Annotated in this window: 53 protein-coding genes (2 of these 53 running past the window's edge); 13 read left to right on the top strand and 40 right to left on the bottom strand. The window is 36.2% G+C overall.

Annotation, left to right across the window (positions count from 1 at the left end; genetic code table 11):
- From AN34_RS05275 to AN34_RS05265, 3 genes are all read right to left on the bottom strand, one after another.
- Positions 1-10, bottom strand: the beginning of a protein-coding gene (locus tag AN34_RS05275) for a glycoside hydrolase family 31 protein (RefSeq protein WP_029283024.1). It extends 2,453 nt beyond the left edge of the window; only the first 10 of its 2,463 coding nucleotides appear in the window; the start codon lies at positions 8-10; the stop codon falls past the left edge of the window.
- 129 nt (positions 11-139) lie between these two features.
- A complete protein-coding gene (locus AN34_RS05270) occupies positions 140-766 on the bottom strand; it encodes a hypothetical protein (protein ID WP_029283022.1) in 627 nt (208 codons plus the stop codon).
- Between the two features lie 151 nt (positions 767-917).
- The gene (locus AN34_RS05265) at positions 918-3,797 is read right to left on the bottom strand and encodes a TonB-dependent receptor (RefSeq protein ID WP_029283020.1); all 2,880 of its coding nucleotides are present in this window, start codon (positions 3,795-3,797) and stop codon (positions 918-920) included.
- Positions 3,798-3,990: 193 nt separating this feature from the next.
- Between AN34_RS05265 and AN34_RS05260 the strand changes: the two genes are divergently transcribed.
- From AN34_RS05260 to AN34_RS05245, 4 genes are all read left to right on the top strand, one after another.
- Positions 3,991-6,423: a penicillin acylase family protein gene (locus tag AN34_RS05260; protein ID WP_029283018.1), complete on the top strand. Its 2,433-nt coding sequence runs from the start codon at positions 3,991-3,993 to the stop codon at positions 6,421-6,423.
- A gap of 6 nt (positions 6,424-6,429) precedes the next feature.
- Positions 6,430-6,789, top strand: a complete 360-nt coding sequence (locus AN34_RS05255; protein WP_029283016.1) for a hypothetical protein — start codon at positions 6,430-6,432, stop codon at positions 6,787-6,789.
- A gap of 19 nt (positions 6,790-6,808) precedes the next feature.
- Entirely contained in the window at positions 6,809-7,792 is a 984-nt protein-coding gene (locus AN34_RS05250; protein WP_157263201.1) for an acyl transferase, read from the top strand.
- Between the two features lie 75 nt (positions 7,793-7,867).
- Positions 7,868-8,071: a hypothetical protein gene (locus tag AN34_RS05245; RefSeq protein WP_029283012.1), complete on the top strand. Its 204-nt coding sequence runs from the start codon at positions 7,868-7,870 to the stop codon at positions 8,069-8,071.
- A gap of 84 nt (positions 8,072-8,155) precedes the next feature.
- Here the strand turns inward: AN34_RS05245 and tyrS are convergent, their stop codons facing one another.
- A complete protein-coding gene (gene tyrS, locus AN34_RS05240; RefSeq protein WP_029283010.1) occupies positions 8,156-9,442 on the bottom strand; it encodes a tyrosine--tRNA ligase in 1,287 nt (428 codons plus the stop codon).
- Positions 9,443-9,679: 237 nt separating this feature from the next.
- On the opposite strand from tyrS, the gene AN34_RS05235 reads away from it, so the two are divergent.
- The 4 genes from AN34_RS05235 to dapA all read left to right on the top strand — a co-directional run bounded on the left by AN34_RS05235 (position 9,680) and on the right by dapA (position 14,780).
- Positions 9,680-10,354, top strand: coding sequence for a hypothetical protein (locus tag AN34_RS05235; RefSeq protein ID WP_029283008.1), 675 nt, complete (start codon positions 9,680-9,682; stop codon positions 10,352-10,354).
- Between the two features lie 117 nt (positions 10,355-10,471).
- Positions 10,472-11,677, top strand: a complete 1,206-nt coding sequence (locus AN34_RS05230; RefSeq protein ID WP_029283006.1) for an ATP-binding protein — start codon at positions 10,472-10,474, stop codon at positions 11,675-11,677.
- A gap of 114 nt (positions 11,678-11,791) precedes the next feature.
- The gene (gene ligA, locus AN34_RS05225; protein WP_029283004.1) at positions 11,792-13,804 is read left to right on the top strand and encodes an NAD-dependent DNA ligase LigA; all 2,013 of its coding nucleotides are present in this window, start codon (positions 11,792-11,794) and stop codon (positions 13,802-13,804) included.
- A gap of 88 nt (positions 13,805-13,892) precedes the next feature.
- Positions 13,893-14,780, top strand: a complete 888-nt coding sequence (dapA, locus tag AN34_RS05220; protein ID WP_029283002.1) for a 4-hydroxy-tetrahydrodipicolinate synthase — start codon at positions 13,893-13,895, stop codon at positions 14,778-14,780.
- Positions 14,781-15,005: 225 nt separating this feature from the next.
- On the opposite strand, the gene AN34_RS05215 is transcribed toward dapA, so the two are convergent.
- From AN34_RS05215 to mraZ, 16 genes are all read right to left on the bottom strand, one after another.
- The gene (locus tag AN34_RS05215) at positions 15,006-15,182 is read right to left on the bottom strand and encodes a histone H1 (protein WP_029283000.1); all 177 of its coding nucleotides are present in this window, start codon (positions 15,180-15,182) and stop codon (positions 15,006-15,008) included.
- A 218-nt stretch (positions 15,183-15,400) separates the two neighbouring features.
- On the bottom strand, positions 15,401-16,642 hold the full coding sequence (locus AN34_RS05210) for an aminotransferase class I/II-fold pyridoxal phosphate-dependent enzyme (protein ID WP_029282998.1): 1,242 nt from the start codon (positions 16,640-16,642) through the stop codon (positions 15,401-15,403).
- 168 nt (positions 16,643-16,810) lie between these two features.
- Positions 16,811-18,424, bottom strand: coding sequence for a cell division protein FtsZ (ftsZ, locus tag AN34_RS05205; RefSeq protein WP_029282996.1), 1,614 nt, complete (start codon positions 18,422-18,424; stop codon positions 16,811-16,813).
- Positions 18,425-18,553: 129 nt separating this feature from the next.
- Positions 18,554-19,912: a cell division protein FtsA gene (gene ftsA, locus AN34_RS05200; protein WP_029282994.1), complete on the bottom strand. Its 1,359-nt coding sequence runs from the start codon at positions 19,910-19,912 to the stop codon at positions 18,554-18,556.
- Between the two features lie 5 nt (positions 19,913-19,917).
- Positions 19,918-21,084 carry a hypothetical protein gene (locus AN34_RS05195; protein ID WP_029282992.1) on the bottom strand — a complete coding sequence of 389 codons (1,167 nt, stop codon included), beginning with the start codon at positions 21,082-21,084 and terminating at the stop codon, positions 19,918-19,920.
- Positions 21,077-22,432: a UDP-N-acetylmuramate--L-alanine ligase gene (gene murC / locus AN34_RS05190; RefSeq protein WP_029282990.1), complete on the bottom strand. Its 1,356-nt coding sequence runs from the start codon at positions 22,430-22,432 to the stop codon at positions 21,077-21,079. The genes AN34_RS05195 and murC overlap by 8 nt, the downstream gene beginning before the upstream one ends.
- 81 nt (positions 22,433-22,513) lie before the next feature.
- The gene (gene murG, locus AN34_RS05185; RefSeq protein WP_029282987.1) at positions 22,514-23,617 is read right to left on the bottom strand and encodes an undecaprenyldiphospho-muramoylpentapeptide beta-N-acetylglucosaminyltransferase; all 1,104 of its coding nucleotides are present in this window, start codon (positions 23,615-23,617) and stop codon (positions 22,514-22,516) included.
- Positions 23,618-23,906: 289 nt separating this feature from the next.
- The gene (locus tag AN34_RS05180) at positions 23,907-24,281 is read right to left on the bottom strand and encodes a four helix bundle protein (protein WP_029282985.1); all 375 of its coding nucleotides are present in this window, start codon (positions 24,279-24,281) and stop codon (positions 23,907-23,909) included.
- Between the two features lie 119 nt (positions 24,282-24,400).
- On the bottom strand, positions 24,401-25,594 hold the full coding sequence (locus AN34_RS05175) for an FtsW/RodA/SpoVE family cell cycle protein (protein ID WP_029282983.1): 1,194 nt from the start codon (positions 25,592-25,594) through the stop codon (positions 24,401-24,403).
- Positions 25,595-25,611: 17 nt separating this feature from the next.
- Entirely contained in the window at positions 25,612-27,006 is a 1,395-nt protein-coding gene (murD, locus tag AN34_RS05170; RefSeq protein ID WP_082468327.1) for a UDP-N-acetylmuramoyl-L-alanine--D-glutamate ligase, read from the bottom strand.
- 147 nt (positions 27,007-27,153) lie between these two features.
- Positions 27,154-28,401, bottom strand: a complete 1,248-nt coding sequence (gene mraY / locus AN34_RS05165; protein ID WP_029282979.1) for a phospho-N-acetylmuramoyl-pentapeptide-transferase — start codon at positions 28,399-28,401, stop codon at positions 27,154-27,156.
- Complete coding sequence (locus AN34_RS05160; RefSeq protein ID WP_029282977.1) at positions 28,401-29,858, bottom strand: UDP-N-acetylmuramoyl-L-alanyl-D-glutamate--2,6-diaminopimelate ligase; 1,458 nt, start codon at positions 29,856-29,858, stop codon at positions 28,401-28,403. Before AN34_RS05160 ends, mraY begins: the two co-directional genes overlap by 1 nt.
- 75 nt (positions 29,859-29,933) lie before the next feature.
- Positions 29,934-32,036: a penicillin-binding protein gene (locus tag AN34_RS05155; protein WP_029282975.1), complete on the bottom strand. Its 2,103-nt coding sequence runs from the start codon at positions 32,034-32,036 to the stop codon at positions 29,934-29,936.
- Positions 32,026-32,448, bottom strand: a complete 423-nt coding sequence (locus AN34_RS05150) for an FtsL-like putative cell division protein (protein ID WP_029282973.1) — start codon at positions 32,446-32,448, stop codon at positions 32,026-32,028. Before AN34_RS05150 ends, AN34_RS05155 begins: the two co-directional genes overlap by 11 nt.
- A complete protein-coding gene (rsmH, locus tag AN34_RS05145; protein WP_029282971.1) occupies positions 32,445-33,350 on the bottom strand; it encodes a 16S rRNA (cytosine(1402)-N(4))-methyltransferase RsmH in 906 nt (301 codons plus the stop codon). The genes AN34_RS05150 and rsmH overlap by 4 nt, the downstream gene beginning before the upstream one ends.
- A complete protein-coding gene (gene mraZ, locus AN34_RS05140) occupies positions 33,340-33,807 on the bottom strand; it encodes a division/cell wall cluster transcriptional repressor MraZ (RefSeq protein WP_029282969.1) in 468 nt (155 codons plus the stop codon). Before mraZ ends, rsmH begins: the two co-directional genes overlap by 11 nt.
- A 405-nt stretch (positions 33,808-34,212) precedes the next feature.
- Here mraZ and AN34_RS05135 point away from each other — a divergent pair, with 405 nt between their 5' ends.
- On the top strand, positions 34,213-34,782 hold the full coding sequence (locus AN34_RS05135; protein WP_029282967.1) for a transposase: 570 nt from the start codon (positions 34,213-34,215) through the stop codon (positions 34,780-34,782).
- 167 nt (positions 34,783-34,949) lie between these two features.
- Here AN34_RS05135 and pgk read toward each other — a convergent pair whose 3' ends face one another.
- From pgk to AN34_RS05120, 3 genes are all read right to left on the bottom strand, one after another.
- Positions 34,950-36,143, bottom strand: a complete 1,194-nt coding sequence (gene pgk / locus AN34_RS05130) for a phosphoglycerate kinase (protein ID WP_029282965.1) — start codon at positions 36,141-36,143, stop codon at positions 34,950-34,952.
- 9 nt (positions 36,144-36,152) lie between these two features.
- Positions 36,153-36,584, bottom strand: a complete 432-nt coding sequence (locus tag AN34_RS05125; RefSeq protein ID WP_029282963.1) for a GNAT family N-acetyltransferase — start codon at positions 36,582-36,584, stop codon at positions 36,153-36,155.
- A gap of 254 nt (positions 36,585-36,838) precedes the next feature.
- Positions 36,839-39,292: a glycoside hydrolase family 3 N-terminal domain-containing protein gene (locus AN34_RS05120; RefSeq protein WP_029282961.1), complete on the bottom strand. Its 2,454-nt coding sequence runs from the start codon at positions 39,290-39,292 to the stop codon at positions 36,839-36,841.
- 334 nt (positions 39,293-39,626) lie between these two features.
- On the opposite strand from AN34_RS05120, the gene AN34_RS05115 reads away from it, so the two are divergent.
- A complete protein-coding gene (locus tag AN34_RS05115; RefSeq protein ID WP_029282959.1) occupies positions 39,627-40,361 on the top strand; it encodes an NUDIX domain-containing protein in 735 nt (244 codons plus the stop codon).
- Between the two features lie 40 nt (positions 40,362-40,401).
- Here AN34_RS05115 and gap read toward each other — a convergent pair whose 3' ends face one another.
- The 9 genes from gap to AN34_RS05070 all read right to left on the bottom strand — a co-directional run bounded on the left by gap (position 40,402) and on the right by AN34_RS05070 (position 46,852).
- Positions 40,402-41,400: a type I glyceraldehyde-3-phosphate dehydrogenase gene (gene gap / locus AN34_RS05110; protein ID WP_029282957.1), complete on the bottom strand. Its 999-nt coding sequence runs from the start codon at positions 41,398-41,400 to the stop codon at positions 40,402-40,404.
- Positions 41,401-41,469: 69 nt separating this feature from the next.
- Positions 41,470-42,564: an MraY family glycosyltransferase gene (locus AN34_RS05105; RefSeq protein ID WP_029282955.1), complete on the bottom strand. Its 1,095-nt coding sequence runs from the start codon at positions 42,562-42,564 to the stop codon at positions 41,470-41,472.
- Positions 42,565-42,777: 213 nt separating this feature from the next.
- Positions 42,778-43,521 (bottom strand): glycosyltransferase family 2 protein, encoded by a 744-nt coding sequence (locus AN34_RS05100; RefSeq protein WP_029282953.1) that lies wholly within the window; start codon positions 43,519-43,521, stop codon positions 42,778-42,780.
- Positions 43,518-43,865, bottom strand: a complete 348-nt coding sequence (locus tag AN34_RS05095; RefSeq protein ID WP_029282951.1) for a hypothetical protein — start codon at positions 43,863-43,865, stop codon at positions 43,518-43,520. Before AN34_RS05095 ends, AN34_RS05100 begins: the two co-directional genes overlap by 4 nt.
- A gap of 182 nt (positions 43,866-44,047) precedes the next feature.
- Positions 44,048-44,452: a hypothetical protein gene (locus tag AN34_RS05090; protein WP_029282949.1), complete on the bottom strand. Its 405-nt coding sequence runs from the start codon at positions 44,450-44,452 to the stop codon at positions 44,048-44,050.
- 5 nt (positions 44,453-44,457) lie between these two features.
- Positions 44,458-44,871: a hypothetical protein gene (locus AN34_RS05085; protein ID WP_029282947.1), complete on the bottom strand. Its 414-nt coding sequence runs from the start codon at positions 44,869-44,871 to the stop codon at positions 44,458-44,460.
- A 5-nt stretch (positions 44,872-44,876) separates the two neighbouring features.
- Entirely contained in the window at positions 44,877-45,287 is a 411-nt protein-coding gene (locus AN34_RS05080; protein WP_157263197.1) for a hypothetical protein, read from the bottom strand.
- Positions 45,253-45,978, bottom strand: a complete 726-nt coding sequence (locus AN34_RS05075; protein ID WP_029282943.1) for a hypothetical protein — start codon at positions 45,976-45,978, stop codon at positions 45,253-45,255. Before AN34_RS05075 ends, AN34_RS05080 begins: the two co-directional genes overlap by 35 nt.
- A 223-nt stretch (positions 45,979-46,201) precedes the next feature.
- Complete coding sequence (locus AN34_RS05070; protein ID WP_051666247.1) at positions 46,202-46,852, bottom strand: S24 family peptidase; 651 nt, start codon at positions 46,850-46,852, stop codon at positions 46,202-46,204.
- 104 nt (positions 46,853-46,956) lie between these two features.
- On the opposite strand from AN34_RS05070, the gene AN34_RS05065 reads away from it, so the two are divergent.
- Both AN34_RS05065 and AN34_RS05060 read left to right on the top strand, forming a co-directional pair.
- A complete protein-coding gene (locus AN34_RS05065) occupies positions 46,957-48,141 on the top strand; it encodes a hypothetical protein (protein WP_029282940.1) in 1,185 nt (394 codons plus the stop codon).
- Between the two features lies 1 nt (position 48,142).
- Entirely contained in the window at positions 48,143-48,952 is an 810-nt protein-coding gene (locus AN34_RS05060) for a HEPN domain-containing protein (protein WP_029282938.1), read from the top strand.
- Here AN34_RS05060 and AN34_RS05055 read toward each other — a convergent pair.
- The 5 genes from AN34_RS05055 to AN34_RS05035 form a co-directional block, all read right to left on the bottom strand.
- Entirely contained in the window at positions 48,949-49,365 is a 417-nt protein-coding gene (locus tag AN34_RS05055; RefSeq protein WP_029282936.1) for a hypothetical protein, read from the bottom strand. The genes AN34_RS05060 and AN34_RS05055 overlap by 4 nt on opposite strands.
- A gap of 506 nt (positions 49,366-49,871) precedes the next feature.
- Positions 49,872-50,378, bottom strand: a complete 507-nt coding sequence (locus AN34_RS05050) for a hypothetical protein (RefSeq protein WP_157263195.1) — start codon at positions 50,376-50,378, stop codon at positions 49,872-49,874.
- Between the two features lie 725 nt (positions 50,379-51,103).
- Positions 51,104-51,475: a hypothetical protein gene (locus AN34_RS05045; RefSeq protein ID WP_157263193.1), complete on the bottom strand. Its 372-nt coding sequence runs from the start codon at positions 51,473-51,475 to the stop codon at positions 51,104-51,106.
- A 673-nt stretch (positions 51,476-52,148) separates the two neighbouring features.
- Entirely contained in the window at positions 52,149-52,574 is a 426-nt protein-coding gene (locus AN34_RS05040) for a hypothetical protein (protein WP_157263191.1), read from the bottom strand.
- A gap of 541 nt (positions 52,575-53,115) precedes the next feature.
- Positions 53,116-53,562, bottom strand: a complete 447-nt coding sequence (locus AN34_RS05035; RefSeq protein ID WP_029282928.1) for a hypothetical protein — start codon at positions 53,560-53,562, stop codon at positions 53,116-53,118.
- A gap of 701 nt (positions 53,563-54,263) precedes the next feature.
- Here AN34_RS05035 and AN34_RS05030 point away from each other — a divergent pair.
- Positions 54,264-55,085 (top strand): polysaccharide biosynthesis/export family protein, encoded by an 822-nt coding sequence (locus AN34_RS05030; RefSeq protein ID WP_029282926.1) that lies wholly within the window; start codon positions 54,264-54,266, stop codon positions 55,083-55,085.
- A gap of 135 nt (positions 55,086-55,220) precedes the next feature.
- Here AN34_RS05030 and AN34_RS05025 read toward each other — a convergent pair whose 3' ends face one another.
- The 3 genes from AN34_RS05025 to AN34_RS05015 all read right to left on the bottom strand — a co-directional run.
- Positions 55,221-55,772, bottom strand: coding sequence for a hypothetical protein (locus tag AN34_RS05025; protein ID WP_157263189.1), 552 nt, complete (start codon positions 55,770-55,772; stop codon positions 55,221-55,223).
- 522 nt (positions 55,773-56,294) lie between these two features.
- Positions 56,295-57,164, bottom strand: coding sequence for an AraC family transcriptional regulator (locus AN34_RS05020; RefSeq protein ID WP_029282922.1), 870 nt, complete (start codon positions 57,162-57,164; stop codon positions 56,295-56,297).
- Positions 57,165-57,380: 216 nt separating this feature from the next.
- On the bottom strand, positions 57,381-57,671 hold the 3' end of the coding sequence (locus AN34_RS05015) for an alpha-L-fucosidase (protein ID WP_029282920.1). The gene runs 1,371 nt beyond the window's last position; 291 of the gene's 1,662 nt are visible here — the last part of the coding sequence; its start codon lies beyond the right edge, outside the window — the gene reads right to left on this strand; the stop codon is at positions 57,381-57,383.

Here is a 57,671-nt window from a genome sequence, read left to right as displayed (position 1 = left end):
GCTCTTCCATCCTTTATTTATTCAAATTTTAATTTAAATCAGCTCTTAAACCGGGATGTGCTTAAGAAAGTACTATTATACAAATATTTTTACAGCAAGCTATAGATTTTTCAGTGTGTTTGGTCTGAGAGCCAAAAATCTATTTTAGTTCCATCACAAAAACTTTTCCCTGCGCAGAACTGGATTGAACATTTATCACATATTTCTTACCTTCATTCTTAAATACATATATCGCAAAGGGTTCGTCATCAGTTAAGCCAAGTGTTCTTTTTTTGCCATTAAACAGATTTTCATGAAGCTTTTTTTTAGCTTCTTCATTGGATGGAAAGGTGCCTTCATAAATCATTGGCGCACCTAATTTCTCTATCCATTCATCAAATGTATCATCAAATAGCAACTTATTAAAGGGTTTGCCCTGATGGTCTTCAAACGCCAGAATTCCTAACTTACCTTTTGTTGGATATATTCCACTCCCGATATAGTTATTGAATACTGCATAATCGAAAATTTCAGATAATCCATTTTGAGCATCTGCCATAACCAATTCACCAGTTGGTGCAAAAAATGGAAATTTGCCAATATTATCTAGTGCTGGAACTTTGTCCCAAACAATACTATCGCCAGCTACAATCGGGCTTTTTTGCTGATTTTGCTCCATTGAAGTTATGCTGGTATCTTGCTCATGATTTGAACTATCATTCTTTTGTTTGCTGTTACATGCGGCTAGTGAGAGACTAATGGCAATCAGGATAAATACTTTTTTCATTGCTTTGGCTAATGAGATTTACTTTAGTTTTTTTGTTTTGTAAATGTGCGAAACATTAATCAAAAATAATGCCTTGAATGTTGAAATAAGCACCATAAAAAAACCCGATACTGATGAGGCACCGGGTGGCATTGTAATTTTTTACCTGTCGTTAAGGATTAAAAGAATAAGATATGTAGTAAATAGCTCCTGCTGCAGGATTGCCGTATGAGGTGATGTAATATTTATTCATCACGTTCGATCCACCTAACTTAATGGCAGATTTAACAGAAGGGATTTGTAAACTCACCTGTGCATCAAGCGAGCTATATGCCGGAACATCGCCCGAAGCAAATGAAGAATTCCAGTAGAATTTATCCTGCCAGCGGTAAGATAAATTAAAACCAAAGTTTTTAATAATTTCTCTGTTGCCTAAACCCAGGTTAAAACGAATTTTCGGCGTATTAAAATCATTGATGTAGTTTACCGGTAAATCGCCAATCTGATTGTATGAAACGTTTCCGCTTAAAGTCCACTTATTAATCAGATAATCCAATCCTAAAGCTGCTCCATAGGAAGTAACTTCTCCTGCTGCATTAACAGGAACACCAAATTTCACAAAAGTTGGACTGGCAAGCGTACCCACGTTTTGATAAACATCAACAGCGGTAATAAAGTCTTTATAAATATTGTAATAACCATAGGCATCAACCAAGAGGTTAGGCATAATTAAACCTTTGTAGCCCAGTTCATAAGACTGCACACTTTCTGGGCGAACGCCCCTGGTATCAAATGTATATTGTTGTAACAACGCCGGATTGGCTGTACCTGTAGCTGCAGATGACAGAAAAGCACGATAACTCACATCAGTATAGGGCTTATTGCTATCTAATTTATATTTTCCAAAAATAATTTCGGGCAAACCGCCAATCAGGCGTTGCGATCCACCACCTACAGAAAGATCAATGTACTGGTTTTGAGTAGTTGGATTGCGGTATCCGGTTTGGTAAGACACCCTGATATTATTGTTTTTAGCTACCGTAAATACGCCGGTGATTCGCGGTGTAAAGCGGCCTTCAAAATTTTGGCTTTTATCATATCTACCTGCAAAAGTGACCTTTAATTTATCATTAAGCATTTTTTTACCCACCTGAGCAAATGCGCCATACTCATTAATATCAATAGATTCGTTTAAATCATTAAAGATGGTTCCGGCAGAATTAAGATCATACAAACGATAGGATGCACCGACCTGAAATTCTACTACATTGTTAAATGCATTGGTAAAATTATACATGCCCTCATAGTGATAGAGGTTGGATTTATCATCGAATTTTGCGCCATAAACACTTTTTGTCGGATCTGTGCTATTGATTGATGTAGCACTGATTGTGGTATTCATAATGGTATTTTTAGCAGCTTCATATTCAGCACTACCAGGCAAAAACCTTCCTTGGTTGGCCGCATTACGGGCAATTACCTGTGCCGCGGCATCGCTTTGTCCGGCAGCCCTAGCCCCTACATAATTACCAATGTATTGTGGAAACCAGGTGGTTGATGGTTTAGAAACCTCATTAATATAACTACCCAAAATGGAAGAAATATATGAATCTCCTGAACGCTCCTGGGTGGTGTATCCTTTTAAATAAAAATCCTGCCCTTTCAATTCAATTTTATATTGACCAATATTGAAGTTCCTTAAAGAATAACGATCAGAGCCTGTATAAACAGAGGTTCCTGTTCCCCAGTTGGCCTGTGCTACTGCCTGAATGGTGCTGGTAAAATTATAATAAACCGCTCCGGATGCCTTAAGAGATTTAGTATCATAATCCACCAGATCTGATTCATTATAACCCGTTCTGGACACATTTTGATTTGGAATTAAACCGGGTGTATTTAAGCCTACATAAAAGGGCTGGGTTTGAGCATTTGAGGCTAAAAAGGTATTAATTTGAGTTTGGCTGGGAACCAATCCTCCTGTAGCTAAACCATAGTTCCGAACATAAGTAGCCGTTCCGGCAGCTACTACACTTTGCGCAACATTACGCATATTCTGACTTACCTCATCTCCATACACATTGACACCATCATAGTTTGTATCACTGTTACGATCACCTGTTTTTGCTGTTCTGGCATTCCGGTCAAAGTTAGAATAGTTATTTCCAAACCAGTCTTTTGCCTGAAGGAATGAAAAGGCAGCCTTCACGCCAAATTTTTTGTTCCATGATTTAGCCAACCTTACATCAAGTTGATTAAAAGGTTGTACACTGCTGTTATCATCATTTACATGGTTAACACCAGATTTATATTGAAAACTAGCTCCTTGATACTTAAATGGATCTTTAGAAGTCATTAACAAGGTTCCATTGATGCCGCCGGCACCATACAATGCAGAAGATGCACCTGGTAAAAGCTCTACGTTATCAATATCCAGCTCAGTGATGCCCACAATATTACCTACAGAAAAATTCAGACCGGGGGCCTGATTATCCATACCATCTATATATTGGTTAAACCGCGTATTTCCGTTAGAATTAAAACCTCTCGTATTAATTGATTTAAAAGTTAAGCTTTGCATACTACTTTCCACACCTTTCATATTGTTTAAGGCATCATAAAATGAGGGGGCAGCAATTTCTCTAATGGTGGCGGCACTCATCCGCTCAATGGAAACCGGCGATTCAAGGATCCGTTCGGGAGTTCTGGATGCGGAAACAACTACATCGCCACCTAAAAGTACTGCTGTCTCCATCTCTATATTAATTCCGGTAGTGGCATTGGTAATTTGCTGCTCTACGGTACCATATCCTACAGAAGATGCAACCAGCGTAAAAGGAAGTTTTGCTGAAGTTGAAAAGCTAAAGGTTCCATTTGAGGTAGAAGCCGTACCCCCAGATTGTCCTTTAATGGTAAGGCTTACGCCTGCCACCCCTTCTTTTGATTGTCTGTCTTTCACGATTCCTGTAACCGTAACACTTTGTGCCTTTGCAAATGAGTTAATTGTGCACATGAATAATAACACAAAGAAGATCTTTGTAATAATTCTGCTCATAAATAGATGTATTTGGTTTGTATTATTAGTTATATAAACTTAAATGCTTTTTTTTAGATTCACAAACAATAAGGATGTAATATTTACGTATGAATTAATAATTTTGATTGACATTCAGTTTGTTGTATTTTGCAATCATTATAATTTGTCAGTTTACTTTATCTTAGTAATCTTGAGATCTTAGCTAATCATCATGAATAAATTAAAAGCAATATTTTGCATCATTATACCTATAAGTCTGGCTTTCCTATTTAATACAAAAATTGGAAGTGCTCCCCCTGTTCTTAAGTTTTTAAACCCCTTTATGGGTTTTTGGCAAAATGCAGAGAATAATCATTTTATGTTCAACCATAAGGTGAAGATTAAGGGTACAATAGATCAGGTTGAAATCGTTTTTGATGACAAAATGATTCCGCATATTTTTGCACAGAATGATCACGATCTTTATCTGGCTCAGGGCTATGTAACCGCCATGCACCGCCTTTGGCAAATGGATTTTCAAACCCGGTTTGCCGCTGGCAGAATTAGTGAAGTAGTGGTATCAGAACCTGCCAGGGAAAGCGACCGTTATCAACGTAGAATGGGTATGGTATATGGTGCTGAAAACTCGCTTAAGGGGATGATGGCCGATCCAAAATCAAAAGAAATGATTTTGGCATACACGGAGGGAATTAACGCATATATAAAAACCTTGTCGCATTCAAATTACCCTTTAGAATATAAAATATTAGACTTTAAGCCTGAAAACTGGACGCCATTAAAATGTGCACTTTTATTAAAACAAATGTCGGCCATTCTGGCTATGGGATCAGATGAATTTTACATGACTAATATTCTTAAAAAATTTGGCCCTGAAATCACAAAAAATCTTTTTCCTGATTATCCTTTTAAAGAAGATCCCATTATTCCAGTTGGCACAAAGTGGAATTTTACACAATTACCCATTCCTAAAACCCCCGAAAGTTTTACTGCATCTCAAACTGGTGATGTGCGAACAAAAGAAAAAGTAGAAGGCATAGGCAGTAATAACTGGGCACTCTCCGGAAGTAAAACAGCATCAGGATATCCGATTTTAGCCAATGATCCACATCTGGAGTTAAGTTTGCCTTCTATCTGGTATCAGATTCAGTTACATGCACCAGGCATTAATACTTATGGTGTTTCTCTTCCTGGTGCGCCTGGAATTATCATAGGCTTTAACCAAAGAATTGCCTGGGGTGTTACCAACGTTGCTGCAGATGTTCTTGATTTCTATCAAATCAAATTTAAAGATAGTTCTCACAATGAATACTGGTACAATAACAAATGGAATAAAACAACCAAACGCCTGGAGGTGATTAAAATTCGTGGAAGTAAGGATCTTATTGATACCGTTTACTATACGCATCAAGGACCTGTGGTTTACCTTCAAAAATCAAATTTTGTTAAAGCGAACAGCGTGCCCGTGGGTGATGCTTTACGATGGATTGCACATGACCGTTCAAACGAACTCATGACTTTTTACTACCTGAACCGGGGCAAAAACTACAATGATTATAGAAAAGCATTAACATACTATACCGCACCGGCTCAAAACTTTGTTTTTGCAAGTGTGGATAATGATATCGCCATTACACCGAATGGCAAGTTCCCGCTTAAATGGAAAAACCAGGGAAAATTTATTCTGGATGGTACCGATCCGGCATATGATTGGCATGGCTGGATTCCGGCTTCGCAAAATCCGACTGTAAAAAACCCACCAAGAGGTTTCGTAAGTTCGGCTAATCAATCTTCAACCGATCAAAGTTATCCTTATTATCTTAATTGGGAATTCTCACCTTATGAACGAGGAAAGCGAATTAACGATCGGTTAACGGCAATGAATAAAGCTACGCTGGATAGCATCAGACTGATGCAAACTGATAATTACAGCATTCTGGCCGAAAACCTGATTCCGGCAGTATTACCACTCTTAAATCCTGAAAAGTTAAACGCTACGCAAAAAGAGGCTTTAAGTTATGTAACCAAGTGGAATAAACGTTACGATGCAGATGAAATTGCTGCCAGTATTTTTGAAATCTGGACCAAACGCTTGGCATTTGATATCTGGGATGATGAATTTACGGTTAAAGGTGTTCCTATGCGCTATCCTTCCAGAGACCGCACAGTTGAAATGATCTTAAAAGAACCTGCAGCCAAATGGTACGATAATGTAAACACCAGTCAGAAAGAAACGCTTTCAGATTTGGTTAATGAATCTTTCAAATATAGCTGTGATAGTTTGGAACGTAGATTTGGACCGATAAATAAAGACTGGAGATGGTCTAATGTAAAACAAAGTAATGTGCCACACTTAGCAAAAATACCAGGATTCGGATCCAAAGTATTACAAGTCGGCGGTGCAAAAAGCACTATAAATGCCTTAAGCGAAACCAATGGTCCATCCTGGAGGATGGTGATTGAACTTGGTAAAAACCCTAAAGGACATGGCGTTTATCCCGGCGGGCAATCTGGTAATCCAGGCAGCAAGTTTTATGATAATATGCTTGATACCTGGGCAAGTGGTCATTTATATGATTTGTTTTATATGCAAACACCAGATGATCAGTCTGGCAAAGTTATCTCTCGTTTAAAAATTTCTAAATAATTTAAAATGGTTTTCATTGTTATTGTCATCATCTGCTTTCTGCTTCAAATGATTGCACCTTGGTGGGTTATTATTGTTGTAGCCTTTGCCACTTGTGGCATTATAGGTAAAACTGGCAAAATTGCCTTCTGGCATTCTTTCTTCGCCATATGCTTATTGTGGATTGGCTATTCGCTATTTAAAAGCTTACCCAATGATAACTTGCTGGCCAGCCGGGTAGCGGTGATGACCGGTGTAAAGCTATGGTGGGCATTACTATTGGTAACCGGAATTTTAAGCGGCTTGGTGGCTGGCATTAGTGGTTATTGTGGGTATCAATTTAGAATGGCAATGCTTGCAAAAAAAACTGACGATAAAATAGCATAAGGCTTCGTACTTTTACGGCGTGAATTCTATACCAACAGATATTTTTGCAATAAATGATGCACAGGCTTTTCAAAACCAGGCTTTAGCTACCTTTAAATTGCAGGCAAAAAATTGCCAGGTTTATCGCGAATATATCCATCATTTAAAGATTGATGTCAACCAGATATCAACCATTGAACAGATTCCCTTTCTGCCCATTGTTTTTTTCAAAACGCATCAAATCTTAAGTAATCAAAATCCTGTTGAGGTAATTTTTAGCAGTTCGGGCACTACGGGAATGAGTCAAAGCAGCCACCATGTAACAGATGTGGCTCTATATGAGCAAAGCTACTTGCGTGCTTTTGATCATTTTTATGGCAACGTATCTAACTACTGTTTTCTCGCTTTGCTTCCCTCCTACCAACAAAGATCAGGCTCATCTTTAATTTATATGGTTAATGATCTGATTGAAAAAAGTGGTCATCCACAGAGTGGGTATTTTTTAGATAACCATGATGATCTTTTAAAAACCTTAACGGATCTTAAAAACAAGAGTCAACCAACTGTTTTAATTGGTGTAACTTATGCCTTACTAGATTTTGTAGAGAAATTTGATCTCAGTTTTCCTAACCTTATCGTAATGGAAACAGGTGGTATGAAAGGCCGAAGAAAAGAAATGGTTCGGGAAGAACTTCACCAGCAATTAACTGAAGGCTTTGGCGTACCTGCTATTCACAGTGAATATGGCATGACTGAATTGCTTTCACAGGCTTATTCTTTGGGTGAGGGCATTTTTCAATTTCCAGGCTGGATGAAAGTATTAATCCGGGATACCAATGATCCTTTAACATTAATTCCTAAAGGAAAAACAGGGGGAATTAATGTAATTGACCTGGCCAATATTAATTCTTGCTCTTTCATCGCCACGCAGGATTTGGGTAAAATAAATGCTGACAATAGTTTTGAAGTTTTAGGCAGGTTTGACAATGCTGATATCAGAGGCTGCAATTTGCTTGTGCAGTAATTGAATTACTCTAAAAACTCAATTAGCTAAAACAATTACCTGCTAAAAAGGATTATTTATACAAAACCTTATACTATGAAAAATATCTTTTTAGCAGCACTAACCGTAACAGGTTTATTTGTGGCATCATGTAATGGTAAACAAGCTGATCAGGAAAATGCAGATAGCACTTATAAATATTCAGATACGAATAAAAAAGATTCAGCAATGATGGATACCACAAAAGGTAAGGTGTATGCAGATTCAACTACTAATGCTCCTGCTGACGTCAAGCATTAGTATTATCCTTTTTAACTACTAGTTATTAATTATTTTTATCTAACAATAAAGGCTCAATTACTTTGAGCCTTTATTGTTTGTAGTCTATTCTGCAATCAGTAGGAAATAGTTTTTCTTTCCTTTTTGTACTACAATAAACTGATCATTGATCAGGTTTTCAGTATTAAAAACCTGCATGGCATCAGTTACTTTTTCTTTATTTACAGAAACTCCACCACCTTGTATTAATTTCTTAGTTTCACCTTTAGAAGAAAAAACGGTAGCTTTCTCGGCAAATAAAGTTGCTGCATCAATACCGTTGCTTAATTCTGATTTAGAGATATGAAACTGAGGAATACCTTCAAACATTTCTAACACCTGACTTTCTGACAAGCTTTTTAAAAATTCAAGTGAACCGTTTCCAAATAAAAACTCCGAAGTTTTAATAGCAGTTTCCAAAGCTTCTACCGAGTGCGTTTTCACTGTAATATCTTCAGCTAAAGCTTTCTGAATAATGCGCAAATGTGGTGCTGCATCATGTTCCTTTTCTAAGGTTTCTATTTCCTCTTTATTTTTCAGGGTAAAAATCCTGATCCATTTTTTCACATCATCATCCGATGCATTTAACCAAAACTGATAAAATTTATATGGAGATGTTTTCGCCGGATCTAACCAAACGGCACCACTTTCTGTTTTCCCAAACTTGGTTCCATCTGCCTTTTTAATCAATTGCGTAGTAATGGCATAAGCTGTTCCGGCATCTTTTCTTCTAATTAATTCAGTACCTGTTACAATATTGCCCCACTGATCTGATCCACCCATCTGAACCAGACAGTTTTCATTTTTCCATAAATGGTAGAAATCATATCCCTGAATCAACTGGTAACAAAATTCGGTAAAGGATAAGCCAGAATCACCTTCCAAGCGTCTTTTAACACTATCCTTTGCCATCATATAGTTTACGGTAATATGCTTACCCACATCTCTGATAAACGTAAACAAGTTCATATCCTTAAACCAATCTGCATTATTTACCATTACCGCACCATTTCCGCCCTCTTCAAATTTTAAGAATTTGGAAAGTTGACTTTTCATCCCCTTTAGGTTATGCTCAATCATTTCTGGTGTTTGGAGGTTACGTTCATCCGATTTACCAGAGGGATCGCCAACCATACCAGTTGCCCCTCCAACCAAAGCAAAAGGTTTATGCCCTGCATTTTGGAAGTGAATTAAAGTCATGATTTGCGTTAAGTGACCAACATGAAGTGAATCAGCAGTAGGATCAAAACCGATATAACCGGATGTCATGCCTTCATTTAATTTTTCTTCAGTATTTGGCATAATATCATGCAGCATGCCCCGCCACCTTAACTCTTCAACAAAATTCGTCATTGTATAAGCAATTTAATTCTCTTGCGTGCAAAGATAAAATTTTCACTTACTTTAATGCAAATTACTTGATGGCGTAAAATAGCTTTTATCATACTCAAATTAGTATACCCAATTATGCCATTCATTTTCAAATAACCTGATTAAGAGCCTCACTGGGCCAGAGAAAATTCGAGCATACTATCAATACCTTTTTACTCTTGATATTTTGCATAACTAAAGAAAATATTACCTTGCAACATGAACTTTCTATCCCATTATTATTTTGAAAGATTAACGCAGGATGCTAATATAGTAATGGGGACGGTTTTGCCCGATCTGATCAAAAATGCTTCTAAGGAATTTAATTTATACCCACAGAAAAATGAATTTTTGTTTAAAGGAAATCCAGATGAAGAAAACTTGCTCAAAGGCTGGAAAAGACATTTAGCTGTTGATTTATATTTTCACTCGTCTGATTTCTTTCTGGAAAAAACCACACTGCTAAAGGAGCTTATTAAACCCATAGTAATTGATACGCCGATTCGCCCATCGTTTTTGGCCCATATTGGTTTAGAATTATTGTTAGATCATTTATTAATTGAGCAGAACCTCGTTCAGGTCAATCATTTTTACGATAAGCTGACTGCTGTTAATCCAAATTCACTAACTGATTTTCTGGAACATTGTGGCCTTAAAAACCAGATCGTTTTCACGAAATTTATGGAAAAATTTATCAGTAGCAAATATTTATTAAGCTACCAAAAGCTGGAAAACATTAGCTATGCCTTAAATAGAATCTGCATGCGCCTGTGGCCAGAAACTTTAAATGAGCTTCAGCTACAAGAATTGACTTTTCAACTGGAAGTTTTTAAGCCCATTTTAGCCAAAGACTTCATGGAGATTTTTAATGAAATTGAGGTCAAGTTAATATAAGTAATTATTAAAATCACATCCACTAACCTTGTAATTTGAAAGTTAAACTTTCAAATTACAAGGTTTAAGTGTATATTTGTTTGTAATCTGAAAGCTAAGGTTTCAAATTACAAGGTTATGATTGAAAGATTAATTAAAGAAAAAATTGTTAAAGGTTTAAAAAGCGTTCCAATTGTTGCGCTTTTAGGGCCAAGACAAGTTGGTAAAACAACGTTGGCATTTCAAATCTCGGGCGAGTTTTCAGCTAAAAAAACGAGTTATCTGGATCTCGAACTAGATACCGATATTAATAAGCTTCAGGATACTGAAAGCTACTTAAAAAGATTTGAAAATGTAATCCTGATTATTGATGAGGTTCAGCGTAAACCAGATCTTTTTCCTAACCTAAGGGGAATCGTTGATCTGAGAAGGCGATCAGGTGAGCAAGCTGGTCATTTTCTGCTATTGGGCTCGGCATCAAGAGACCTGCTACAACTATCATCGGAAACATTAGCAGGCAGAATCAGGTACATAGAACTTACCCCCTTTAATGCACTGGAAATATACAATCATGATCCACTTGGTTTTAGCGTAGAAAAACTTTGGTTTAGAGGTGGGTTTCCGGGAAGTTTTCTTGCTATTGATGCTGAAGAAAGCTGGGAATGGTTAAATGATTTTATTTCGACTTATGTAGAACGCGATATTCCATTAATGGGACCAAGTTTACCAGCAAACCGATTAAAAAGATTTTGGTCTATGCTAGCTCATTTTAATGGACAGCAGGTAATTTATACAGATTTAGCCAAAAGCCTGGAAGTAAGCCACCCAACGGTGAAACTATATCTGGATGTATTAACGGATTTTTATATGGTGAGGCAACTGCAACCCTGGGCAGGAAATACTAAAAAAAGATTGGTAAAATCTCCTAAAATCTATATCCGCGATACAGGAATTCTTCACAAATTGCTTAATATATCTAGTCTGGAAGACCTTCTGGGGCACCCTGCATTAGGTTCAAGCTGGGAAGGCTTTGTGATAGAAAATATTATTGGTCAGTTATCTAGTAAATGGCAATACAGTTATTATAGATCGGCTACACAAACAGAAATTGATCTTGTTTTAGAAGGTCCGAATCACAAAATCTGGGCGGTAGAGGTGAAAAGATCAGCCTCACCAAAAATTGCAAAAGGTTTTCATATCGCAAGTGAAGATATTGGTGCCACCGAAAAATTTGTAGTTTATTCCGGTACTGAGAGGTATCCTCTTCCTAACAACACAGAAGCTATTGGCTTGATTGAATTTCTTCAGCTATTAAATAAAAACACCAATCAAGATCCGGCTTAACAGTAATTGCTCCTGTTATCTATAAAAATTAAGTTAATGGTAATCTCATTCATTTCCCATAGCTTTTTGTGCTTCAAAGTATAAAAGCGAGTTAACCTTTTTTATCTTTGTGTTATGTCGCTGTTTAAAATAAAAGAGGAAATGGATGCGCTGGTTGCCGAACTTAACCAGCACAATTATAATTATTATGTGTTGGCCATGCCAACTATAGGCGATTTTGAGTTTGATAAAAAATTAAAGCATCTGGCTGAACTTGAACTGGCGAACCCAGACTATGCAGATCCAAACTCTCCGACTCAACGGGTTGGTGGTGATATCACGAAAAATTTCGTCACTGTTCAACATAAATATCCCATGCTTTCGCTGGGTAATACTTATAATGAGCAAGATCTTCGTGATTTCGATGAAAGGATTCGAAAAGCCATAGGAGATAATTTTGAATATGTTTGCGAATTAAAATTCGACGGCCTATCGATTAGCTTAACATATGAAAATGGAAAACTAATCAGGGCGGTAACCCGTGGCGATGGTACCAAAGGTGATGATGTAACCAATAATGTAAAAACGATCCACACTATTCCCCATCAAATTAAATCCGATCAGGCACCTGAGCATTTTGAAATCCGTGGGGAAATTTTCATGCATAAAGCTGCTTTCCTACGTTTAAATGCTGCCCGTGAAGAACTCGGTGAAATACCATATGCCAATCCAAGAAATTTTGCTTCCGGAACCATCAAAATGCAGGACAGTAAAGAGGTGGCTAAACGCCCTCTCGATGGATTTATTTATTTCCTTTATACCGATAAAAATGAATTTAAAAATCATTGGGATAGCCTGGAATCTGTAAAAAAATGGGGCTTTCATGTGTGCGAGCACAATCGCCTGGTTCAAAATATTGATGATGTATTGGCCTTTATTCACCATTGGGAAAATGAGCGTTTTAAATTAAGCTATGATATTGATGGTATTGTTATTAAAGTAAACAGTTATGCACAACAGCAGGAACTAGGCTTTACAGCCAAATCTCCACGTTGGGCTATATCATTTAAATATAAAGCTGCCGAAGTAGAAACCATTCTCGAAAAGGTAACTTACCAGGTGGGCCGAACCGGAGCAGTTACGCCAGTTGCAAATCTAAAACCTGTTTTACTCGCAGGCACCACAGTAAAAAGAGCTACACTTCATAATGCAAATGAAATTGAAAGACTGGATTTGCATGAAGGCGATGCTGTTTTTGTAGAAAAAGGCGGAGAGATTATTCCGAAAATAATTAAAGTTAACCTGGATAAACGCCTTGCCGGATCTAAAAAAGTTCATTACCTGCACAATTGCCCGGAATGTGGAACTGAGCTGATTAGAAAAGAGGGCGAAGCAGTGCATTATTGTACAAATGATGAAGGTTGCCCACCACAAATTGTAGGAAAAATACAACATTTCATTTCACGTAAAGCAATGAATATTGACGGACTTGGGGATGAAACCATTGAGACTTTTTATAAACATGGATTGGTAAATCACATCAGTGATCTTTATACGCTGTATCAAAAAGCAGATCAATTAAAAGGACTGGATCGGTTTGGTGAACGCTCTATTGATAACATGTTGATGGGTATCGAAAAATCGAAAGAAATGCCTTTTGAAAAGGTGCTTTTTGGATTAGGCATAAGATATGTAGGCGAAACAGTAGCTAAAAAACTGGCAGCTGGAGTAAAGAATATTGATCATTTATCAAAAGCAACCATTGATGAATTAATTGCTATAGATGAAATAGGGCAACGAATTGCAGAAAGTATTGTTGAATACTTCGCAAAAAAAGAGCACCTGGATCAAATAGAATTATTAAAATTGGCCAATTTACGCTTTGAAATTGAAGAAAAACTAATTGAACTGACAAGTGACAAACTTATTGGAAAAACATTCGTAATTTCGGGAGTTTTTGAAAACTATAGTCGGGATGAACTTAAGGAAATCATCGAAACTAACGGTGGAAAAATTTTAAGTGGAATATCCGGCAAATTAAACTATTTAGTTGCCGGAGATAATATGGGGCCATCCAAACTGGAGAAAGCAACCAAACTAAACGTTCCGATTATCAGTGATCAAGAACTTTTAAAAATGTTACAATAAAAAAATGAGTGAAGAATAGATATAGTAAATGATAGCACGTGAGCATTCAGTCAATCTCTCATTCAAAATTCAATAATTACATTATATAATGAACAAATTTCAGGGTACTGGTGTGGCATTGGTTACACCTTTCAATGCAGATGGATCTGTTGATTATAACGGTTTAAAAAACCTGATTAATCATTTGATCGAAGGAGGGATAGATTACCTCGTTTCTTTAGGTACAACTGGCGAAACCGCTACCATGACTAAGGATGAGAAGAAGAAGGTATGGGCATACACGGCTGAAATTAATAATAACAGATTACCGTTAGTAGCGGGTATTGGGGGTAATCATACACTTGCCGTTGCTGAAGATATTAAAGCATTTGATACTACAGGTTACAGCGCTATTTTATCCGTAAGTCCTTATTATAATAAGCCCACTCAGGAAGGAATTTATCAGCACTACAAATACCTGGCAGAAGTTTCGCCACTGGATCTTATTTTATATAATGTTCCAGGACGTACCATGAGCAATATGAGCCCGGAAACCACTTGCAGATTAGCACATGATTTTAAAAATATCATCGCAACCAAAGAAGCATCCGGAAGTTTTGATCAGTTTAATCAGATTATGAGGGATAAGCCGGAAGACTTTTTATTAATTTCTGGTGATGATCCGATTACACTGCCAATGATTGCTTTAGGTGCATCTGGTATTATTTCAGTTGTAGCCAATGCTATCCCAAGGCAGTTTTCTGATATGGTTAGACAATGTTTAAATGGCGACTTTAAAGACGCTGTTCCTGCACATTTAAGCTCCATTGAATTTACACGCTTGGCTTTTGCAGAAGGAAATCCGGCTGGAGTTAAAGCTGCACTAAAACATTTAGGCATTTGTGGCGATACGGTGAGGTTACCGTTAATAAAGGCTTCTTCTGCATTGGACCATGCTATTATAAATGAATTAGAAAAGCTTGCTCAACTGGCATAAATAGTAAGCGATGCTTCATTTAAAGCGTATGTTTAAATAGAACAGGTTAATTTTATTGCTGAAGCGCAAAAGAAATTAACCTGTTTTTTTATGCATATTTGAATATACAGCAGACTTATTGATAATCCATTCATATTTTATCATTATAAATTATGAGGAGATGCAAAACAGCCTCCTGAGATTATTCGAGAGGCTGTTTATTTAATCATATCTTTATCTAAGTATCTAATCTTTATTTTTTGCTTCCTGTACTTCTAAACGAATAGCCTGGGCTAAGTTCTTTAAATCCTGCATACCTTTACGAACACGGGTTCCAGCAGCGCTATTACCTTTGTTATAAAATTTGTCTGCATCAGCTTCCAAAGCTGCAACTAAACTTTTTACTTCTTCAAATTTTTTCATTTTTCTGGACTCCTATTGTTTTAAGGGTTTGATTTTTAATTACCTAACTCTAATTTAATTGGTTTGTTGCATAAACAAAAATATTCATCAATAAAAATAGCTGTTTAAAGTGCTTTTTTCTTTTCGAAGCTCATCTATGTCAGATTAAGAAATACTATTAAAGCAAAAAAGCCAATTATTTTAAATAATTGGCTTCTGTATTTCAGTAATATGATTACTTATGCAATTGCAAACTGATTTTCTTTATAATAACCGTTTTCCAGTTTTTCTGAAACTTCACTAAAAGCATCTAATGTACGTTGAACATCTTCTAATGTATGTACAGCTGTAGGAATTAAACGCAATTCGATCATACCTTTAGGTATTACCGGGTACACTACAATTGAACAGAAAATACTGTAATTTTCACGTAAATCGAAGGTAATGGCTGTAGCATCAGTTAATTCACCCTTTAAGAAAACTGGTGTTACAACTGAATTCGTTACCCCCAAATCAAAACCGCGTTCACGCAGCCCTTTTTGTAAGGTTGTGGCAATTTCCCATAACTTATCTTTAAGCTCAGGTTTGCTTTTTAATAATTCTAAACGCTTTAAAAGCCCTTTAACCATTGGCATCGGCAATGCTTTTGCAAAGGTTTGAGAACGCATATTATACCTTAAGAAATTAGTAATTTCTTCTGTAGAGGCAACAAAAGCGCCAATACCAGCCATTGATTTAGCAAATGTACCAAAGTAAACATCAATTCCTTCAATACAATCCTGTGCTTCATGTGTACCGGCACCAGTTTTACCCATTGTTCCAAAACCGTGTGCATCATCAACCAAGATCCTAAATTCAAAATCATTTTTAAGATCGACGATTTCTTTTAATTTACCCTGAGCGCCACTCATTCCGAAAACACCTTCAGTGATTAAAAGAATACCCCCTCCTGATTCTTTTGTAAGTTTGGTAGCACGTTCTAATTGTTTACGGGCACTATCTATATCATTGTGCTGATAAACAAATCTTTTACCCATATGTAAACGAAGCCCATCAATAATACAAGCATGTGATTCTGCATCATAAACGATAACATCATTTCTATCCACTAAGGTATCAATAATCGAAACCATACCCTGGTAGCCATAATTCAACAAAAATGCATCAGGTTTGCCAACAAAATCGGCAAGTTCCTGTTCTAGTTGCTCATGATATTTTGAATTACCACTCATCATTCTAGCACCCATCGGGTAAGCCATACCAAATTCTGCTGCTGCCTCTGCATCAGCTTTTCTAACCTCCGGATGATTGGCTAAACCTAAATAATTATTTAAGCTCCAAACTAAATGCTCTTTTCCTTTAAATTGCATGTGTGGTGCAATCTCTCCCTCTAATTTTGGAAATGAGAAATACCCATGTGACCATTTTTGGTGTTGACCAAGTGGGCCCATGTGCTTTGCTATCTTGTCGAATATATCCAATGTACTATGTATTTGTATAATAAAAATTTTGCGAATTTAAGCTTTATTCGTCTTAAAATCAATTAGATTAATCTTTTGCTTGTCAATTAAGATTTTTTAACAATCTAATTTTATGCCAAAAAAGCCCCCGACGTAATATCGAGGGCTTAAAATTATATTTGGTATGAATTAATCAACGTTATCGTGTAAAAAGGAATTATTCGGTCTGATCTCCGTACCACCATCCTGATCGTTGCTTAGCGTAAAACGACTCACCTGAGACTCTGATGAATGCTGAACTTGCTGCAATTGCATTTGTTTACGCTTGTAAGCAGGTTCATTTTCCAATTCCTGTAAGCCATTGGTAGTACGCAATTTCATGCTTAAATCTTTCAGACGTAAAATACGCTCTTTAGATTTTTTTAATTGCTCTTCCATAGACTCATCATTTTTGTCGTCATCTAAACCTACCACTGGCATTTCAGGTTCGGGTGTTGGTTCAGCAACTGGCGTATCAAAAACATAATTAGGCTCAGCCAATTTAATTTCAAATTCAAAACCCGTTTCTTTAGATTCTTCTACCTGAGGTTCTTCTTCAACAAGTGTATGACGAACAATATGGGTATCTGGCTCCTGGTGTTTCTGCGTTTCTGGCTTATTAAACATTCCACCAAAAAGATCTGCCTGAGATACTTCTTCTTTTGCTTTCAAAACCGGCTCATAAGATGGCTCCGCCTTTGGTTGTATGAAAGAATTTACAGGTTCAATTGGACGAACTAAAGGTGCTTCTTCTGGCGTTAATAGTGAAATTTTCTTCTTATTTTTTTCTTCGTGAACACGCTCTTCAGAAGTCTGGAAACCAGTAGCAATAATCGTTACCGATAATTTATCTTCCAGAGATTCGTCTGTACAATTACCCCAGATTAAATCTGCCGATAAACCAGCTTTATCCTGAATATAATCCGTAATGATAGACACTTCATCCATGGTTACTTCACGGAGACCAGAACTGATGTTTAATAAGATATAACGGGCGCCTTCAATTTCATTGTCTTTTAAAAGTGGAGAAGCTAAAGCACCTTCAACGGCCTCTAAAGCACGATCTTCACCATCAGCAGAATGACTACCCATAATGGCTACGCCACTATCTTTCATCACCGTACGAACATCCTTAAAATCTACGTTGATATAACCTGGAACAGTAATGATTTCGGCGATACCTTTAGCAGCAGTAGTTAAAATATCATCGGCCTGGCCAAATGCAGAACCTAAGGTTAGGTTTCCAAAAATCTCGCGTAAGCGATCATTTGAAATCACCAGATAAGAATCTACATATTTCTTTAATTCTTCCATTCCTTCATCGGCCTGGAGACGACGTCTTTTCCCTTCGAATGAAAATGGAGTAGTGATGATAGCAACAGTTAAAATATCAAGTTCTTTAGCGGCTTTAGCAATAATTGGAGATGCACCTGTACCTGTACCACCACCCATTCCTGCAGTAATAAAAAGCATTTTGGTTGTACTACCCAACATAGCTTTAATATCATCTATATTCTCTATTGCTGAGTTTTTACCAACCTCAGGAATAGAACCAGCCCCCATCCCTTCGGTTAAACTAGCACCTAACTGTACCTTGTTAGGTATAGGACTAGATTCCAAAGCCTGGGCATCTGTATTACAAATAATAAAATCTACACCAGTAATACCCGATAGGTACATATGGTTTACTGCGTTGCCGCCACCGCCTCCAACACCAATTACCTTGATAATTGAAGACTTATCTTTTAACATTTCGAACTGCATATCTTTATGAATCAGTTGTTTAAAATTTTTTAAATTCTGTTCATTACTCAATGTAATATTAACACTTTTTCAACATACGTTTTCCACAATTGTTAAGAATGTGGAAAACTCATTTTTTGTGGAAAAGTTTTAACTTTTTAAGTAATCTTCATCACTCACATTCATATCGTCCTGAATGAATGTTTTCGTTTTCGCCAATAATTTATCAAACAAACCTGGTCCACGTTTTTCTTTTTCTTTTACCGTTTTTGGCTTCTCTACGAATACTCCTGGTTGCTTCATTTCTTCAATCAGCTCTTCTGCTTTTTGAATACCTTTAATCAATAATCCAACACTCGTGGCATACATTGGGCTTTTCAAGTCATCATAAATCGTTTTTGGCATATCTTCATATTTAGATAAATGCTCATTTGGATATCCGATACGACAATCTAAACCTGTTACATATTCTACTGCCTGAGATAAGTGTTTTAACAATGCGCCACCTCCAGTAATTACGATACCACCAATTAATTTTTTCTCATATCCGGAAGATTTGATTTCGTAGTATACGTGTTCAATAATTTCTTCCATCCTTGCCTGAACTACATAGGCCAGATTTTTAACTGATATTTCCTTTGGTTCACGACCACGTAAACCCGGTACGCAAATAATTTCATTTTCTTTGTTCTCCTCAGCCAATGCAGAACCAAAACGTGTTTTCAATAACTCAGCCTGATTGCGCATTACAGAACAACCTTCTCTGATATCTTCCGTAACACTATTACCTCCGAACGGAATTACGGCCGTATGGCGAATAATACCTTCATGAAAAATAGCGATATCTGTAGTACCACCGCCAATATCTACCAATGCAATACCCGCTTCTTTCTCTTCATCGCTCAACACCGATTCAGAAGATGCCAACGGCTCCAGGATTAAATCCTGAGTTTGTAACCCTGCATTGTTAACACATTTGATGATATTTTTCACAGCTGTAACCTGACCAGAAATAATATGGAAGTTAGCTTCCAGGCGTACACCAGCCATACCAATAGGATCTTTAATTCCTGGTTCATTATCAATGGTAAATTCTTGTGGCAATACATGGATAATCTCCTCTCCGGGAGGCATTACCAGTTTAAACATATCATCGATCAGCTTATCGATGTCTTTTTTACCTATTTCGTTATTTAATTCTCTTCTTGTTAAAATCCCCCTGTGCTGCAAGCTTTTAATGTGCTGACCAGCAATCCCTACATTTACCACCTGTATTTCTACGTTGGATTGTCCGCTTGCAATCTCTACTGCCTGCGCGATGCCCTGTACTGTTTTTTGAATGTTAGAAACCACTCCACGTGTCACACCCGCCGATTCTGCCTTGCCTATTCCTAAGATTTCTATCTTACCATGTTGGGTTCTACGACCAACGATAACACATATTTTTGTAGTACCGATATCCAATCCTACTACAATGGGAGACTGACTGGTAAATTTTGCCTTGTCCATATTTGTTAATTTTGCTGAGTTTTATATTGTTTTTCTAGGGCTTTTATTTCTTTTTCTCTTGCTTCCTTCTGCTTCTTAAGTGCTTGTGCGCTTAATACTGGTTTTGCCTTAGTTGTTGTTTTTTGCTTTTCTTCTTTTTTGGTATCCTTTGCCTTTGCAGCCAAAACCACAGTCTTTTTCGGTTCAGTCTTGTTCTCAACCTTTTTAACCTCTGTTTTTTTAACTTCAGGCTTCTTTGGTTCAACTGTTTTAACTTCCTGCTTTGAAGTCGTTTTAACTGGCTCTTTTTTGATTACTGAAGCGATGGCATCTTTAACCAATGAATCGGATACCGCTTGTCTTACACGTACACTATCCATCTTTGTTAGCCGCTTTAAATTTCTTGCGATTTCAGATGAGTCGCGTTTTTGACATACAATCTGATTGGTATATTTAATATTGATGGTTTTATAAGCTTCCCAACCTACCTGTGGCATCGCTTTTTTATAGAAAATTAAAAGGTTATTCATTTTCTTTTCCAATGAATCTGCATTACCCAAAATGATACGCTGATTTCCCACCCTTGGAATGAGTTCCATATCATTCTGCTGATCTACTACAACCTGTTCAATCTGCGCATCCCAAAGGGTATCTTTCTTAATGTATTGCGCCGTTTTATAAAGATCACGGGCGAGTTTAGTATGCAGGGTATCAACGCGGCTTCCAAAAACCTCGGCGATGTGTCCGGTAGCCACCAGCACATTTGCGGTAAAATTAGAAGAGGTAGGCATTTTTAAACCATCATTATCTATGTAGAAATCTTGTCCAGTTTCATTTAATATACGTACAATGGGCTGTCTTTGTTTGACTTCAATGTTTAAAACTCCATCCATATCAACATAAACCTTTGCAAATGCGATATAAGGGTTAGATTGTAATTTTTTTTCTATTTTATGAATATTAATTTGCTCCAGATTACGCCCTAAAAGTACACCTTGATCTTCTTTTAGGATGGCATCAATTTCTTCTCTTTCGATGAAATTATCTGCACCTGGAATTAAAATTTTTACATCAGTACATTTTACGTTCTGCTTTTTAACGTTGATAAAACTTAAAAGCATCACCACGCCTGCCAGGCTAATTAGCCAGGCAAAGCCAGTAAATATTGCGCTCCAGTCAAATCGTTTAAGCATGATTTAATATGTTTTTAATGGGTTCAATAATGGTATCAATATCACCCGCACCTACTGTTAAAATTAACTCAGGTTTTTCATCTTTTATATATTGTATTACCGCATCCTTGTCCATAACCCGTTTACTTTCCAATGTAATTTTATCTAGTAAAAACTGAGCATTAATGCCTTCGAGTGGTAATTCGCGGGCCGGGTAAATATCCAGTAATAATAACTCGTCAACTGTACTTAAAACACTTGCGAAGTCATCAGCAAAATCACGCGTACGGGTAAAAAGGTGTGGCTGAAAAACTACCGTAAGTTTTTTCTCCGGGTATAATTGTCTTACCGCATCGAAACAAGCCCTTAATTCTTCAGGGTGATGGGCATAATCATCAATATAAATCTGCTTAGCATTATTTGCAATATATTCAAAACGACGCTTTACGCCTTTAAAATTGGCAACAGCTTGTTTTACTTTTTCTGCATCTATACCCAGTTGTAAAGCAATGGCTATGGCTACGGTTGTATTTTCTACATTATGCTTTCCTGGCAACATCAAACTTATATCTCTCAGTTCCTGTTTTGCATCGGCATAATCAAAAACAAATTTTGATCCCTCTACTCTCAAATTTTCAGCTTTTGAAGTAGCTGTAACACTCGCCGCATAGGTAAGTCCATTAGCAAGTGGCAATCCCTCATGCATATATAGCGTACCTTCAGGTTTTAACTGACCTGCATATAATCGGAACGACTCTTCCAGATGGCTTTTATCTCCGTAAATATCCAGGTGATCGGCATCCATAGAGGTGACCACTGCAATATCAGGGTGTAAGGTTAGAAATGAACGGTCATATTCATCCGCTTCCACAACCACTACATTATTTTTACCAAATAATACGTTGCTGTTGTAATTACTGGCAATGCCTCCTAAAAATGCGGTACAATCATATCCTGTATCTTTCAAAATATGTGCTACAATGGATGATGTAGTGGTTTTCCCATGCGTACCAGCAATACCAATACAAAACATTCCCTTACTAATAATCCCTAAAACTTCAGATCTTTTTTTCAAGATGAACCCCAAATCCTTGAAGTGATTTAAAACTTTAGCATCTTTTGGAATGGCCGGTGTATAAACCACCAATGTATCTTCTTGTGGATTTAGAAATGCTTCAGGCAATGTAGATACTTCATCAACATAAGTGACCTGTATCCCTTCATTCTCTAATATTTCAGTAAGTCGGGTTTTAGTTTTATCATAACCAGAAACAACCTGACCTCGTTTAGCAAAATAACGGGCAAGCGCACTCATGCCGATACCACCGACACCTACGAAAAATACCCTTTTTATTTTACTTAGTTCCATTTTTATTAGATTTGAGATGAGAGATATGAGACACCAGACAAATGGTCTTATCTCAAATCACACATCTAGTTTCTCATATCTTTACTTAATCAATTTCAACACCTCAACTGCAATAATTTCATCAGCCGCCGGCAAGGCCATTTTACCTATGTATTCAGATAACTTGGTGCACTGGCTTTCATCATTCAGCAACTCTAAGGCCGTTTTTACCAGAGTATCTTCAGCAGAACGGTCGTTAATTAATAATGCAGCGCCATTTTTAACCAATGCCATCGCATTTTTAGTCTGGTGATCTTCTGCTACATTTGGAGAAGGCACTAAAATCACTGGTTTTTTGATCAGGCAAAGCTCTGCAATGGTTCCTGCTCCGGCACGGGAGATGATTACATCAGCCGCTGCATAAGCCAAATCCATTTTATTTAAAAATTCCAGGATCCGCACATTGGGGTGATATTCAAGCCCTAATCTTTCGATTATCCCTTTATAATAAAACTTACCTGTTTGCCAGATGACCTGAACATCCTGAGCTAAAATTTCAGGCAGGTGCTTTTCAATCGCCTTATTCAAGGTTCCTGCGCCTAAACTTCCGCCCGTAACCATAATGGTTTTTTTTAACGGATCAAGTTTTAAAAGTTCAGCACCTGCATGGTGTTTACCTTTGATATCAACCACATCTTTCCGAACCGGATTACCTGTTTTCAAGATCTTATCTGCCGGGAAAAACTGATCCATCTCATCAAATGCGACACAAATCTTTGATGCTTTTTTCCCTAGCCACTTATTTGTTATTCCGGCATAAGAATTTTGTTCCTGTATCAAACTAGGAATCCCTTTCAATGAAGCTGCATATAATAACGGACCAGAGGCATATCCCCCTACACCTACAACAACATCAGGCCTAAAATCTTTAATGATTTCTAAAGCTCTTCGTACACTTCCGATCATTTTAAATGGCAATGCCAAATTTTTCATGATCGAACCGCGTTGCATACCGCTGATATTTAAACCCAAAATTTTATATCCGGCAGCAGGAACCTTTTCCATTTCCATGCGTCCGTTTGCACCCACAAATAAAATTTCACAAGAAGGAACCAAGCGTTTTAGCGCATTGGCTATGGCTACGGCAGGAAATATATGCCCGCCGGTGCCACCACCTGATATGATAATTTTTGGGGAATTATTCATTTTTTATATTTATTTATTGAATGTGTGAATTTTGAATGTGGGAATGTCTACTAGCGATAGCTACATTTCATAATTCTGTTCTTCTATCATTCTTTATTTTATCTTTAATTATTGAATGTGTGAATTTTGAATGTGGGAATGTCTACTAGCGATAGCTACATTTCATAATTCTGTTATTCTATCATTCTTTATTTCTATCTCTAATTATTAAATGTGTGAATTTTGAATGAGTAAAAGTTTACTAGCGACAATCACATTCTATAATTTAATCATTCTTTCATTTAATCCTTTATTTATTACTACTTACCGTTTTTCTTGCTTTCGCTACAATTGCTAAAATTTCATTTACTTCTTTCAATAATGGTTGGGCTTCAGCAGAATTTGTAATCTTTGATTCAATTAGAATCTCAATCCAAAAAGCAGTTTCATCAGCCTCTTCAATAACAATACTGAGCTTAGAAAAAAATTCAGCCCTAGATCTACTTCTACATGCGGCTCTATAATTTGCTCCGACTGAGGATGCTGATCTTATAAATTGTATACCAATTATTTTTCCCTCTTCAGTTTTTGGCAGTGTTTGATAAAATTTTATTGAACCTAAAACGAACTGCTTTGTTCTAGCCTTAATCGATGTTACAAAATCAACTTTACTTACATTTTCCATTATCTATTAATTTATAATTATTAAACTTTGGGATGTTCGCTATTAATAGGTCAATTCTATCACTTCTTCATTAAAACTCTCTCATTCAAAATTCCATCATTCAAAACTCAATTATAATCTTAAGCCATCGCCGGGATCTCTCCTACAATTACTTTATTTTTTACTTTTTCTTTATCCTCTTTGGCTATTGTACCGGCATTTTCTTCAACATCTCTACTTACACTTAAGATAATTCCAAAAGCTACACTGGTAAAAATCATTGATGTTCCACCCATACTTACCAGTGGTAAAGGCACCCCGGTTACCGGACCTAAACCTACGGCAACGGCCATGTTTGCAAAAGCCTGAATGGTTAAACTAAAACTCAAACCCGCCGCCAATAGCGCCCCAAATGCCTTCGGGGCCTTCGTTACTATTTTTATACATCGATATAAAAGCACCAGGTAAAGTACCATAATGACAATTCCTCCCAGTGTTCCCCATTCTTCAATAATAATGGCGAAAATAAAATCGGAATACGGGTGTGGCAGGAAGTTGCGCTGCGTACTATTACCTGGTCCTTTACCAAAGACACCACCAGTGGCCAGGGCAATTTTTGCCTGATCTGCCTGGAAAGTTTTATCTGAATGCTGCATCTCCGGATGCATGAACGTATTAATCCTGGACATATAGGTCTTCCGCCTTGGCCCTAGGAAAAATACAAATAACAATAACACAAAACCACCCGCACAAACAATGGCTATTTGTTTGATACTAATCCTGCCAATAATTAATAGTAAAATACTTACACCGAAAAGCATTAGTGCAGTTGAAAGGTTAGCTAAGGCAATCAACACAAACACCACACAAACAGAGCCCATAATCGGTAGAAAGGACTCTTTTACATCTTTGATGTTTTCTTGCTTTTTAGTGAGCATTCTAGCCAAAAACGTTATCAAAGCCAATTTTGCCAAATCGGATGTTTGAAAGGTTAATCCAATCACCGGAATCTTTACCCAGCGTGATGCATCGTTTAAATTCGTACCAAATATTAACGTGTAAACCAGCAATGGAATCGTGATGATCATTAAAATTTTAGATATACCAGCGTAGTACCGGTAGTCCAGCAAATGCGCAATGTAAATCATCCCAATCCCCATCAAAACAAAGATGAGGTGTTTGGTTAATAGCAATTTCTCTACGGCTTCACCTTTTTTATAGGCTAAAGTTCCCGTTGCACTGTAAACTGCCATTACGGAGATAAGCGAAAGCAAGATGATGATCAACCAGATCCATCTATCGCCTTTTGTTTTATCAAGTAGTGCCTGGAACATATTTTAAGCCTCCTATATTATAATTCTTTAACTGCTGCTTTAAACTGGTTGCCGCGGTCTTCATAGTTTTTAAATAAATCAAAACTCGCGCAAGCAGGTGAAAGCAAAACCGCATCACCGCGTTTAGCCAGATGGAAAGCTATTTGTGTAGCTTCATCTGCTGAAAAAGTATTCACAATAATCTCTACATCATCTTCAAAAGCATCATGAATCCGTTTATTATCCTTTCCTAAACATACAATTGCTTTTACCTTACTTTTCACCAAATCTTTAAGCATGTTATAATCATTGCCTTTATCTACTCCACCCATAATCAACACTACATCGGCTGTCATACTTTCTAAAGCATACCAGGTAGAGTTTACATTAGTCGCCTTGCTATCATTGATAAAATCAATTCCTGAAATCTTAGCCACATGCTCTAACCTGTGCTCAATATTTTTGAAATTACCCATACTCTCGCGAATGGTTTCATTTCTTAACTCTAAAACCTTCGCAACAATGCCCGAAGCCATAGAGTTGTAAATGTTGTGCTTGCCTTGAAGGGCTAAATCTGAAAGAATAGACATGGTTAGTTCTTTATTTGGTTCTGTAAGGATCTTTATCGTTTGCGCTTCTAAATAAGCACCTGGTTCAATTTTTTTTGTAATGGAAAATGGAAAAGTCTGTGCTACAGGCTTAAAAAGTTGTACGGCTTTAATGCTCTCTTCATCATCTGCACAATAAATAAAGACATCTTCTGCTGTTTGATTTTGAATAATGCGCATTTTGGATGCAACATAATTTTCCATTTTGTATTCGTAGCGATCTAAATGATCTGGCGTAATATTTAAGAGCACAGCAATATCTGCCTTGAACTTAAACATATCATCAAGCATGAAACTTGAAATTTCAAGCACATAGTAATCGTAATTTTCTTCCGCAACCTGAGCAGCAAAACTATGACCGATATTTCCTGCAAGCCCCACATTTAAACCTGCATTTTTTAGGATGTGGTACGTAAGCAAACTCGTAGTCGATTTGCCGTTAGAACCTGTAATGCAGATCATTTTAGCATCAGTATATCTTTTTGCAAATTCAATCTCCGAAATAACCGACGTTCCTTGTGCAACCAACTTTTTAATGATAGATGCGGTTGGCGGAATACCGGGGCTTTTAATCACCTCATCTGCATTTAAAATCAATTGCTCAGTATGTTTTTCTGATTCAAAAGAAATATTAAGTTTCTCTAATGCTGATTTATATTTATCGGCAATTACTCCGAAATCCGAAACAAACACCTCAAAACCTTTTGCTTGTGCAAGTTTTGCAGCACCAACGCCACTTTCGCCTGCTCCCAAAATAACCACACGACCCTGCCCTGCCATTGCTGACTGCAGGTTTCCTGATGTGTTATTTTGATTTGTGCTCATTTTTAATTAGTATCAAGTATTTAGTATCAAGTATCAAGACTGAGCCTAAATACCACTTATTTATTTTTGTTTACCACCTAAGGCATCTTAGTTTTCAATTCTACTTTTTGCTATTCAAGCTTTCAGCTTTGGTCTTTAAGCTTTTCACTATCTCAATTTCAATGTTACTATTGTGATGATTGCCAGCATGATTCCGATAATCCAGAAACGCGTTACAATCTTTGCTTCATGATATCCCTTTTTTTGATAGTGGTGATGCAAAGGTGACATCAGAAAAATCCTGCGGCCTTCACCAAACCGTTTCTTCGTATATTTAAAATAGGAGACTTGCATAATTACAGACACCAACTCCACTAAAAAAACGCCGCATAGAACCGGGATCAACAATTCTTTGCGGATCATTAAAGCGAAGGAAGCGATGATACCTCCAATGGCCAAACTTCCTGTATCACCCATAAAAATCTGTGCTGGATATGAATTATACCATAAGAAACCAACACAAGAACCTACGAATGCGCCTGCGAAAATCATCAACTCTGCTGAATTGGGGATGTACATAATATTCAGGTAATCGGCCATTACCGTGTTACCGGAAACATACGCCAAAATTCCTAAGGTAATCCCGATTACAGCGGATGTACCCGTGGCAAGGCCATCTATCCCATCCGTTATATTTGCTCCGTTTGATACCGCCGTGATGATGAAAACGGTAATAAGTAAAAAGATGATGAAGGCAAACTTCTGATAATCGCCACCTAAAAACTTCAATACCTTTGCGTAATCAAACTCATTGTTTTTATAGAAAGGCATGTTTGTTTTGGTCGATTTTACATCTTGTGTATAGTAAAAAGTCTCCCCTTTCTGACGCAGTACCATTGGCGCTGGTGAAGTCACTTTTACATCGTCCTGAACCGTTTCTCTCACCACAATATTGGGGTGAAAATACATGGTCGTGCCTACAATTAAACCTAATCCTACTTGCCCGACAACTTTAAACTTGCCTGCTAAACCTTCTTTATTTTTTTTAAAAACCTTAATATAATCATCCAAGAAACCAACTGCCCCCATCCAAATCGTTGTGATGATCATCAGGATTACATAAATATTGGAAATATTGGCAAACAACAAAGTTGGAATCAGAATGCCCAATAAGATGATAATCCCTCCCATGGTTGGAGTGCCTTGTTTTTGCATCTGCCCTTCGAGTCCTAGGTTTCTAACCGTTTCGCCTACCTGCTTTTTATGAAGGTAATCGATTAACCTCCGTCCATAAACAGTAGTAATCACCAATGACAAAATGATGGAAATAGATGCACGGAACGTGATATACTGAAACAACCTTAATCCAGGAATGTCATAATGCTTATGCAAGTATTCGAATAATAAATATAACATTAGCTGTTCGGGTTTAGTTGTTCTAGTAAAATTTCTTTATCATCAAAATGGTTCCTTACGCCATTAATTTCCTGGTATTTTTCATGCCCTTTTCCGGCAATGAGGATAATGTCACCGCTTTTTGCCAAATGACAAGCTGTTTTAATGGCTTCTCTTCTATCTAAAATGGATAAGGTTTTGCGTTTATTGGTAGGCGAAACACCTGCTTCCATCTCTGTAATAATACTTTGAGGATCTTCCGTCCTTGGGTTATCGGAAGTTAAAATCACTTTATCACTCCAATCGCAGGCCACCTGTGCCATCACCGGACGTTTTGTTTTATCCCGATCGCCACCACAACCAATTACCGTAATTACCTGTTCTGTTCCTTTGCGGATATCTGCAATTGTGCCTAATACATTTTGAACAGCATCTGGCGTATGGGCATAATCTACAATACCAATAATTTTATCTGAAGAAACGATATAATCAAAACGACCTTCAGCGCCAGTTAAACGACTTAAAGAAGTTAATACTTTCAATTTATCCTGTTCCAACAATATAGCAGTTCCGTATACGGCCAATAAATTATAGGCATTGAATGAACCAATCAACTTGAAATACACATCTTCATTATCGATATCCAGATGCAATCCGCTAAAACCGTTCTCCACAATTTTAGCTTTAAAATCTGCCAGTTGCTTCAGTGCATAGGTTTTCTTATGTGCCTTTGTATTTTGCAGCATAACCAAACCATTTTTATCATCAACATTTGTTAATGCGAATGCTGTTTTTGGAAGCATATCGAAAAAGGTTTTCTTAGCCTTTAAATAGCCTTCAAAAGTTTTGTGAAAATCTAAGTGATCATGTGTTAAATTAGAAAATACAGCACCAGAAAAGCTCAATCCTTCAATTCTATGTTGAGAAACTGCATGTGAACTGACTTCCATGAAACAATAATCACATCCGGCATTTACCATATCACTCAGTAACTGGTTAAGTGCAATCGGATTTGGAGTAGTATGTGTTGCTGGTATAACGGTATCATTGATATAATTTTCCACCGTTGAAATTAATCCGGTTTTATAGCCTAAATCCTTAAATAATTTAAATAAAATAGTGGCAATAGTAGTTTTACCGTTGGTACCTGTTATGCCAATTAACTTTAATTCTGCAGCAGGATTGCCAAAGTAATGACCCGCCATAATACCTAAAGCTACCGACGTATTTTCTACCTTAATATAGGTAACCGTATAATCATGAATTTCAGGAAGATTTTCACACACAATTACAGTTGCTCCCTGTGCAATAGTTTGCTCTATAAACTGATGTCCGTCAGTTAGCGTCCCCACAACTGCAAAAAAAACATCTTCTTTACCAACCTTGCGTGAATCAAAGTTGAGCGCATTGATTTCTCTATCGGTTTTACCAACCAATTCTTTAATCGTTACGCCATAAAGTAAATCTTGTAATTGCATATTTTCTTATCAAGTAATGAGTATCAAGTATCAAGACTTCTTACTCTTTTTATCTTCAGACTCCAGACTTTCTTTCTAATTCAACTCTATTTGTACACCTAAACCTTTACCTACCCTGGTACCCGCAGCTATCGACTGATTAATTACTTTACCAGAGCCTGCCACTTTTGTTTTTAAACCCGCATTCCCTAAAAGGTAAAGCGCATCCTTTAAACCCATTCCAGCTACATTTGGCATCACACCTCTTTTTTCCGAATTTTCCTGAAAAACAGTACCTGCGCTGGTATCGATGATATTGTAATATTCAGATTTAGATGCAAATAATAGTTTAAAACCAAATGCTTTATAAACTTTCTGTGTAGCCTTGCTTTGTCCTGCTTTTGTTGGTGGATTGCCTGTATTACCGACTAAACGTGTTGGCATATCATTGTACATTTGCACGTCGCTAGCATAAATTCGATCTGCAATTTCCCTGAAAACCGGGCCTGAAACTGTAGCACCGTAATAAGCATCTTTTGGATCATTAATTACCACAATTAAGGAATATTTAGGCTTATCTGCAGGGAAATACCCTACAAAAGATGCCTGATATTGCTTGTTCGCTTTATAACCCTTATTGGCATCAGCAACTTGAGCAGTACCTGTTTTACCTGCAATTTTATAAAGCGGATTATAAACAACTTTCTTTCCACTACCCTCATTTACTACACCTTCAAGCATTTTTTTAATCTTACTTAATGTCACATCCGAACATATTTGCTCATTGATTACGCGGGCTTTAAACTGCTCAACCGGATTTCCTAATCTTCTAATTTCTTTAACAAAGATGGGCGCAACATATTTTCCGTTATTGGCCACTGCATTATAGAAAGAGAGCATTTTTAATGGTGTCAACTGCATCTCATAACCATAAGCCATTTGCGGAAGCGTCATATTTTTGTTCCAGCTTTTATTTGTCTTTGGATTTTTAACCACCGGCATTGCTTCTCCGGGAATCTGCAAACCCATTTTTTCATTTAAATGCCAATCATAAAGGTGATCAGTAAATTTGATTGGATCTGACCCATAATGCATATTGATCAATTTCGCAATTGCGGCATTTGATGATTCTTCAAAAGCTCTCTTTACAGTAACTGTTTCTATTTTAGGGTGTGAATCGGTAATTAATTTTCCTGGAATCTGATAATATCCAGTACCGATCATTGTATTGGTATCTACCAATTTATCTTCTAACAAAGCCATGTAAGATGCAAGTTTGAAAGTTGATCCGGGATCCTGATTTCCGGCAATGGCATAATTAAATTTCTCCTTGTAAACTCCTTCTTCAATTTTCGAGAAATTAGCTACTGCTCTCACTTCGCCTGTGGCCACCTCCATTAATATCGCAGTTCCATGATCCGCCCTCATCAATTTCAGCTGTTTTTCAAGCGCATTCTGAGTGAGATCCTGCATATTAATATCAATTGTTGAAATGATATCAGCTCCATCTTTCGGCGCTACTTCAGCCTCTTCATTAACCGGAATATAAACTCCTCCGGCAATCCTTTGCATTAGCCTTTTTCCGGTTTCTCCGTTAATATATTCGTTATATGCCCCCTCTAAACCTACCCCATTTTTAACGTTTTCATTTTTATAACCAATGGTACGGGCTGCAAGTGCCTGAAACGGAAGAATTCGCTTGTTCTGCTGAACAGCGATTAAACCTCCACTAAATTTACCAATATTATAAAGCGGGAAAGTCCGGATCGTTTTAAGATCTGCATACCCTACTTTACGGTGTATTAATAGATATCTGGCACTGTCTTGCCTGCCTTTACGCAACATTCTGGCATAATCCTTCGGCGTTTTATCGTTAAAAATTTGAGACAGTTTGAAACCAAGTGAATCAACCTTTTCATTGAAAATCTTATCATCGGCAATGCCACCGGCAAACATGTCCATTCGAAGCTCATATTCTGGAACAGATGTAGCCAGCAAACTGCCATCGTTGGAATAAATATTTCCACGGGTAGCTTCTACATTTACATAGCGGGTAGACAGGCTATCGGCCATTGCCTTCCATTTTTTACCTTGCACAAACTGCACCTGACCGAGGCGTAAAAACACCGCAAAAGCAAAAAGCACAATTAAGCCAAATGCCAGGTATACGCGAAGCAGGATGTTTGCTCTAATATTCATCGCTTTTAACAATTATTTTTTTTGGTGGTTCAATCAGTTCTTTTATTCCCAGGGTATCTACCTTTTTGGCTACTTCTGTCAATTTACTTTTGAACATCAGATCTGCCTTTAACGATTTATACTCCCACCTTAATTCTTTTACTTCTTTATTTAATTTATCAATTCGCCGAACATTGTTTACGGCAAAATGGCTATTGGCGATATAAATCATCCCCAAAAAGGCAAGAAAACACAAATAAGGCAAAGCATCTGTTGCCGCCTCTTTTGATACTAATCCGTCATTAAAAAGCTTACTGATAAATGAATTACTATCCATTTTTTCTTCAGCTGTTTTTGGTTTTTTAGGTGCAGCTTTTAGCTCCGGCTCAGGTCCGATCTCCTCTTCTTCTATATCTTCCCTGAACTTATTCATATCTTCTCCGCAACTCTTAATTTTGCACTTCTAGCCCTATTGTTTAGCGCAATCTCTTCATCTGTAGCTACAATAGCTTTACGCGTGATCACATTAAATGGCTTCTGTTGATTTCCAAAGAAATCTTTTTCTACCTCTCCCTGAAATTTACCTTTTGCCATAAAATTCTTCACCGGGCGATCTTCTAAGGAATGATAAGACATTACCACTAGTCTGCCACCAGGCTTTAATACATCGGCTGCCTGCTGTAAAAAATCTTCAAGCACTTGTATTTCAGCATTCACTTCGATACGTAATGCCTGAAAAACCTGCGCCAGGTATTTATTTTCTTTTCCTTTCGGGATGTACGAAGAAATAGCAGCCTTTAAACTATCTATATCCGTAAAAGGCATTTCCAAACGCGAGGTTACGATGGCACGCGCCAACGACTTTGCATTTTTCACCTCTCCGTAAATACCAAAAATTTTATGAAGCTTATCTTCCGTATAAGTATTCAACACTTCTGCAGCCGTTAAATTCCGGTGCTGATCCATTCGCATATCCAAATCAGCATTATGGCGAATGGAAAATCCACGCTGAGGAACATCAAACTGATGTGAAGAAACTCCTAAATCAGCCAAAATTCCGTCAACCTGTCTTACACCTTGTAAACGAAGGTTATTCTTTAAAAATCCAAAGTTTTGATCTATAAAAACCAAACGGTTATCATCTGGAATATTTTGTTGTGCATCAGGATCCTGATCAAAAGCAATCAATTTTCCTTTAGCACTTAAGTGTTTTAAAATTTCTCTTGAGTGGCCACCACCGCCGAAAGTTACATCAACATAAACCCCATCAGGATTAATATTGAGACCATCAATGCAAGGCTGCAACATCACCGGAACGTGATAATTATTCTCCATCAACGCCTCCTTTCTTATTACCCATTACCTTTTGAGCAAGATCTGCAAAGTTTGCAGGCACGTCATCAAAAATATCTTCGTAAGATTTTTTATCCCAAACCTCAATCCGATCTAACTGACAAGCTAAGACCAAGTCGCTGCCAATACCTGCATACTCTACCAATGATTTAGGAAGCAACACCCTACCAGCAGCATCAAGCGAAAGCTCGGTGGCACCACGGGTAAAAGCCCGAACGAAAGCACGATTTTCCTGATCGTAAATATTTAGCTTAGCCAGATCAGCTACAACAGCATCCCAAACATTCTTAGGATAGATCACCAGATTTTTTTCAAATCCGCGATTGATAATAAGCCCTTCTTTCTCTGCATTAGGCAATTGTTTCTTAAGCGCAGCAGGCACCATAAGGCGTCCCTTTGCGTCAAGTTTACAATCGAATTCTCCTAAAAGTTGGGTCATAGTGGTATCTACACTTTTTATCTAGTGTAAAAGTAAAGAGTTCTACCACTTTTTACCACATTTTACCACAAAAAAGTTTTCAACATCTTTTTTGTTACATTAGAGTGGTATAATTAAATTAATAGACAACTTTAGATATACTCACAAAACACCATACACACTTATAACCAATACTTTATAAGAAGCAATTTCTTAAAGTGGGAATTAATCCCAAAGAATAACGCTTCTCTCCAAATCTAGACTAATTATTGAAGAAATGAATAAATAAAGCCACAAACTGGCAGAATGATCCTGATCGATAGTGATCAGGAGTTAATTTTTTTTTGAAATAGAATATGAGATTAGAGGCATGTATTACATTATAGTAGTAAATAGTATGCTGTTGCAAAATTATTATATTTAGAAATGAAATTCGAGACCCATTCTGTTTATCATATTTATAATAGAGGAAATAATAGCCAAAAAATATTTTTTACAGAAGCAAATTATTTGTTTTTTCTAGACAAGATCAGGAAAGAATTGATTCCACATGGTGATATACTTTGCTATTGCTTAATGCCTAACCATTTTCATTTAATGATACTTACTCCTGAAGATTTCAAATCTAATGATTTAAATAATGCCATTGGAATTTTGCTCAGGTCTTATACACGAGCAATTAATCTTCAGGAAGGTAGAAGTGGCTCCTTGTTTCAGCAAAAAACAAAAGCAAAAGAGCTGATCGATAAAAATAATAATAACGCTATAAATTACTTGGCAACATGCGCTCATTACATTCATTTAAATCCAGTCAGGGCTGGCCTGGCAAGACACTTAAACCAATGGCGATTTTCATCTTACCTGGATTTAGCTGGACTGAGAAATGGGACTTTATGTAATAAGGAATTATTTTTTATACTAAGCGGAATAAGAAAAGATGAATTTATCAAAGAGAGTGAAGCGATGTTAGATTTTAAACGCATGTCTTTTAAATAGTCATCGGATGAATATAGACTGTCGCCTGTTATTCATCCGATGACAAAAAATGAAATGAGCAGGTCGCCCATAATTTTTATTTATTTGATAACCAAATTTATCAAATAGTCATCAGATGAATATAAACTATAGCCTATTATTCACCCGATGACGAATTCGAAGTAAGATTACCCGTTAATTGCTTTAACGCCAGGTAATTCTTTACCTTCCATATATTCTAATAAAGCACCGCCACCTGTTGATACGTAGCTAACTTGATCTTCCATACCGAATTTAGCAATTGCAGCAGCAGAATCACCACCTCCAATTAATGAAAAGGCACCATTCTCAGTTGTAGCAGCCACCACAGCATCGGCCACCGCTTTTGTACCTACTTGAAAATTTTCCATTTCAAAAACACCCATCGGACCATTCCACAATAAGGTTTTAGAGTTTTTAATCACATCCTGAAATAATGCAACTGATTTTGGACCAATATCTAATCCCATCCAATCAGCAGGAATCTGACCTGAATCTACATCTTTTTTATTTGCATCATTCGCAAACTTATCAGCAATTACCGTATCTACTGGCAAAATTAAATTTACGCCTTTAGCTTTAGCTTTCTCGATCAACTCTAATGAAAGTTCTTGCTTATCAGCTTCCAAAAGCGAAGTACCAATTTCACCGCCTTGTGCTTTCGCAAAAGTATAAGCCATACCACCACCGATGATCAGGTTATCTACTTTATCCAATAATTTTTCAATCAATAAGATTTTATCTGAAACCTTCGCACCACCCATAATTGCCGTAAACGGACGTTCTGCATGGTTTAAGATTTTTTCTGCATTTTCTACCTCTGAAGCCATTAAATAACCGAAGTATTTTGCATCAGGGAAAAACTGTGCAATAATGGAAGTAGAAGCATGCGCACGATGGGCTGTACCAAATGCATCGTTCACATAAACATTACCCAGTTTAGATAATTTCTCAGCAAAAGCTACATCGCCTTTTTCTTCTTCTTTGTAAAAGCGGAGATTCTCTAATAATAACACTTCTCCTGGGAAAAGATTTTTTGCCTGGTTAACAGCATCTTCACCTATACAATCTGCAGCAAATTTTACTTCCAGATCAAGCATGCGGGATAAATCGCCCAGAATATGTTTTAAAGAATATTTATCAGTAGGGCCATCTTTTGGTCTGCCCAGGTGAGACATTAACACAACAGAACCGCCATCATTTAATATTTTAGTAATGGTTGGCAATGCCGCACGCATCCTTTTATCATCGGTAATTTTAAATTCATCATCTAAAGGCACATTAAAATCTACCCGGATAAGCGCTTTTTTATCTTTAAAATTTAACTGATCGATTGTTTTCATGTTTATATATTATTTTAGTTTTAGTCTCATTTCATAATGAATGCCAATACCGGGAATATCAAATTCAGGCGATTCATTAATAAACCCTATTTTTTTATAGAAGGGTGCAGCAACAGACCTTGCATTGCACCAAAGGTAATTTGTTTTGTATTCCTTTAGATATTCGATTGCGAAATTGATTAACGCTGCACCGTAGCCCCGGCCACCATAATCCGGGTGCGTAGCCATTCCGCGAAGCTGGTAACCTTCTCCATCCTCAGGAAAAAAATCATTCCGCATAAAAGTAGCTACAGAAACGATTTGATCATCTTTTACATAACCGAGATGAAAAGTATCATAGGCTTTATCTCCATCAAAAACACATTCATCCAATGGCTTACCATTTCTTAACATCAGGCTTCTAAGCGGGAGAACTTCTTCAGGAAGAATGAATTTAACCATATATTACTTTTTCAAAAGTTTTGTATCTACTAACAAGACAGATACAACGATATTTTTAAGCGCCTTCGCAAAGTTAGCAAAGCATTTGAAACCTGATTAAAATTGATTAAGAATTTTGTTAACGATTATGATAACCTGCAAATTACCGTGCGGACGAAAATCTCAGGAACATAGCCCGAAGAGCAGACAATGTATATTCTTGAAAAAAGGGAGCTATAAAAACCTATGAGAAGGCTCTTATAGCTCCCTTGAAATTATTTACTTTTAAGCTCATTAACCGGAGTGGTTAAGGCAAAAGCTTTGTGTACTTTTTCTACTTCCAATTCTTTAGCTAAAGAAAATTCGGCAGATTGTTTAATCGCTAATGATGAGGCACCAATTGAAACTTTATAGGTTCCTGCTTCGGCCATCCATGCACTTTTGCTTTCCATAAACGAAGCCAGGTCTTTTGGAGATAATGTAAGCTGAACCGTTTCTGACTGACCTGGTTTTAACAGTTTCGTTTTGGCAAATGCTTTTAATTCTTCCACTGGTTTATCGATTTTTTGATGTGGTGCTGAAAGATAGAGTTGTACAATTTCTTTTCCTGCAACCTTACCAGTGTTCTTAACCGTAACTGATGCCGTCAACTTTCCATTAAAAGTTTTGCTACTCAATTTTAGATCGGAATATTCGAAGGTGGTATAAGATAACCCGTAACCAAACTCAAAGGATGGTTTCACTTTGAAGGTATTAAAATAGCGATAGCCAACATAAATACCTTCTGCATAGGTTACATTTTCTGGATTAGAGACTGGTGTACCTAACCAGTTTTTAGCTGATGGTGTATCTTCATACTTCATTGGGAAAGTCATGGTTAATTTTCCTGAAGGGGTAACTTTACCACTAAAAATATCAGCTACAGAATTTCCACCTTCCTGGCCAGGCTGCCAGGAGAGTAAAATGGCATCAACTTTATCTTTCCAGCTAGCGGTTTCAATCACGCCACCAATATTTAGAATTACCACTACTTTTTTATCTTTTGCATGAAAAGCTTCGGTAACGTTGTTAATTAAGTTTATTTCATCAGCAGCAAGGTTGAAATCATTATCTACCGTTCTATCACCACCCTCACCAGAATTTCTACCAATGGTTATCACTGCCAATTCAGTTGATGCTGCTTTTTTTGCAATCAGTTCCTTGCTCAAATCCAGCTCGGGTAATCTTTCTGGTAATGCCAGGATTCCACGTTTTTTACGGCTTTCCAGTTCTGCTGCCTTTTCTTTTACTGCAAATGGAGTATACATGGCTTTAAGTTCGGCATCCAATTGATAACCTCCTTTTTCCAATCCTTCAATCAATGAAATAGTGTAAGCTTCATTTACATCACCACTTCCGGTTCCGCCGGCAATGAAATCATATGAGGTTACACCAAAAGCTGAAATGGCCTTTTCTTTAGCCTGATACGGCAATAAATTATGCTGATTTTTAAGCAAAATCATTCCTTCAGCAGCTGCATTACGTGTGATTTCAGCATTGGCCTTTAAGTTTGGCTTATCAGTATATTTATATTTTGCCATGGTTGGCGATTTAAAAACCAGTTCTAAAATTCTTTTAATGTTCGTATCCACTACTGCTTTAGAAAGTTTACCATTTTTCATGTTTTCTAAAATGGCTTTTTTCTGGGCAGGGAGTCCGGGCATTAGTAAATCGTTCCCTGCATTAAGCTGGGCTACAACATTACTGGTTCCTCCCTGTATTGAGGCGAATCCGGCATAACCACCAAACCAATCGGTCATTACAATGCCTTTAAAGCCCCATTCATTGCGTAGGATATCAGTTAGCAGATCTTTTCTTGCTGAAGTATAAGTTCCATTAATTAGGTTATACGATGACATCACCGTCCATGGATTGGATTCTTTAACAGCAATCTCAAAGCCTTTTAAGTACAGCTCACGCATAGTTCTTTCGGTAATATGTTCATTAATAGAAAGGCGATTGGTTTCTTGATTATTGGCTGCAAAATGCTTTATAGAAGTACCTACACCGTTTGATTGGATCCCATTCACCATAGCCGCAGCTATATTACCAGATAACAGTGGATCTTCAGAATAGTATTCGAAATTACGTCCATTAAGAGGATTTCTATGAATATTTAAAGCTGGGGCAAGAAGCACATCAACCCCATATTCTTTCACTTCATTGCCCATGGCTTTACCAACGCTCTGGATTAATTCTGGGTTCCAGGTTGAAGCAAGCGCAGTTCCAACCGGAAAAGCTGTACAGTAATAGGTATTTTTATTGTTATCGCGGATGGGTTTGATGCGCAATCCGGCAGGACCATCAGCCACGATAATTTCCGGAATTCCTAAGCGTTTAATGGCATAAGTGCCGCCTGCAGCTCCTGGAACTCGACCTTCTATAGCGCCAACAACAGGTGTTAAACCGTCAAAACCTGGCATTCCGGTGCCCATTAATATAGATGCCTTTTCTTCATCGGTCATTTTGCTGATCAAATCATCAATGCGCTCACTAATGGGTAAACGGTAATCTTCATATTTATCCAATCTGCCGTTTCGGTTTAAATCTTCGAAAGTAAAACCGTTAATGGTAATTTTAAGAGATTTTTCAGTGTGTTTAGCGGGTATATTTTTCCATGAGATATTTGAAAACACCAATGCAGCCATCAGCGATAGCTTTAAGGCTTGATTTACGTTATACTTTTTCATAATTTATTTATTTGGTTATCAATTAATTTAATTTTTTTTTAAACATTTAGCCAATCTTCAAATGAGTTAATCCAACCAATAACAGGCAAATTTTGCCGCTCCATCCCAAAACCATAACTACCTTTTCATATATGCGCAATTCTAGGATAATTGCCTTTAAACCATTATAGTATCACTGGAAACTTATTTAGGTACAAAAATTAAAAGGGTAAGGTATTGGTTAGCACAAATCCGCACATCTTTCATTGCTTCATTACGAAGCAATATTAATATGTTTAATTTAGAAAAACAAATTATTAGTTTTAGAAGTCATTAAATCAATTAAAAACCATTTATGATTATTCAGGACATTAAAGATGCAAGCGCAGCGTTATGGCGTAACTCAATCCCTCATATTTCGATAGATAGTGTTGTATTTGGCTTTTTAAACAACCAGTTAAATGTATTATTGCTAAAAATAAAAGATGAAGAAAACTGGATTTTGCCTGGTGGATATTTACAAAAAAATGAAGGAATTGATGATGCTGCTAAAAGAATTTTATATGAAAGAAGTGGCGCTGACAAGATATTTCTGAATAATTTTGGCGTATTTGGCGACCTTAACCGCTCTGAAGAATACTTTAAAGATTACCCGGATGACTTATGGCATAAACAGCGTTTTATAACCATTGGATATTATGCATTGGTAGATCAAACCAAGGTAAATCCGATACCAGATAGTTTTACTGAATGTTGCGCATGGATGCCTGTTCAACCAATTCCAAATATGGTAATGGACCATGAAATTATCATAAAAAGAGCATTAACTACCTTGAGGGAACACATTAGTCATAAACCAATTGGCTATAATTTGTTGCCAGAGTCATTTACTTTACCTGAGTTACAGACCCTGTACGAAGCAATTTTGGGAGAAAAGCTAAACCGTGGAAACTTTTATCGCAAAATGATGCGTTATGATATTCTTATAAAATTAGATGAGCAACGGAGAGGTGGTGCCTACAGAGCGCCTGATTTGTATAAATTCGATGAGGCTAAATATAAAAAAGCATTAGGTAGCCTAAACTGGTAGTAAAAATATCCAGTTTGATATCTACATACCATCGTGTATTTTAGTTATACTGATTTGCCTGATCAATCTTTTTAATCACATCTACAAGGCGAGAGCTGTAACCAAATTCATTATCATACCAGCCAACCACTTTAACCATATCGCCTACTATAGAAGTTAAAAGGGAATCAAAAATACAGGAATGGGGATTATTAATAATATCTACAGATACAATCGGGTCTTCAGTATATTCAATTACACCTATTAGTTCATTTTCTGCAGCAGCTTTAAATGCAGCATTAATTTCGGCAATGGTCGTTTTCTTTTTTAATAAACAGGTAAAATCGGTTAATGAACCATTTAAAACCGGAACCCTTATTCCAGCTCCACCTAAACAGCCATCCAATTCTGGAAAAATGTGGGTGATGGCTTTCGCTGCACCTGTAGTAGTAGGGATGATTGAAGAAGATGCTGCCCTTGCCCGGCGGAGATCTTTGTGATTGGAATCATGGAGGTTTTGATCACCAGTCATGGAGTGAATAGTAGTGATATAACCTTCTTCTACACCCCAATGATCGTTTAATATTTTGATCATGGGCGCAATATTGTTAGTGGTACAACTGGCATTAGACAGGATTTTGCTTGTTAAATCAATTTGGCTCTCATTAACGCCTAATACCACCATTGGAATATCATCTGCAGCTGGTGCTGAAATTAATACTTGTTTTGCGCCTGCTGTAATGTGTTTGCCGGCAGTTTCCATGGTTAGGTTTTTCCCCGTACAATCAACCACCAAATCTACTCTTAAGGCAGACCATGGAAGCTCATCTGCTGCTTTAATGGAAAAAACAGGAATGGTAATTTTGCCAATGACCAAAGCATCAGGTTTGGCGGCTACTTCTCCCTTAAAAACACCATGTACAGAATCGTATTTAAAAAGATGGGCCATGGCTTTGGCATCTGCCAGATCATTAATAGCAACTACCTCAAAGCCCTCTAGCAATGCCAAACGTAAAAAAGTTCTGCCTATTCTCCCGAAACCATTAATTGCCAGCCTCATGTTATTAAAATTTTAGAGCGCAAAATTAATGTTTATTTCCAGATTACCACTTGCTCGTAAATTCTGCCTTCATTTATTTACGCTTAGCAAACGAGACTGTTTGGTAAGCTGCCTTGAAATCAGCAAATTGAATATCATACAGATTCCGATTAAAAGAATGATTAATAAAAAACTGCCCATATGCTGTAAAATAATGGTACTAAACATGGCAATACAATTTAAAATTACCGTTAATATTACAATTTTATCGGGTCTAAAACCTAAATCCTCAAGCCTGTGGTGGATGTGGTTACGGTCACCAAGAAATGGTGATTTTTTCTTTAAAATGCGAACGGTAAAAATGCGAAGAGAATCGAAGATTGGAACAATTAAAATGGAAACCGCAATGGCTGGTGCAGAATAAAAGGCGGGTTTATTGGCTCCAGTAAATTTATTCAATTCTATAAATTTAATTGCCAGTGCAGCTGTGGTTAAGCCAATAATTAATGCGCCTGTATCACCCATAAATATTTTAGCCGGAAACCAGTTATATTTTAAAAAGCCAGCAATGGCACCAGCAAGAGCAAAGGCAATAAAGGCATAAGGCAGTTGATGCATGATAGCAAAGCACACACCAAAAGTTAAACTGGCCAGAATGCCGATGGTTCCAGCTAAACCATCAATACCATCAATTAGGTTAAAGGCATTATTTAAAAAGATTATTAAAATAATAGAAAATATGCCTCCACCCACGTAATTAATTTCATTTATACCCAACACCCCATACAAACTGGTAAGCCTGAAATCTCCAAAAAAAACAAGTATAGAGGCAACAATTAATTGCAGTAAAAATTTGGTACTGGTGTTGGTGCCATAAACATCATCTTTTAAACCTAAACCTGCCAAAATGATGCAGGAAACAATTAAAAAATTAGCTTCTTTAAAACTAATGAATGCTGAAAATAATAATGTACAAATGGTAAAACTCGAAACGATTGATAAACCGCCAAGCCTTGATATATTTTCTGCATGACTTTTACGATGCAAATCGCTAACATCAAAAAGCTTGTATTTTAAAGAAGCATGAATAATGGATGGAATACTAAATATCACCAGTATTAGCGACAATAAAAATATTGCACCATAGAATAATTCTGGAGTAGTTGTTAAAAAGTTTGTAAACAAAATGGGGAACTGTTTTAACAAAGATAACAATCATTGTAGCTTTTATTTGTTCTTTTTATTCTTTAAATTGATAATTGTAATAGTATTTTTTCATAAAGCCTTATTATTATTTTCATATTAAGGCCCTGTTAAATCCTTTGCTATTAAAAAACCTAAAACACGCGTGAACAAAAACGAATAATAAAAGGAGTTGAGGCAAATTCTGGCTAAAAACTACCAGTATTGTATAATTTTAGATAGCTTTTTCATGATTAAAACCTTAAGTGGGTTTGGAACTCGATTTTTTTTCAAAGCTTTGTAATCATTTTCAAAAGCACCAATCAGGCTGGATATGTTTTTATTACTTAGCCCCCCCATCCTCATATTAACCATAAGTATAGGTAGGTAAACTGCCTTTAGGTGGTGTACAAAAAAATATCTTAAAATGAGGTCATAATCAGCTGCAGTTCCTATATCAAGTGCATAATTACCATACTGCTTAAATAAATCCTTTTTGATGTAGAGTGTAGGATGAGCAGGCATCCAGCCCTTTGCTATATCACGTATGCCAGCCTGTTTAGATTTCCAGGCCCTTATGATTTGATTATTTAATGGCCTGATGTAGTTCAGATCTCCATAAATGGCCTCAATTTCAGCCTGTTTTGCAAAAGCTTTTGCTACCTGTGCAATCACATTTCGATCGGCGAGCATATCATCAGCATTTAAAATTCCCACTACATCTCCTGATGCCAGTTGAATACCTTTATTAATGGCATCATACAAACCACGATCGGGCTCAGAAACAAAATGTTTTATGGAATACCGGTAACCCTCAATAATTTTAAGGGTGCCATCAGTAGAAGCGCCATCCACAACAATATATTCAATATCCTGATAAGATTGATTGATGATTGATTCGATACATTCTTTAAGATAAGCTTCTCCGTTATAAACTACGGTAATAATGGATATTTTCATTGTTGCGTGGCGAAAGCTTTTTTACGTATGGTTAAAAAAGACATTCCAGCTGTAAATATAAATAATAGCGGGATAAAATCATCAAGAGAGCATTCTTGATAATAGGTTCCTTTTGTACCTGCTTTGCCATGCCCTATACAACCAGCCGATGGTTGTAATGGATCTAAATTCCACTTGCAACCTTCAGCAGGATAAATCTCGCCAGGTGTATTGGAATATATTCCTCCAGGTGGGTTGCTTTGATAAGTAAGCAACTCTGGGTAGCCGGGAACCAGACAACCATATTCTGCAAAAACAAAAAACGGGATGAGATAGAGAGGGATGATTAAGCACAACTTTTTCATAAGCTAATGGATTAATCATACCCGAATGTAAAAAAAATATTTTAATACTTAAGTATTAAGCATACATAAAAAAATCAGTTATTAGTATTTATAAATCAGTTTACAATTACATGATTCTTTAGATAACGAATCATACTTAATATATGCCGAAAATTTATATTTGAAACCATGGTAATTAGTGGCTAGGCATAGGGATATTTCTTGCAGCATCTTTTTATATAACGAATAACATTATTTATTTCACAATCAGTTAAGGTATCCATTCTCGCAGTTTTAAATGATCCAGTTTTACTATACCATCCTTTGTGTTTTTTTGTAAAGGTATAATTGATCAGTTTTAAGCTATCCATCTTAGCTAATTCTTCAAATGTTGATATTTCATTTAATCTATTACCTGCCAAAATATGGCAATTGTAACACCCCAGATTAGATACGATTTGTTGAACATCATAAGCATAGTACCTGCAGGTATCGATTAGCTTTTTTTTAATCAAAGTATTCTCTTTTGATTTGGGTTTATTTAGACAAGCGGCAGTAAATAAAAACAAAATACTACCTAAACTTAGCTTTATTATATTTGAAACCATAACAATTAGTGGCTAGACATGGGCGGAGTATCCCTATTGTAATCTTTAATATATCGAATGGCACTTCTAATTTCACAATCACTTAAAGTATCCATTCTTGACTTTTTAAAAGTTCCGCTTTTATCATACCAACCTTTATGCTTTTTAGTAAATGCATATGTTATAAGTTTTAAACTGTCAATTATAGATATTTCGCTAAATGTTGGTATTTCAAATAATCGCTCATTGGTTCGAACATGACAGTTATAACAGCCAAGATTAGAAACAATTTGTTGAGCATCATAAGCATAATATCTGCAGTCTTTAAGTATCTTTTTATTACTTACAATATTATCTTTGGATTTCGGTTTATTTACACATGCCACAATGAATAAAAATAAAAAACTACCGAAACTTAGTTTTATTATATTTAAAACCATAACTATTATTGGCTGGGTAATGAAATATCTCTACCATAATCTCTTATGTAACGAATTGCACTTTTTATTTCGCAATCACTTAGTGTATCCATTCTGGATGTCTTGAATGCTCCTTTAATACTGTAATTACCATTATGTTTCTTAGTAAAAACAAAATTTAAAAGTTTTAAACTATCCATAGCTGCAAGCTCATCAAAAGACGGTATATTATTTAATCTTTCACCTCTTCTGATATGGCAATTATAACAACTGAGGTTAGAAACTATTTGCCCGGCATCATATGCATAATACCTGCAAGAATCTGGCAGGCTATTTTTTTTTGGTGCTTTTATTTTTATTTTGTTCTCATTTATGCAGGCGACAAACATAAAAAGTAGAATGCTACCTAAACTTAGCCTTGTTGTATTTGAAACCATTCGTTGTATCTTTTAAAAATCTTCTTAATAAATCTAATGTGTTAAAATTTAGGTTTGTGTATGAATAAGTGCCTTTTGTCATGTCGCTAATATTTCGCATAAGAAAACTCATCATATCTCCTCTTTCATTGTCAGATATATTATAACTTGTGTTATCTCCTAGATGGTACATTAACCGGTCCTTTTTACTAAGATCTTCAATGTCTCCCAAACCTAGTGTATGAAAAAACTCGTGTACACCTATATATTTATTCTTTCTCCATTCATTGTAACTCACAACTGCTGGTCCTCCATCTCTCTGGGCAAGTCCCCCTGAATTGTGCTTTTTCCCATATTGATCGGTAAACTGATGACCAATACTATCTACTACGGCCAATACAAAATCGTTCCCCTTTAACTGACTCAGCATATTAATCTGTATAACATTAACACCACAATTAAAATTGTAGCGGATGGAATAGGTATGATTTTTTCGAAAATTAAATGACTTGGTTGAAGAATTATATTCAAAATAAATTACTCCACTCTTATACCCACCGCCCCTTAACTTAGAGGTAATCACTTGCTGGGTAAAAGTCATCAGGCTATTTAAATTGGGTGCACCATTAGTAGTGAGATCTAACACTTTTAAGGTGATGGTGAAATCGCCATATAGCGTTAATTCGCCACTGCCGTTATCACTAATATGCAAATTTTTGGCAACAATACCACTAGATAAAGGCTGGTTTTACAACGAAGAAATATTTGTTTTAAGCAAATCTATTAGATCAGCAGGCATAACAACTAAATTTATTAAGATAAATATAGTGAAATCGCAATTCAATAACAATATTTAATATACCTTAATATTCCCAATATGTTTTAAAATTAAAATTGTTATATCTGTCTTAGTAAGAGAATGATATTGAAAGGAATTAAATTAAATTTCTTGTTATTTTTCCTTTGATAATATACAATGATGTAATATTGCTTTTATTGATAATGGTGTCACCCCTGAAATTTGGATTGGATGAACGAAGAATAAGTTTGTCGGGATCAGCATGCTGATAAATCATCTTAATGCTTCGTAAGTAGTTTGCTTTTTCATCTGTCATCACAACATAAGCTTCACCCCATTGTAATACATCAAAATTAGTTACTTCCCGAATAGCAATGATTTCACCAGATGCATATTTGGGATACATACTATCGCCATAAACCGGAAGATAAGCTGTGCAATCATTAAAGGGTTTATAATTTACAAAGTATTCGGCTTGTTCTTCCATTAATATAAATGTATCTGAATCCGATAAACTAATATCAAAGTACGGAACACCTTCTTTCGCTTCGGATATAACCGGCCCGCTTTTCATTAGAGGTTCTCCAACGCCAGTTTCCAGCCACTCAATATTAACATTCAATCTGTATGCTAAACGATCTTTAATGAATGCAGAAATACTGTTTCCTCTACCACGCACAATATCAGACATAGAACCATCCTTAATGTTAAGTGCAACGGCAAAATCTCTTTGGGTTCTAAAGTTTAATATATCCATTAATGATTTAAAACGATCTAATTCAGTCATGAGAAAAATGTTAATAAGTTGTACGAAATAAATTTAGCATTGCTTAATTATAGTATTATTTTTGTTATGCAACACGCAAGGTAAATAAAATTAAAATTAAGCTCATGAAAAGTATTGAAACCAATTTGCAATTGCATCCCTCCTTTTTATTTTATGAAAAATTTTTTGAACTTAAAAGTATGCCAACCCACCTTTTCTTTATGGATGAGTGGCTGGAACTCATGTTGACAGAGCAGCCCGATGATCCTAAATATGCACCGTCTGACCTGCTATTTTTTTATAAGCTCCTCGTAGAATTTTATGAAGTTTCATTTGCATTAAATGAAGAAACATCAACCGCTAAAAATTTAATAATTGAGCACACCAGCATAGCAGAAGAGATGCTCAGCTATACCAGTTACCTCTATTGTGATCAAACCCGGCATTTAACTGATGACGAATTAATGCAACCACTTAAAGTCTTTAATTTTCTTGATGAACAGCAATTGGTTACATCTAAAAGTTTGCTTTATGACTGGCTCAGCCATTCATTAGAGCAAGGCATCACAGATGGTTTTGATACCTCCATTTATTCGCTCTATCGCAACACCAAACGGTTAATTGAAGCCAGCTGGCTGATCTATGAACGATTATTGAGGGCATTAGAGCGGCAATGCATAGTGATAAAAATTGGTCACTTTCAGGATACCTGCCCAACCTTACTCAGAAATGAATATCTAAAAAATCCTTACTATCAAATTATTCAGTTTTTCAGAGAAGAAAGCCTGGGCAGTTATCGCGATCAGCTCAAAGCATGGTTTAAAGCGGTTATAGGAAATAACCTAACTATGGCACCACCAGATTTTATATACCTACATGACCAGCTGACCCGGCTTCTGGAAGCTTGTTACCTTATCTCAGCCTATCAAATTCCGACCTCAACGCCTACTGCAGCTTCAGCACAACCCCATCTTTTTTCCAGTTGGCTTGCCCTGCAGAACCTCATCCATACATCGCCGGAAAAGGACGATCCTTACGAGATTTTAACTTTGCAGGAAGATGAAAAGGAGAGCCCCCTTGATGTTTTCCAACCATTACTTACTCTTGAAAACATTTCTAACATCAGAGAAGACTTAAAAGAATGGAGTTATTGTGGTTCAAGAGCTGGCCATATTGCCCCAGCTACAGGCGGTGCCTTTGATTTATATGAAATACTGATCAAAATCATGGAACTTGCTTTATTACTGGTTGCGGTTGACGAAGACAAGTTATACTTACATTTTCACAATGAAACATTTATAAACCGATAAGATGAACTTCAACCCCTTGGAAACGAACAGAATCCTTGCTGCTCTTCCTCAAAAGCAGATTAAGCATCTGCTGGAACTGATCACTAATCTGATTCCGCTGGCCTATATTTTTCAGCGCAGGGACAATACCAGGCTCATCACCTTGATTATGGTTTTAGACCGCTTTCAATACCAGGCCAGTGATGTCACAAGAAATATGCTGGAGTTTATTGCCCTGGGCAAGATTAATATAGAAATCAGGTATTTTTCTTATGGAACCATGCATGATATGTTAGCGCGTGGCAATTTATTTTATTCCAGCTATTGTCGTCGCGAACATTGTATATATCAATCTGCACCGCAATACGAATTGATTGAAACGCCTGCATGTAAATTATCTGAAATGCGGGCACATTCTGCCATGGTGATTCATCATGGACTGGAAAAGGCCAAAAGTTTTCAGGAAGGTGCGTTAGTATATTTTAAGGAAGGCAAATTTCAACTGTCAGCTTTTATGCTTCATCAGGTATGTGAACAGACATTTAGTCTGATTATCAAACTATATGAAGAAAGAGCACCTAAAAGTCATCAATTAATTTTACTTCAAAAAGTTGCTGGGTTTTATCTGCCAGCAATTAAGAATATTTTCGACATTAAAAAGAATAAAGAATTAAAATGGCTTGAATTGCTTCAGCAAGCTTACACTGGTGCACGCTATGATGATAATTACAAAATAGCTCCTGAACATTTGGCTTATTTGCAAGATAAGATTAGCACCTTGCTTAATAAACTAGTTGATGTTTTAAGTTTGCAGATGGATGTAAGAGATTAGTATAACCTATCTATAATTTTACGCCTCCGGATGAAAAACAAGCCTAATGTACCTGCAGCTGCAGCAAATGGAAGGGTTAAATCATCCAAATCGCACTGAACAGGTGGATCCAAACGAGTGTACGTTACCGTACTACCTATAGAAAGTAGATTTCCGTTTGCCACACATGCTGTTAGCGTTAATGGACCAGTTACAGGTGTAACGTTAACCGCCCTGGGGCAAGCATTCGTAAGGGTACTAAAGCTTGGATTATCAAAATTTCTAACGCTAACCGAAACAACAATTGTAACATTTACATACCCATTTAAATTTGTAAATACATTAGTTCCAATCAAGCAACCTGTTGATTGGGCAAAAAGACCCGAGGTGAAGGTAGATAATAGCAAAATTAAAAAAGCGAATTTCTGGAGCATTAACTTGATTTTTAACCAAAACTACTGCAGAGATGAATGGAATAATCCATTCACTTTATTCAACATCAACCACTTACGAATAAAACACTGAACAACTATGAACAGTAATTAAGATTTAGAATTAACTTGCGAAGTTTTAAAGGCCGGAAGCGTGGCAGAACTTCGCCAGTTTAATAGCCGATTTGAAAAATATGGAGACTGACAAAGTTTCCCATCACACTGCCCAACTAAACTTCGTAAGTCGGGTTTTAGAAACTTGCGAAGTTTTAAAGGCAAGAAGCGTGGCAGAACTTCGCCAGTTTAATAGCCGATTTGAAAAATATGGAGACTGACGAAGTTTTCTTTCACACCACCCAACTAAACTTCGTAAGTCGGGTTTTAGAAACTTGCGAAGTTTTAAAGGCAAGCAGCGTGGCAGAACTTCGCCAGTTTAATAGCTGATTTGAAAAACATGGAGACTTACGAAGTTTCCCATCACACTGCCCTTTGAAACTTCGTAAGTCGGATTAAATAAAAATGCTATTTTTAATAATAAATGGTAAAGAGATCATTACGCTCATTAACACCAAAAATGGCAAATAATCATCTAAAGGCAGGTTATTAGGTCGTGCAGAAGTGCAATTATTTGGGTCTTTATATGTATAGCCAACAATTGTTCCTTCGCCATCCGGTGTAGCATAACGTGATGATGCAACCACACACTCATGCTGGCGAGATGATGGATTTCTCCTGATATCATGACTAGCCGGAACAGTTCTATTTGCGCCATATGGCTGTATGGATGGATCCCAAACTTGAAACGCATCGTAATCATTTATCGCATCACAATCGTACCCCTTTCCATTTCCTTTATTGATCGGAACTGCAGATGATGTGCTATATACTTCGACAACATCATTTGAATTACCATAATACGTTGCAGAACCCAAATATTGAATAGCTATACGCCCGCCAAAATCACAGCCGTTTCCACTAATCTGAGCATCAGATTTTTTAGTATTTAGTGATAGCATTATAATCAATAATCCAATTGATTTATGCTTTGAACTAACCCATTTATAAATATGATTTGTTAGTTGATAAAATGGGTTTCCAATTGATACTGATTGTTGCGAGATGTTAAGAGCTGAGAACTTCAAAATGAATAAAATTTGTATTAATTACCCTACAAAAGTATTCAAAACAGTTATATGAACAAAATGAACAACCCTCCTAATCAGCTTAAAATTGAATAATTTAAAATTTTGGCATAATACTTTTTTCCAAAAAAACCAACTCCTATTTCTTCTAAAACGATTTTTTAAAATTTTTAAGTCCTGAAAAACAATATTAGAATTATTGATCTATATCAATAACATAATTTTTACAAAAAAATTTAGATGCGAATTTTATTCATCTTGTTCACTGATAAAATATCATCGTAATCTTGTTAAATTATACCACAAATAATGATTAAATAGCCAAATAAAACCTGGTTAAAACATTATTATTTTTAGTTATATAGCATGTATAGGTGTAGGCATGCGTAAGAAAATCAGGTTGCAATTTTGATAGCGAATAATACTTATATCATCCAGAAAGGTAATAGTTAAGAAAGAGAATTTATAGCAAGATAAGATGAGGATTTCATCACACAATTTAAAAGAATTTACCGAATAGGAGGTTGCTTAAGAGCAATCTATAATTGATCATATCTTGCACATATGATCTAATAATAACTCAGAAACGCTGCGAAAGATTAAGCCAAATGATATTTCCGAAGTGCAGTAAAGGCAAATCCGCCAATGGCTATAAGCATTAACCAAATGTAATCATCCAAAGGGCAGTTTTCTCTTTCATAATCATAAAGATTTCCTGATGTATAAGTAAAGCCAGCTGAGTTAGATGTTCTGATATAACAGGTATTGGCTCCCCTATTATTACCAAAAGATTTCACCCTCGGACAGGTAGTACTATTGGCTAAAGCAAGTGACCCAGTATAAGTAGGCCTTATATCTGATGAATTAGCGGGACCTGCATTACCAACTGAAGTTACCGCAAAAGTTGTTGTAGAGGAAACATAACACCCAGAACCTGATTGCGCAAATAATTTGCAACTAAAAACTATCAAACTAATAATAGACAAATAAAAAAAACGGAACAGCATAAAAAAATTGAAAGTAGATACTAAAACGATTTAAATACTTCAAAAGTAAATAAAAACATTTTTAATACCATGAAAATCTAAAAAATCATACACTTTTTATGAGTTTTGTCAATAATTATACTATGGTATAATATACTACAAAATTAACTAATTTATTATTATTATTTGACATTTTACAGTTACATTTTTAATATATATTTTCAAACATTTACGAAATAATAAGAGTAGAACCTTCGAGTTTTATAAAAAGGTTTTAGATATGTAGCTTATAAAGGAAGGTATACATAGTTCTATAAAAGGACTTATGGCACAACTATATAGGTGACAAATCAAATTCATTACATAAAGAGATTTGAATTCATATTTAATCAGTATCAGATGTGCGTAACTACTCAACAGTATTAATTCGAATTAGATTAATAATATGCCATAAAATATGATTTGAACAGGCTATTTATATTATAATTAACCTGCTGTTTAAGCATCCTATACCGAATAGTTGAATGGAGATTTAACTTTTCTCCTTTAGAGGTGTTTTTAATGAAATGAACATTTAAAATCAATTAATTCTTATCCAATTCGGATTATCAAATTAAAATAACCGGGCTAGCTTTTAAGAGAGCTACATCTTCATTCGTTAATTAAATACCATTCGTTTTCTGGAGAAATAGAATGCAGCAGGAAGTATGGCTAGCAAAATATAAGGAATATAATCATCAATAGGGCAATGATATACGATGGTAAACTCTATTGCGGTACCTCTATAATAAGCATTTGAACCACCAAGATACGTACGACAATCGATAGTACTACTTCTTAGTGTAATTTCAGAGCTTTTTATATAACTAAGGTTTTGATTGGCAGTCGTACTACAGTCAACAGTACTAGTAACTAATTGATATTTATCCCTTGTATAGTATTCTTTACCATCTTGCGGAGCGGACTGATTAATGACGTAAAAGATGTAAGGTGGGTATCTACATCCCGGCGTAGCAAAAGTAACCTGACTAAACACTAAAAAGAAAAATGTAAAAACTAATGACCTAAGCGAAAGCTTTTTCATTTTGTTAAATGGTAACATAAAGAACCTAATAAATCGAATCTTTGTGCAACCTGCCGGATCTGCAGTTTACAAAAAAAATCCTGTGTAAAATTTAAAAAACAATAAATTAAAACTTACTTATTCAGTTCAATTGAGACCAGACTAATGCATGATATACATTTGTCTATTTGAACTCAGAAATCTCCTTATTGATAATAAGAATAAAGATTTCACTACAATAAGTATTTATTAGGGATGATTACAAAAAGTGGTACTGTTGTTACACCTTTTGTAAAATATGTTCGCAAAAAATGAAAGTTAATTGGAGGAGTTAATACGTGCGCTTTCCTAATTAAAATTCACTTTACAAATGAAAGCATATTAAGGCTGATATATCATACAAATACTTAATATGTTGACAAATATCAAGTGCTTTATACTAGATATAGTATAATTTATATAAAACAGGCATAAAATTGTTAAACATCAGATTTGCAACGTCTTTATAAATTAGTAAAATAAAAATGATAACCGATTTAATTCTGATTTGCCCCAGCTTTATCTACTTAACTTTAATTAAAAACTGCTTTCTGAAGGAGTAGTATACTAAGGGCAATATAGCAATCATGAGGTAAATAATCAGGTTATCGATAGGGCATTGATATGTTCGAGGAAAGGTAACGGCTGAACCAATAGTATAAGTATTTGCATAATTCACATAACATCTCCCACCTTTTGCAGTTCTATTTGTAACAGTACTACTCAGTACATAAGTAGCGCTTTGATTGCCGACAGAATTACAGCTGGTATTTGATGAAAATTGAATCCAAGACTCATTAGTATAATACTCATATTTATTGTTTGGCGGATTGGTAGCCCGATTGTAATAAACTCTTCCCTGGTATCGGCAACCATTCGCTGCATGTACATTTTGACTAAATAAGGCACATACACATAAGCTGATTAGCATACTATACACATGCTTTTTTGTTTTGTTAAGTAATAACATTCCACATTGTTAAACTGATTAATTGCGTTATCTGTGGGATGAACAGTCACAAAAAAATCCTAAGAAAAAAATAATTTGGATTACTTATTGGATTCAATCCGGATGATATACCAAAGCATGATATATAATCCATTGAAACATTGAATCAAGTTTTCTGTAGAGGAAACCGATTACGTAACTACAATAAGTATTTATTAGGGATGATTACAAAAGGGGGCAATCACTGTTATACCGCCTTAAGCAAAATATGGTCGCAAAAAATGAAAGTTAAGTTGCCGTACACTGCGTCTGCATGTTTAATATCAACTATCCTTTAACAACTGAATATTATTCAGAAATTTAAATTGAGAAATTAAAAAACGAATAAACGATAGTAATTTACCTTATCAAAATTTTACAATACAAATAAACGAAATTAAGGCTTACTTATCATACAAACAACCTACATATTGATAAATGTCAAGTGGTTTATATTTGCAATTTAAACAAGGCCATACTTGTTGCTATTAATAACACTAAAAGAATTAAATCTCAGTTTTTCAAGGACTTTATAAAATCATGTGCCTAAAAATTTCATTAAGTAAAGAATTCTGTCATGTAAAAATCTGTAACCATCAGTTAGCATTGCATGTTGCACTAAAAAAATATTAAATTGTATTTTTGTGCTACATTTAGACTTTTGAAACATATTAGCCATTGTTATGCCATATCTAAAATCACGCTTCAACTTTCTGTTCCTTAGTATAATAATTGTATCTCTTGCCAGCTGTGGCGTTCGTAAAGAACGCACCTTATTTAATGCCCCATCAGATATTGTAACTGACACGATTAAGCAGGTTTATGTGGTAAATGATCAGGGCATTAGCGATGCCTACTATAAAATAAAGGTGAATGATCAGTTGGCCATTCGAAATGTTCAAAATTTTGAATTTGGTGCAACAACTGGCAGTTCTGCAAATACCGGTGCCAATAATAACCAAAATGCGCAAGGTGGTATACAAAATGTGCTTTCTTATCCTGTAGATTTAGACGGTAAAGTGAATTTACCCGCCATTGGTAAGATTGAAGTTGCCGGATTAAGCCGACGAGAAGCAGCCATTAAAATCCAGGATATTTATAAAACTAAACTATTAAAAGAACCCATTATAGAACTTAGCGTAGTCAATCTTAAAGTAACGTTACTGGGTGAATTTGGCAAGCAAGGAAATTTCTTGCTAGAACGTGATAATACCACCTTGATTGATATTATTGGTGAAGCTGGCGGAATCAGCAAATCAGCAGACCCGAAAACCTTAAAAATTATCCGTGGTGACCGTGCAAATCCGGAATTAATTTATGTGAACCTAAACGACATCAATAGTTTAGCCAGTAAAAAACTAATCCTTCAGAATCATGACATTATCGTATTACAACCTACAAAAAGTGCTGCAACCAGCGATAAATTACAAAGTTTAAATAATATTTTACAACCATTATTAGTCGTAGTAAACTTAGCCGTGCTTATTTTTACTGTAACCAGATAACAGCATTTAGCCACTCTATCTTCATAAATTCCCGATATTAACCTTAACAGGAAAAAGGCATTGATAAGTGGATAGAAACTAAAAAAAGAGGCTTAGAATTAAACTCCAAAGCCTCTCCTATTACAAAAATCCGATTTAGTTTCTGCCTCTATTCCTGTTGGGATTATTATTATTTCCCCTTGGACTTTCATTTCTTACATCCACATTCCTTTTATTATTGCCTTTACCCAATTGTGCAGGTTTTGATTTTGAAGGCCTCTTAGCCTGTTCATTATTTCTATCCCCGTTATTTACCCCTCGGTTATCATGGCTATTTCTGATTATCGGCTGCTGTGATTTATAGTTTTTGTATTTACTATACTGGCCTACATGGCTAGAATGTGAAAGATAAGGTTTGGGTTTATTCATCACTACTTTGTACCCGCTATACAGATCATAATTACTGTATCTTGAAGGTAAATTGTTTCTCCAAACCCATGCACCATTTTCCTGGTAAATATATTGTTTGGCTGGCACATTATAATAGGCATCAATATCTGGTAGATAATAATAATCTACATGGTTATATCCCGAAGGGCCCCATTCTGGTTGCTGACCAATATTGATACTTATACTAGTTTGAGCTTTTACACTCATGCTGTTTATAGAAGCTACTCCCAATAAAACCGCAAATATTATTCTTTTCATTTTCCTTATGTTTACCTAAACCTAGCCAAATGAAGTACCAGAATATTCACTTTTTAAAGAATTGATGCCCATGCTGAAGATGTGCCGATCAACTGCTGCATTACGTCGACCAAAACATGTTGCTTATCTTTTGTGATGAATCACTTCCTACACCGTTATTGTTTAGATTTTAATGCATTTAGGCAGATATTCTATTAGAAGGTAGCACGAAACTGATATAAAATAAGCTATGAGTAATATTTGATGCCACTTTGCCTCCTCGTCATCGCAAGACGGCTTTTTCAAGCAAACAAAGCAATCAATTATAGCGAATCAGATTGCTTCACGCCATCATTAAACCCTATCCTTCGGTTCGCAATGATGAATTCTCTGTTGCCGCTTTGCCTCTTCGTCCTTGCGAGGAGGCTTTTTCAAGCCAACGAAGCAATCTATTGTAGCGAATCAGATTGCTTCACGCCATCACTAAGCCCCACCCTTCGGTTCGGCAATGACAGATTGCTAAAGGATAAATAAATAATAATTTTAGTAACCAGGGTTTTGGTTCCGGTACTCTTTCGGACTCAGTCCGGTGATTTTTCTAAATATCCTTGAGAAGTATTGCTGGTTTTCAAAGCCTGTTAATTTAGCAATTTCTCCATATTGCATATTGGTAGTAATAATCAAATATTGAGCCCTTTCAATACGCTTTTCCAGAATAAAATTAACAGGGCTTTTGCCAGCATATCGATGAAAGATCCGTGAGAAATAATCAGTATTTAAATTTGCATCGGATGCCAGTTGACTTACCTTGAGTGGCTTTGCAATATTAATCTGTATGTAACTGATTGCCGCCAGAACTGCAGAAGGTATGGCCTCCTGATTGGAGATACCAAATCTTTCTGACTTCATAAACCTCGATAGCAGTTGCAAAATGATGCCCTGGGTTTCAAATTGAGTAGAAGCTGTTTGAAGTTCATTCAATTTGGTATACTCCTTATAATAAACATCTTTTTCGTATACTTTTGGGTTATCGGACCGGTTAATTCCTCTTCCTGGATTAACCTCAAGCAACCTTTTAAAATTACTGACATCAATAACAGATGCTGGTACTCTTAAAATCTCCCTGCAATGGCCAAATAAAGAAATTCCATTTGGCGACTCTTCAAAAAACTGCACAAAATATTGCGATAAATAACCATCACAATGCAAATCACAAAGGGTAAAACTGGGAATAAGATACAGATGGCCTGCGGTGAGCGTAGTTCGTCCGGCTGGACTATTGATATAACCTGCTCCATCTTCAATGTAATAAAGCCTGTAGTAAGGACTAATTACATTGATAAAATTCCAGCTGTTTCCTAATCTTACGGCATCAGCATTTAAAAGATGAAAATGGTTTTTTATAAATTTCATGAGTACGACTGCATTCTAAATCTTCCTTTCCATCTTACAGGAGGTTATTTAGTGCGCAATGAATATATCAAATGCAGTGCATGCTTCAAAACATTCTGATCATTATTTATAGATCATTCAAAATATTACTGCTGACCATCAATACAAAAAAAGGTCGGAAAAAATTCCGACCATTATTAATAAGGAGTAAATTAAGATATGTAGCCCGTTTACCAATTAACTAATTTTTATTGGAACGGCGAAGGATGGCAGTTTGCTGTTTTCAGGAAAGATTACCTTCAAGCCTTCTGCTGTACGTGAAAACTGCAAGGGTGCACCTGTTGCAACTAACTCCACCTTATTAATTTTCTGTTTATAATGTGTGCTGTTATCTGCCAGGCTTTTAATCAATACTGAGCCTTGCTTCGGCACAGACAATACAGTTGCAAACAAAACATCTCCTTTTGTGGCAAACCTAATATCTTCTACACTAAATGGCTTACCCTTACCTTCATTAAAACCTTGTGC

The sequence above is a fragment of the Pedobacter sp. R20-19 genome (genome assembly GCF_000708265.2).
Taxonomy (GTDB): Bacteria; Bacteroidota; Bacteroidia; order Sphingobacteriales; family Sphingobacteriaceae; genus Pedobacter.
The sequence above is the reverse complement of the archived record's forward strand: the minus strand, read 5'-3'. Positions and strand labels throughout refer to the sequence as shown.

Coding starts and splice junctions, on each gene's coding strand:
- AN34_RS05270 (WP_029283022.1), bottom strand. CDS start 766: ATGAAAAAAGTATTTATCCTGATTGCCATTAGTCTCTCACTAGCCGCA.
- AN34_RS05265 (WP_029283020.1), bottom strand. CDS start 3,797: ATGAGCAGAATTATTACAAAGATCTTCTTTGTGTTATTATTCATGTGC.
- AN34_RS05260 (WP_029283018.1), top strand. CDS start 3,991: ATGAATAAATTAAAAGCAATATTTTGCATCATTATACCTATAAGTCTG.
- AN34_RS05255 (WP_029283016.1), top strand. CDS start 6,430: ATGGTTTTCATTGTTATTGTCATCATCTGCTTTCTGCTTCAAATGATT.
- AN34_RS05245 (WP_029283012.1), top strand. CDS start 7,868: ATGAAAAATATCTTTTTAGCAGCACTAACCGTAACAGGTTTATTTGTG.
- tyrS (WP_029283010.1), bottom strand. CDS start 9,442: ATGACGAATTTTGTTGAAGAGTTAAGGTGGCGGGGCATGCTGCATGAT.
- AN34_RS05235 (WP_029283008.1), top strand. CDS start 9,680: ATGAACTTTCTATCCCATTATTATTTTGAAAGATTAACGCAGGATGCT.
- AN34_RS05230 (WP_029283006.1), top strand. CDS start 10,472: ATGATTGAAAGATTAATTAAAGAAAAAATTGTTAAAGGTTTAAAAAGC.
- ligA (WP_029283004.1), top strand. CDS start 11,792: ATGTCGCTGTTTAAAATAAAAGAGGAAATGGATGCGCTGGTTGCCGAA.
- dapA (WP_029283002.1), top strand. CDS start 13,893: ATGAACAAATTTCAGGGTACTGGTGTGGCATTGGTTACACCTTTCAAT.
- AN34_RS05215 (WP_029283000.1), bottom strand. CDS start 15,182: ATGAAAAAATTTGAAGAAGTAAAAAGTTTAGTTGCAGCTTTGGAAGCT.
- ftsZ (WP_029282996.1), bottom strand. CDS start 18,424: ATGCAGTTCGAAATGTTAAAAGATAAGTCTTCAATTATCAAGGTAATT.
- ftsA (WP_029282994.1), bottom strand. CDS start 19,912: ATGGACAAGGCAAAATTTACCAGTCAGTCTCCCATTGTAGTAGGATTG.
- AN34_RS05195 (WP_029282992.1), bottom strand. CDS start 21,084: ATGCTTAAACGATTTGACTGGAGCGCAATATTTACTGGCTTTGCCTGG.
- murC (WP_029282990.1), bottom strand. CDS start 22,432: ATGGAACTAAGTAAAATAAAAAGGGTATTTTTCGTAGGTGTCGGTGGT.
- murG (WP_029282987.1), bottom strand. CDS start 23,617: ATGAATAATTCCCCAAAAATTATCATATCAGGTGGTGGCACCGGCGGG.
- AN34_RS05180 (WP_029282985.1), bottom strand. CDS start 24,281: ATGGAAAATGTAAGTAAAGTTGATTTTGTAACATCGATTAAGGCTAGA.
- AN34_RS05175 (WP_029282983.1), bottom strand. CDS start 25,594: ATGTTCCAGGCACTACTTGATAAAACAAAAGGCGATAGATGGATCTGG.
- murD (WP_082468327.1), bottom strand. CDS start 27,006: ATGAGCACAAATCAAAATAACACATCAGGAAACCTGCAGTCAGCAATG.
- mraY (WP_029282979.1), bottom strand. CDS start 28,401: ATGTTATATTTATTATTCGAATACTTGCATAAGCATTATGACATTCCT.
- AN34_RS05160 (WP_029282977.1), bottom strand. CDS start 29,858: ATGCAATTACAAGATTTACTTTATGGCGTAACGATTAAAGAATTGGTT.
- AN34_RS05155 (WP_029282975.1), bottom strand. CDS start 32,036: ATGAATATTAGAGCAAACATCCTGCTTCGCGTATACCTGGCATTTGGC.
- AN34_RS05150 (WP_029282973.1), bottom strand. CDS start 32,448: ATGAATAAGTTCAGGGAAGATATAGAAGAAGAGGAGATCGGACCTGAG.
- rsmH (WP_029282971.1), bottom strand. CDS start 33,350: ATGGAGAATAATTATCACGTTCCGGTGATGTTGCAGCCTTGCATTGAT.
- mraZ (WP_029282969.1), bottom strand. CDS start 33,807: ATGACCCAACTTTTAGGAGAATTCGATTGTAAACTTGACGCAAAGGGA.
- AN34_RS05135 (WP_029282967.1), top strand. CDS start 34,213: ATGAAATTCGAGACCCATTCTGTTTATCATATTTATAATAGAGGAAAT.
- pgk (WP_029282965.1), bottom strand. CDS start 36,143: ATGAAAACAATCGATCAGTTAAATTTTAAAGATAAAAAAGCGCTTATC.
- AN34_RS05125 (WP_029282963.1), bottom strand. CDS start 36,584: ATGGTTAAATTCATTCTTCCTGAAGAAGTTCTCCCGCTTAGAAGCCTG.
- AN34_RS05120 (WP_029282961.1), bottom strand. CDS start 39,292: ATGAAAAAGTATAACGTAAATCAAGCCTTAAAGCTATCGCTGATGGCT.
- AN34_RS05115 (WP_029282959.1), top strand. CDS start 39,627: ATGATTATTCAGGACATTAAAGATGCAAGCGCAGCGTTATGGCGTAAC.
- gap (WP_029282957.1), bottom strand. CDS start 41,400: ATGAGGCTGGCAATTAATGGTTTCGGGAGAATAGGCAGAACTTTTTTA.
- AN34_RS05100 (WP_029282953.1), bottom strand. CDS start 43,521: ATGAAAATATCCATTATTACCGTAGTTTATAACGGAGAAGCTTATCTT.
- AN34_RS05095 (WP_029282951.1), bottom strand. CDS start 43,865: ATGAAAAAGTTGTGCTTAATCATCCCTCTCTATCTCATCCCGTTTTTT.
- AN34_RS05090 (WP_029282949.1), bottom strand. CDS start 44,452: ATGGTTTCAAATATAATAAAGCTAAGTTTAGGTAGTATTTTGTTTTTA.
- AN34_RS05085 (WP_029282947.1), bottom strand. CDS start 44,871: ATGGTTTTAAATATAATAAAACTAAGTTTCGGTAGTTTTTTATTTTTA.
- AN34_RS05080 (WP_157263197.1), bottom strand. CDS start 45,287: ATGGTTTCAAATACAACAAGGCTAAGTTTAGGTAGCATTCTACTTTTT.
- AN34_RS05070 (WP_051666247.1), bottom strand. CDS start 46,852: ATGACTGAATTAGATCGTTTTAAATCATTAATGGATATATTAAACTTT.
- AN34_RS05065 (WP_029282940.1), top strand. CDS start 46,957: ATGAAAAGTATTGAAACCAATTTGCAATTGCATCCCTCCTTTTTATTT.
- AN34_RS05060 (WP_029282938.1), top strand. CDS start 48,143: ATGAACTTCAACCCCTTGGAAACGAACAGAATCCTTGCTGCTCTTCCT.
- AN34_RS05055 (WP_029282936.1), bottom strand. CDS start 49,365: ATGCTCCAGAAATTCGCTTTTTTAATTTTGCTATTATCTACCTTCACC.
- AN34_RS05050 (WP_157263195.1), bottom strand. CDS start 50,378: ATGCTATCACTAAATACTAAAAAATCTGATGCTCAGATTAGTGGAAAC.
- AN34_RS05040 (WP_157263191.1), bottom strand. CDS start 52,574: ATGAAAAAGCTTTCGCTTAGGTCATTAGTTTTTACATTTTTCTTTTTA.
- AN34_RS05035 (WP_029282928.1), bottom strand. CDS start 53,562: ATGTTATTACTTAACAAAACAAAAAAGCATGTGTATAGTATGCTAATC.
- AN34_RS05030 (WP_029282926.1), top strand. CDS start 54,264: ATGCCATATCTAAAATCACGCTTCAACTTTCTGTTCCTTAGTATAATA.
- AN34_RS05025 (WP_157263189.1), bottom strand. CDS start 55,772: ATGAAAAGAATAATATTTGCGGTTTTATTGGGAGTAGCTTCTATAAAC.
- AN34_RS05020 (WP_029282922.1), bottom strand. CDS start 57,164: ATGAAATTTATAAAAAACCATTTTCATCTTTTAAATGCTGATGCCGTA.